Here is a 57,671-nt window from a genome sequence, read left to right as displayed (position 1 = left end):
GGGCGACCTGCTGTCAGCCTTCCGCTGAGAAGCAAGGCGGAAACACGAACGAGTGCCTGCCGGAGCCGCCAATACCGGCGCCGCAAGGGCTTGCCGCATGCCCGTTTGGATTGCTATTTTCCTCTTTTTTTGATAGCATGAACTAAATTGAAAAAAGGCATGGTGAGAGAAAGATTTTTGTCATGCTCGAGGGGCACAAGATCGTTGTTGTAATGCCCGCCTACAATGCGGCAAAGACATTGAAGAAGACATACGACGAGGTTCCGAAGCAGATCGTCGATGAGATCCTGCTGGTCGATGACGGCAGTCACGACGAGACGATCGAACTTTCGCGGCAGCTTGGGATAAAGACATTTATTCACGAGCGCAATTTCGGCTATGGCCGTAACCAGAAGACCTGCTACCGCGAGGCGCTCAAGACGGGAGCCGACATCGTCGTGATGCTTCATCCGGATTACCAGTACTCGCCGAAGCTAATAACCGCTATGGCTTCTCTCATAGCCGCGCAAGAATACGACGTGGTAATAGCCTCCCGTATTCTCGGGGTCGGGGCACTCAAGGGTGGGATGCCGCCTTACAAATATATTTTCAATCGCTGTCTCACGCTGTTTGAGAATCTAATGCTTTTTTTCAAGCTTTCCGAGTACCATACCGGCTATCGCGCCTTTTCGAGGAAGGTGCTCGAATCGCTCCCGCTCCTGGAGAATTCGGACGATTTCCTTTTCGATAATGAGATGCTTGCGCAGGTTATCTTCTGGAAATTCAAGATCGGAGAGATTTCCTGTCCGACCAAATATTTTCCGGAGGCCTCCAGCATCAACTTTTCACGCAGCATCAAGTACGGGTTTGGCTGCGTGATCACCTCGTTGAAATTCCGGCTGCAGAAAATGCGGCTCGTCAAGTTCAGAATCTTCAATGAAGGCGGGAGAAGATTGTTTGAAGATTCATATTATCGCGTTGCCGACGAGACTTCTGAAAGAGCCGGCGCCTGCAATTAAGTCATCCTTCCTTAAGACTCGAGCCGAATCATTCAAAGTTTAACAACCGGGAAAATTGAAGACGGCTTTCCGGCGGCGGCTCCCCAAACGGCGCGGTAATGCCAAGAAGATTTATGTGGAATGAAGAAATGATGTGGAAGGCTTGGTGCAGGTCGGTGGCAGGAACTAATTTATAGAGCACAGCCTCCAGTTCGACCCATTCGGTTTTCGCAGGGTAAAGCTCTGGTCTGAATTTTTGAGAACCATCCACTTGCCGGTGATGGAGAATTCGCCCTCAACGCGGACGTGCAAATTGACGAGGATCTCGTCTTCGTTCAATGGGGTAACCTCGATATCCGAGAAAGAGACGTCTATTCCATTAAACCGACGGAACAACCTTTCGGCGGTCCGGATATAGCGGGAATGAAAATCCTGATCCTGGTCGTCGATCAGAGCCACAAGCGCCTCTTTATCCTCGTTTTCACATGCGCCTTGAAACATCATGAGCAAGGCTTCGATCTCGCCAGTCAGCGGTGTTATCTCTGGCCGCGTTATCAGCCTTGACTTCATATTGGTGGTTGAGGTCGTGAAGGGCGCCGGTTCTATTGCCGCTTCCGCTTCGGCCCCCGTCCACGCACTGGTCATTTTCTGAATATGTGTTTTCGGAACAGAGAGGGCGCTTTTCTTCTGGTTTGTCTCTTCAGGAGTCGGTTCGGCCGGGGCAGAAACGGATGGTTGATCGGCATCCAATCCCTTCATTTCCCGGGTGCCAAGGATGGAGGATATCGAAAAAGCGGCCGTGCCCACGATAAAGAGGCCGGCGCATATGTACATGATCCAGAGTCTTCTTTGGTCGGACGCTGTGTTTTCGATAAAATCGCGCGTGGTTCGCCTTCTTTTCTTTGCCGCATCAGCGGGTTTGCCCGCATAGAATGTCGAGCAGAAATACGCAAGTTTTTGAAATACTAAAATAATATGCATGTTATCTTCCTTTGCCGCAAGTTCCAATTCCAGCCGTCCCGGAAGGATGAGCAAGATCTGTGCCCTTTTTCAAGCTGGCGCCAGTTCAATTTGTAAATCTTTGTGAGATAAAGTGATAGAACGAGATTATGTCGATGCTGTAATCAACGAGAAGGAACCTTTTATGCGGAGCGGATAACAATATTGTATGCTGATTAGGGTAAAGGGCGAACTTGACAACGGCGGGAGAATTTTGATAAACTTCGTTGTGGATTAGCACTCTTTACAATCGAGTGCCAAACATGAGAGCGTAAAAGAAATGAAGCAGGATGCGTCCCTGAACGATCGGCAGAAGGATGTTTTACAAGCTGTTGTAACCACGCATATTATGACAGCTTCTGCTGTCGGGTCGCGCACGGTGGCGAAAAAGATGGGATTCAAGCTGAGTCCGGCGTCCATCCGGAACGTGATGGCGGACCTTGAGGAGCAAGGTTACGTCCGCCAGCCGCATACCTCGGCGGGGCGAGTTCCGACGGATGTGGGTTATCGGGTTTATGTAGATGACCTGATGGACATTTACGAGTTGGCACTTGACGAGCTTTTGCGCATTGAGGAATCTTTAGGGCCCGGAGTTGTCGGGCTTGAGGAGCTAATGGGATTGGCGTGCCGCCTTCTTTCGTTCCTCACGCAGTACACGGCAGTGGTCCAGACCCCGAAGGTGGAGACGGAGACGATAAGGCATGTAGAGATTGTCTCTTTGACCTCGGAAAAGATATTGACGATTTTGGTGACCAATCTCGGCGAGGTGCGAAAGAGGGTTTTTTCGCGACCCGCCAGATTGGCTGACGAAGAAATCGAGAAGCTTTCGGCTTATCTCAACCGTGAGTTTTGTTCTTTATCGTTTGCAGGCGCGCGCTCGCATCTGGAGTCGTACCACAAGCTCAGTAGCGCGAGCGAGGATTATCTGCTCAGCCAACTGGCGATTGAAGTGATGGCGGGCCTTTTTTTCGACGAGACACCGAGGGAGGTATTTCTGGTCGGAATGGAGAACATTTTTTCGCAGCCGGAATTTCAGGATGTCGAGCGCCTGAGGCCATTATTAAAGGTGCTGGACGAAAAGAAGCAATTGAACGAGCTTTTCGAGACGTTTTTGTGCGGGGAGATGACACCTGGAGTGTATATCCGCATCGGGAGAGAGAATCCGGTCGACGGTATCACGAGTTGCAGCGTTATTGCGTCGCCCTATCACATTGGGGGACGAACGATGGGCGCAATTGGAGTGATCGGGCCGACCCGAATGCATTATGCGCGGGCGTCCTCGCTCGTGGCCGTTGTCGCCGACAAGCTCGGCCACATTTTGACGGTTTTGAGTGGAGGCTGATAATAGATGAAAAATAAGGATACCTTTCCCGAAGATCAGGGGGCCCATATCGAGAGAGAACAAGAAGAAGAGCCGGCAGTTGGGGCCGAAGGTGCGCCCGAGGAGTTGCAGTCTTCTGAACCGGCAAAGGTCGAGACGATGGGGATGACTCCGGAGGAAGTCGCGAAAATCGCTCAGGAAAAGGAAGAATATTACGATCGTCTATTGCGCACGCAGGCGGACTTCGACAATTATCGCAAGCGGATTCAAAAGGAGCAGGCCAGCCTGATCAAATATGGGGCGGAGAATGTTCTCCGCGAAATTCTTCCCGTTGTCGATAACCTGGAACGCGCCGTCGATTCAGCAAGAAAGCATGGCGATTCGAATTTCCAGCTTCGCGAGGGTATCGAACTGGTTCTGGCTCAATTGCGCGAGACTTTGGGAAGGTTGGGAGTGAAGCCTGTGGAGAGCGTCGGTGCGCCGTTTGATCCCAACAAACATGACGCTCTTATTCGTGTTCACGCGCCCGATGCCCCCGAAGGAGTCGTGGTGGATGAAATCCGTAAAGGGTATTATCTGCACGACAAGGTACTTCGGCCGGCACAGGTGACAGTGGGCACGCATGAACAGGTGGGCGATTCTTAGGGCTTGCCCTTATGAAGTCATTCCCCGCTGCCAAAGCGCGGGATGGGTGTGTTTTGCGGACTTCGAAACAGCAAATCAGCACAAAAACACCAGAGAACGTGGAGGCATTATAATCAATGGCAAAAGTCATAGGCATTGACCTGGGTACCACGAATTCATGTGTCGCCATTATGGAAGGGGGCGAGCCGACGGTCATTCCGAATGCTGAGGGAGGACGCACAACGCCTTCGGTTGTCGCTTTCGCGAAGACCGGGGAGCGCCTGGTGGGTACGGTTGCGAAGCGGCAGGCGATCACGAATCCGGAGAACACGATCTTCTCCATCAAGCGTTTCATGGGACGCAGGCACAATGAGGTCCTCGCTGAGGAAAAGCTGGTCCCGTATAAAGTACGCAGCGGTGAAGGCGACAATGTGGTGGTGGAAGCGGGCGGCAGGTCCTTTACGCCGCCGGAGATATCGGCGGTGATTCTTCAAAAGATGAGGGAAACCGCTGAAGATTATACGGGAGAGAAAATTTCGCAAGCGGTCATAACGGTGCCGGCCTATTTCAATGATTCACAGCGTCAGGCGACAAAGGACGCGGGCAGAATCGCGGGTCTCGAGGTCTTGCGCATCATCAATGAGCCAACAGCGGCCTCCCTTGCATATGGACTTGACAAGAAGAAGGATGAAAAGATCGCGGTGTACGATCTTGGCGGGGGAACTTTTGATATCTCCATTCTTGAACTGGGTGAGGGCGTCTTTGAGGTAAAATCCACCAATGGCGATACCCATCTCGGCGGTGACGACTTTGATCAGCGCGTTATCGACTGGCTCGCGGATGAATTCAAGAGAGAACAAGGCATCGACCTGCGCAGTGATCGGATGGCCCTGCAGCGCCTGAAAGAGGCGGCGGAAAAGGCAAAATGCGAATTATCCACGTCGCAAACGACGGAAATCAATCTTCCCTTCATAACGGCCGATGCCGCGGGTCCGAAGCACCTGAGTACGACGCTGACACGATCGAAACTCGAACAGCTTGTAGACGATCTGATCGAGCGCACAAAGAGGCCGTGCCTGACAGCGCTCAAAGATGCGAAGCTGCAGGCTGAAGATATCGATGAGGTGATCCTCGTGGGCGGGCAGACGCGCATGCCTGCCGTTCAGAACCTGGTGAGAAACCTGTTCGGCAAAGAGCCGCACAAAGGGGTCAACCCAGACGAAGTGGTTGCGATCGGCGCTGCGATACAGGCGGGGGTGCTGTCCGGCGAGGTGAAGGACGTATTGCTGCTCGACGTAACGCCGCTGTCGCTGGGGATCGAGACACTCGGAGGCATCTGCACGAAGCTGATTCAGAAGAACACCACGATTCCCACGAGGAAAAGCCAGATATTTTCCACCGCGGCCGATGGGCAGACCGCTGTGAGCATTCATGTACTGCAGGGCGAGCGCGAGATGGCGGCGAACAACCGGACATTGGGCCGGTTCGACCTGGTCGGGATACCGCCGGCCCCGCGCGGCGTTCCGCAGATAGAGGTAACGTTCGATATCGACGCTAACGGCATCGTGCATGTTTCGGCGAAGGACCTGGGCACCGGGAAAGAGCAGAAGATACGCATTGAGGCGTCCGGCGGACTTTCGGAGCAGGAGATAGATCGATTGGTACAGGAGGCGGATGCCCATCAAGAAGAGGACAAGCGGAAGCGGAAGCTTGCCGAGGTGCGCAACCATGCCGACTCGCTCATTTATTCCACCGAGAAGACGATGAAGGACCTGGCTGACCGCGTGACGGATGACGAGCGGAAGCAGACGAACGAAGCGATCGAGAAGGTGCGGCAGGCGATGGCCGGAGAAGATACCGCCGCGATCGAGAGGGCGATCGAAGAGCTGACGCGGGTCTCTCATCAATTTGCCGAGCGCCTTTACCAGCAGGCGGGCCAGGCCCAGGCGGGAGCGCAGGCGGGAGAAGCGAATCAGGAAGGCCCTTCCGAAGACGCGACAGATGCTGATTACGAGGTTTCCGGGGAAGAAGAAAACAAATAAGAACAGCATTGCACTGAGAGGGCCGTCTTGCAAAGATGGTCCTCTTGCTTAAGCTCAAGAGCTATGGGAAAACGGGATTATTACGAGGTGCTCGGCATCCCGCGGGGAGCGACCGAGGATGATATTCGCAAAGCATATCGCAGGCTGGCGATGAAGCATCATCCTGACCGAACGCAGGGAGATAAGGAGTCCGAGGAGAAATTCAAGGAGATTGCGGAAGCGTATGCCGTTCTGACTGACCCGGAGAAACGGGCGAACTATGACCAATTCGGACATGCCGGCGTTGGGGCAGGAATGAACGATTTTGGTTTTGGGTCGTTCGGCGATATCTTCGGCGACATTTTCGAGGACTTCTTCGGCGCTCGTACCGATACCCGCCGCAGTCGGGTTCAAAAGGGAGACGACATTGTATATAACCTGGACCTCACGCTGGAAGAGGCCTTTGAAGGATTCGAGCGCGAGATATCGATTCCCCGCCTGGACAATTGCGACATCTGCGGGGGCACGGGCGCCGAGCCTGGGAGCGGCCAAGCGGTTTGTCCGGTGTGCAGGGGCGCGGGCCGCGTCAGGCAGACGCAGGGATTTTTCAGCATAACGCGCACATGCCACAGGTGTATGGGCGCGGGGGCGGTCCTCGAGAATCCGTGTAGAAAGTGCAAGGGAGAAGGCCGCATTCGGACCACGCGGAAGCTGCGGATAACGGTTCCGGCGGGAGTCGATAACGGTTCCCGCATCCGGTATCGCGGAGAAGGAGAGGCCGGCGCAAGAGGCGGTCCCAATGGCGACCTTTATCTCATGATAAATGTGCGCGAACATGACTTTTTCAAGCGTGAAGGCGATAATTTGATTTGTGAAGTTCCCGTTTCCTTTCCTCAGGCCGCCCTCGGAGCCGAGATTCGGGTACCCACTCTGGACGGCAAGATTTCACTGAAGATTCCGAAAGGCACGCAATCCCACCACATTTTTCGAGTAAAGGGCAAAGGGATGCCCGGCCTTCGCAGTCATGGGCGGGGCGACCTTTTTGTCAGGGCGGTTATCGAGACTCCGACAAAGCTGAACGATCGCCAGCGAGAACTCCTCGAGGAATTCGCCAAAATCAGCGGCGAAGAAACTCAGCCTCTCACTAAGAAATTCCTTGACAAATTCAAGGAAGTCTTCGGCACCTGATAACCCGCAGGGATGCGTGCAGCCTGATGACGACCCATCAGTTTTTCATCAAGCAGTCCCGGATCGATAAGAGCCGCATGGTGACCATCGAGGGACAGGATGCACGGCACATCTCCCAGGTGCTTCGTCTGAAAAAGGGAAGCCGGATCAAACTGGTTGACGAGACGCAGCAACTCTATTCCGGCACCATAAGAAAAGTTTCCGCCAAGGCAGTCCTGGTCGCCCTGGATGAGATGCCCCCGTGCATTCCCGAGCAAGCGCGCGTAAGCGTTGTGCAAGGTATCCCCCGCCTCCCGAAATCAGACCTGATCGTGCAAAAGCTGACCGAACTGGGAGTGGGCGGAATCACGTTTGTTTCGATGGCGCGTTCTCCGTACACGGACGCGTATGAGCGCCTGCAGAGGCGTCTGCAGCGGCTGGAATCGATTGCAGAGGCCGCCGCAAAGCAGTGCGGGCGCCGATGTATTCCCTGGATAAGGGCGGCTAAGAATATCAAAGAAGCGCTAACGGACTTGAGTGAGGGGAGTATCTGCCTGGCGGCCAGCGAAAACGTGAAGGATAAGCGTCTTCAAAACGTTTTGTCGGCGGCGCCCGCGGCGGCCCCGATAAGCGTCTTTATAGGACCCGAGGGCGGATTCTCCGAAGACGAGTTGGCTCTGCTGGCGCGAAATGGGGCGCGGGAATTTTCTTTGGGCCAGAATATACTGCGGACCGAAACCGCCGCCATTGTTGCCGCGGCGCTTGTGCTTTATGAATTAGGGGAACTGTAGGTGTCTTCCTTTCGCATCCTCACATTCGGCTGTAAAGTGAATCAATGCGATTCACAGGTTCTTCGCGAGACACTGGTTTCGTGGGGATTGGCGGAATCCGAGACGGAGCAGTGTGATCTGGTCATCGTCAACAGCTGCACGGTTACTGGCGGCGCGGACGCAAAATTCCGAAAGGCTCTGCGCAAGATTCGGCGGGAGAATCCGGGCGCGCTCATTGGCCTGACCGGCTGTTTTGTCAATCGGGTCCGATCCTCAAATGCGCCGCCGAGCGCGGATTTTGTATTTTCTCCCGATAGTCCGGGCGCGCTGGCTGAATTTTTGCGCGGGCGCAACTTGATCAATGGCGGAATCCTTCGGGAAGTGCGCCAGTCCTTTTTTGCGGAGCATACGCGAGCATTTTTGAAGATACAGGACGGCTGCACGTGCTTTTGCTCGTACTGTATCATCCCATTCGTGCGCCCTACATTATGGAGCCGAGAGCCGGAAGAGGTTCTGGCGACGATAAACGAGCTTTCGGGGCAAGGATACAGGGAGGTCGTTCTCAGCGGCATCCACCTCGGGTTTTATGGGCGGCAAGCCGGTGAAGCAGGCGCGATGCGAGAGCCAATCCCATTGGTTGCTCTCCTGTCGCAGATCGAGGTGAAATGCAGGATAGACCGTATCAGACTGAGCTCGATTGAGATCAATGAAGTTACGGATGAGCTGATTGAGTTTATGGCCGGCTCGAAAAAGCTGTGCCGCCACCTCCACCTGCCCCTGCAAAGCGGTAGTGACAGGATACTACAGAAGATGAATCGCAGGTACGCAGCCGGGTTTTATGCGGAGAGAATCAGCCGGATCAAGGAGAAACTTCCCGATATCGGCTTGACAACAGATATTATTGTTGGTTTTCCGGGCGAGAGCGAAGAGGATTTCCGGCAGACGTGTGAAGCTGTGGAAAGGGTCGGATTTGTGAAGATCCACGTGTTCAGGTATTCGAATCGGCCCGGCACGAGCGCTGCCTCATTTCGGCCGCAGGTCCCTTCGAACGTGACGAGCGAGCGCGCCCGCCGTCTGATCCGGGTGGGAAATGATACTGCCGCTCGCTATAAACGCCGATTCATGGGGAAGACGCTGCCGGTGCTGATTGAGGCGTATGACCGGCGCGGCGGATTCTGCCGGGGCCTGACCCCCAACTATATGCGGGTGAGGTTGGAGGCAGGCGGCGACTATATCAACGAGATTTTGCCGGTTCAGATCGAGGAAATTGACGAAGTGAGCGGCGTGGCCTTGGGGACGGCGGTACAGCAGCCATGAGAGGAGACTGAGAATGTCCGACTGCATCTTCTGCAAGATAGCGGATGGCGAGATACCATCCAAGAAAGTTTATGAGGATGCTGCATATTTTGCCTTTCGAGATATCGAGCCGCAGGCGCCGGTCCATGTGGTTGTTATTCCGAGGAAGCATATACCGACGCTGAATGACATTTCTGCGACCGATCCGGCCGAGATCGGCGCTCTCCTACAGGCGTGCCGGCTTGTGGCGCGAGCCGAGAACGTAGCAGCCTCAGGATACCGGGTAGTAATAAACTGTAACAGAGACGCTGGTCAAGCGGTGTTTCATCTTCATGCGCATGTGTTAGGGGGTCGCGCCCTGAGCTCGACATTTGCCTAAAAAAGCGGCAAAACATACCGGCCGGTCTGTTTGACAAAAAACCCATCATGTGGTACAATTCCGTGTGCAAGACAAAGGCTTTCTCACTCTGGGTGAATTCTATAAGCTTGCGATAGACTGGGGGATACGGAATGATCCCAGGGGAAGAAAGGCTCTCGATGCTCTCCTCCAGAAGCAGCGGAAAAACTTCGAAAAACTAACTCAGAAGCAGAAAGATTTTTTCGATAGAGAGAAATTCTCAAACCCCTACGCGGACACTCGAATTCTTCATGGGAGCGCCAATCAGCGGATAAAGTCTCTTTTTGTCGGGATCGATATAGAGATATCGGAAGTTCTGCTGGCAGATCGGATGCGAGCGAACGGCAAGCCGATTGATCTCATAGTGGCCCATCACCCGGAAGGCAGGGCGATGGCCAATTTTTATGAGGTCATGGAGATGCAGGCGGATATCCTGAACAAGTTTGGGGTACCGATAAATGTTGCGGAGGGGATACTAGAGGAGCGCATTAAGGAGGTCGAGCGAAGAGTTCTTCCAGTAAATCACACCCGTGCAGTGGACGCTGCGCGACTGCTTGATCTTTCATTTGTGTGCGTCCACACCCCGGCCGACAATGGGGTAAACCAGTTTCTACAAAAAAAGTTTGACCGGCACAAGCCGGTTTTTCTTTCAGATATAATTGATCTTCTGCTTGAGATTCCGGAATACCAGAACAGCGCAAAGCAGAATGCGGGTCCAAGGATAGTTGCCGGTTCGCCTACGAACAGGGCGGGCAAGACGTTTGTGGATATGACGGGCGGAACGGGGGGCTCAAAAGAAGCCTTTGAGAAGCTTGTTCAGGCCGGAGTCGGCACGGTCGTCGGGATGCATATAGGAGAGGATCATCTGAAAGAGGCGAAGAAGCATCACGTGAATGTGATAATTGCCGGTCATATGTCGAGCGACGCGCTTGGGATGAACCTGTTTCTTGACGAGCTTAACCGGCGGCACGGTCCAGTGGAGATATTGACCTGCTCGGGTTTCAGCAGGGTTTCGAGAGTGAAAAAAGGAAGATAAGGCCGGATTCAGAGGCTCAGGGATGAAGGATTGAGCCTTCAGGGTGGCTGGCGCGCACGGTTCGATTAAGAAAATGGCATCATCTTACAGGATTCCCCCGGAGACAGTTGAGCACGTCCGATCTCAGACAGATATCGTGCAGGTTATCTCCGAGTACATGGCGCTGAAGAAAGCGGGGGCCAATTACAAGGCATGTTGCCCGTTTCACACGGAAAAGACGCCATCCTTCACCGTAAGCGCGCAGAAGCAGATGTTTTATTGCTTCGGGTGCGGGGCCGGCGGCAACGTATTCGGTTTTCTCATGCGGCAGGAGGGTTTCAGCTTCGCGGAGGCCGTCAAACATCTTGCCGGGCGCGTGGGAATCGAGATAAAGGAATCGCATTTTGTTCCGGAGCAACAACGTCTTCGGGAGCAGTTGTTCGACCTGTACGAATTCGCGCGCGGGTATTACAGCCGGCAGCTGCACAGATCGCCCGATGCCGAGCATGCGCGTGTTTACCTCGAGCGTCGGCGCCTGCTTGGCGAGCCTGCCCAGCGATTTTCTCTGGGTTTTGCGCCGGCCGGGTGGGACGCTTTTACCACCGAAGCGTCAAAAAAAGGGTTTTCCCATGACGTATTGATCCAGGGAGGATTGTCAAAGAAGAGCGTCGAGGGCCGGGTGTATGACGCATTTCGGAACCGGGTGATGTTCCCGATTCTCGATATCATGGGGAAAGCGATAGCTTTTGGAGGACGCTCGCTCGAGGAGAACCAGCCGAAGTACATAAATTCGCCGGAGACGCCGATATACAGGAAGGGCGAGACCCTGTACAATCTGCACCAGGCGAAGCGGCCGATCTCGAATAAGAATTCGGTTTTCGTCGTCGAAGGTTACGTAGATGCAATCAGATTGGCTGTCAATGGATTCGAGAATGTAGTGGCGTCATTGGGGACCGCGTTTACGCAGGCGCAGGCGCGGCTTCTTCGCAGGTATGCATCGGAGGTGGTGCTCGTCTTCGATTCGGACGTGGCGGGAGAGGCGGCGACGGGGCGCGGAATCGAGGTGCTTTTGGGCGAGGACCTCGACGTGCGCGTTTTAACGCTTCCTTCGGCAAAAGATCCGGACGAGTTTCTGCTGGAGCACGGGTCTGAGGCCTTCGTGCACCATTCAAAGGATGCGAAGAATTTCATTGATCATCATATTGACAGTGCTCACGGCCACAGCGGCTGGAATCTGGAGACGAAGGTAAGGACCGCAAACGTTCTCGCTTCGCTGGTTGGCAGGATGCCGGATCCGATCAAGAAAGAGGAGTACCTGAGGTTACTTGCGGGAAAACTTGGTCTTCAGCCGGACACGCTGCTCAAAGCCTCGCAAAAAAGCAATTTTACAGACAGAATAGAAATAGAGGCCAGACAGTACGAGAAGCGGTTGCGGCACGAAGAGCAGCAATGCTTGTGGCTGATTAAGGCGCTGACCGAGCGGCCGGAATGCCGGGAGATATTAAAGGATAATCTGGATTTATCGATGATCGAGAACGAGGCGCTCAGGGAATTGTTGACAGTCGGTTTGGAGGTAAAAGAGGTCGCTCTTCTCGAGAGCAAGCTGCTCGACGCGGTCCAGAATGAAGAAGCGCAGAAGTTATTGTCCCGATTGAGTTTTGAAAAGGCAGGTCCGGAGCTGATATATCCGGTTGAGTGGTGGCTGGCGATATTCAAGAACCGGCAGAGCGAGAGAATGCTGAGCACGCTTACGGCTGAGATAGCGGAGGCTGAGCGCGCCGGCGATACGGAGCGATTTCGGCGGTTGGTAGCGCAGAAGGTGGCGGCGCGGAGAGAGTTGGAGCAAGCAAGAAAAGAACTTGCCGGCATCTCGGTTTTCGTTGAGGGGCGGAAGCAGGAGGAACTCGCTTCGCTCGTGTTCGAAATAGGTCCGAGAGAATTGGCTCGGGCTGAAAAGACGGGAGATTATGCCGCGATGCGGGCATGGAAGCAACTTTTAGAGGTACAGAAGCAAGGGGGACAAGAAGGGAGACCAAATTGGGAGGTACCGTTTTAGGACTCGAAAAAGGAGGTAAACCCAAAATTTTTTGATGGAAACGGCAACACACCTCTGGGTCCCGAAAACCACCGCGAAAATTTAGCTGCGCAAAGGGTGATAATGTGGAAAAAGAGCTGGAAAAAAAGCTGAACGAACATGACGTCGTTCAGGACTTGATCGAAAAAGGAAGGAAGCAGGGACAACTGACTTTCGAAGAGATCAACGACATGCTTCCTGACGATGTTGTTTCCGCAGGCGAGATCGATGATATTCTCCTCACTCTCGGTGATCATGACATCGATGTCGTAGACACATTGAGAATTGAAGAGGGGGAGGAAGCGCTTGAGGAGGAAGAAGAAGAGAAGGAGTTTGCTCCCTCGCGCGTCGACCGGGCGGATGACCCGGTGCGCATGTACCTGCGGGAGATGGGGCGCGTTCCGCTGCTGAGCAAGGAAGAGGAAATCCGGATAGCTCAGAATATAGAGCAAGCGGAAAATGCGTTGCGTGAGACGGTTATTCGCACTCCGTTCGCGGTCAGAGAAATCCTTCCGATCCTGCAGAAGATAGTCAGGGGAAAAGCTTCGATCGAGAGCATCAGCCGCGAGGACGATGAGCGAAAACTGAAGCAACTCGAAGAGCGGGTCCCCAAGATAATCGATTTTCTGAACAAGAGCGAAGCTCAGATAGGACGGCTCGAGCGCGCTCTGCAGCGCCCTCGCATTGCCGACAGCACGAAGAAGAAAATCCGAAGCGAGATCAATTCCATCCGGACGAAGCAGATTGCGACGCTGCGCGAGATCGATATAAAGGTTAAAGAAGCGAGCAGGATCGCGACGAGGATCAAGAATCTGCGCCATAAGATAAAATCGGCCGAGAACGAAATCAAGTCGATCGAAGACGAATTGAAGATGGATGCCTCCAGGATCGAGGCGCTTGGCAGGAAACTGCGATCGCGCCAGATCGATTCGAAGCGGTTGGCGAAACGGATTCCGGTGCCGCTGGCCCGATTTGTGGAGTTGGAGCGGAAACTGCAGAACGCGCAGCGGAGATTGAACACGATTTATCACGATACGCGTTTGAGCAAGCAGGGTATCTTCGGGCTCATCTCGCGGATCGAGAATAACGAAGCCGGCATTTATCGCGCGAAGATGGACCTGGTGGAGGCCAACCTGCGATTGGTGGTCAGCATTGCCAAGAAGTATACCAATCGCGGGATGTCGTTTCTCGACCTGATCCAGGAAGGCAACATCGGTCTGATGAAGGCCGTTGACAAGTTTGAATACCGCCGCGGTTACAAGTTTTCGACGTATGCAACATGGTGGATTCGGCAAGCGATAACGCGCGCTATTGCGGACCAGGCGCGCACGATTCGCATTCCGGTGCACATGATCGAGACGATCAACAAGGTGATTCGCACCTCGAGGAGATTGGTGCAGGAGTACGGGAGGGAACCGACTCCCGAGGAAATCTCCGAAGCGATGCACATGGACGTCGAGAAGGTTCGCGGGATACTGAAGATCGCCCAGGAGGCGATATCACTTGAGACGCCGATCGGCGAAGAAGGCGACAGCACATTCGGCGATTTCATCGAGGACAGATCAATCGAGTCGCCGATCAACACGGCCGCCTTCACCGTTTTCCAGGAGAAACTCGAGGAAGTCCTCAAGACGCTGACCGAGCGCGAGGAGAAGGTGCTTCGGTTGCGCTTCGGACTCGGCGACGGCTACCCGAGAACGCTGGAGGAAGTCGGCAGCGTTTTCAACGTGACGCGTGAACGTGTCCGCCAGATCGAGGCCAAGGCCATCCGCAAGCTGCGGCATCCCACCCGCAGCCGGAAGCTGAAGAGCTTCCTTGACTGGACCGTTCAGGAGCAGTAAGAGGAGAGGCAACAGGCGCCGGGCCACGCATGGTGCGTGGTCCGGCTTTTTTTATGGGGAGAAGAAACGAGGCGGCGGAGCCGCAGCCGATTTTGGATTTTAGTCCCGCCCAGGCGGGATTGGATTTTTGATTGAAGAACCGAATCAATTATGGAAACACGGAGAAGCAGGCTCACGGTTGCTCGTTCTGCCGGCGTTGCAGGATCAGCCGGCGAATTTCCTGATGCTTTGACTTGGTAATGGGGTACAGGAGGAAGACGAGAGCGCCGGCGATGAGGAAGAGTGCGGGGATCGGCCCGAAGAGGATTCTCAATTTAAAGAGTGTGGAGGCGGACTGAGCCGGCAGGTCGGCGTTGAAATCGATGAGTTTCAAGGCGAATCCGACGATCATGAGGGCAAGTCCGATTCCCGCCTTGTACATAAAGGTCCACACGCCGGCGTAGACGCCTTCCCGCCGTTTGCCGGTGTGGTATTCATCCCACTCGATGATATCGGGCGCAATGGTGCCCGAAAGAATCCAGAGGCCGACGTTGAACATACCGGCGAAGAACATCACCACTGTGGCGGCGAGATGAGCGTCCTTCGACAGGAAGAGGATGCCTGAGAGAAGGACGCCGTAGCCGGTGAGATCGAGGATGTAGGTCCATTTCTTGCCGAGCAGATTCGACAGCTTGACCCATAGCGGGACCGCCAGAACACAGCCGATGAAAAAGAAGGCGAAGAATCGTGTGGCGAGCGCCTCGTTGAGGAACCAGTATTTGGTTACGAAGAGCACGAGGTACGTCACGATGTTGTTGCTCATCTGGGCGACGGTACTCGAGAAGATGAAGATGAGGTATGGCCGGTTTCGAGACATGGCGATAAATGAATCGACCACGCTTACCTGCGAGCGGTGGATGCGGCTCGGCTTTTCAAACGTTCCCCGGCGGGTAATTTCTGCGAGAATGATCGTGATCAGGGCGGCGAAAAGCCCGTAGACAAAGTGAGCCGGCTTTCGGTGTTCGTGGAAGAGGCTTACAAGCAGGAGAGGAAGGATTGCCCCCTGCGCGTCGCCGATGGTACCGAAGAATTGTCTGAACCCCGAGAGTTTCGTGCGTTCGTCATAATCCGGCGTCAGTTCCGGTGCAAGCGCATTATAGGGGGTTTCGAATACGGTTCTGGCGGTGAACATCAGGAGCACGGCCGCGAGCAGGTAGATGAAGATCACGTTTTGACTGCTCAAGGCAGGCGGTGAGAATACGAGAAAGAAGGCGACGCTGAACGGGACGGCGCCGAGAATGATAAAGGGGCGCCGCCTGCCGCGTTTCCAGTTCGTATTATCGGAGAGGTGTCCCATGAGGGGGTCGCTGATTGCGTCCCAGGCCTGTCCGATGAGCATGATAATTCCGAAGAGGACGCTATCGAACCTGAGGACAGTGGTGTAAAAGAAAAGGGCATTGATTCCGAAGGCGGTGCCGATACAGTTGAGGCCGAACTGGGAAACGCCGTAGCAGACATGAGTGCTGAGGCGTAGTTTCTCGCGTGCTTCCAATGAAGGTGCGGCGACATGAATTTTACCGGACTGTATTTCCGCCATTATTCTGAAAATAAGAGGCCGTTGTAGGAGGAGAGAAAACTTTTCCGGTGGTTTGTTTCGGATGCTGGTTACTGCAAAAAATCATGGTTGCACGAGGACTTTAATCTCATCGTTTTGTCCGAACAGCTTTTTCATCATTACGGGCAAGTCGTCGAGAGAGATGATATTACTTACAACATCGTTTGCATTAACAGCGCCGTCCCGCAACATCTCGATAACGATCGGGATTTGGTTGGTCGTGCCGAAAGCGGCCTGCACGTCGACCTCTTTCATCACCCACAGAATCGAGCTAAAGGAGAAGAATTCCATGTGGATACCGAGCAGGATGACCTGGCCTCCGCAGCGGACAAGTTGAATCGCTTCCTGTAGTGTTTCGGCGCCGCCGGCGCAATCGTAAACGAGGTCGGCCCCGTATTCCTGCACGTGCTGGCATGCTTGAAGGAGGTTGTCCTCGAGCGGGTTCAGGACCGCATGCGCGCCCAGTTTTCGAGCGGCCTCGGCTCGTTTCGGCTGGATTTCGGCGGCAATGACGGGAAACGCTCCTGCGCGTCTGGCGGCCGCAATGGTGAAAAGGCCGATGGGGCCGGCGCCCAGCACAATCGCGAAGTCAGCCATTTTCAGGCGTGAAAGCTGCACGCCGTGGATCGAGTTGGTCATCGGATTCCACAGGGAGGCCGCTTCGAGGGAGACCTCGTTCGGAATCGGGAACAGGTGCTCGGGAGTACACGTGAGATATTCTGCGTAGCCGCCGTTGCTGGTAGCGTGCTTGTTTGGACAGAGCTGGGGGAGATGATTATGACAATACCAGCAGGCGCCGCATCGCCAGACGCGCGAGACTATTGCGCGGTCGCCCTCGTTCCATCCCTGGACGTTCCTGCCGACTTCTGCAATGATTCCGGTGATTTCGTGTCCCATCATGAGGTCGCCGGGCTCTTCCATGCCATACTGCACCTGATGAATGTCCGAGCCGCAGATGCCGCAATAAGAAACTTTCACGAGAAGCTCGTCGTCGTTCGGTTTTGGGACAGGAATCTCCTTGATCTCCATGATGCCTTTATCGATGTAAGCGGCGATTTTCATGAAAAACTCCTTGCGTGAATTCTCCCGCGGACCCGATCAGATAACTCGAATACAAAAAACCGGGCACTCCTCGGCGCAGTACCCGCAGAGAATGCACTTACTCTGGTCAACAACGACTTTCTCGTCCTGAAGAGAAAGCGCACCCTGATCGCAGTGCGCGACGCAACTGCCGCACCCCTGGCAGATGTGGGTGTAAATTTTCAATTGCTTCGACACCTGTTTTGCTCGCTCCTGGACCTGCGCGGGCACGGGTTGGTCGTTAAAGATGCACACGTTCATTTCTACTTCCGCGACACTTTTCATGCCGACAGCGAGAACGTCAACCGTGTCGAGCCGCCGCACGAAGTTGAGCGAGGGGGCGACGTCATGGAAGAGATGGCCGCCTCCGAGCGGCTTCATTGCATAGACCCCCTTGCCCTGCGCATGCAATTTGCGGAGGGCGGGCAGGAACTGATCGAGAGAGGCGTCATTAATCCCGAGGCCCTTGCTGTTGATGCATGCGAGGACGATCTCGATCTCGGTGTGATTGAAGGCTGGTTTCAGCCCCTCGAGCGTGTGTGTGGAAAGTCCGAGCGCGCGGATCAGTCCTTTTTGTTTGTATTCGAGCAAGCAGTCGATGGCGCCGCGGCGGTCGAGATAGTCCTCCTCGGAGCGAGTCAGGTGGAACAGAAAAATGTCCAGGCGGTCGAGTCCCATGATTTCAAGGGCCTGCTCGACAGCCTTATTCATTTCCTCGTATGTGCGGGCATGTGATTTTGTTGCGATGACTGGTTTGTTCTTTCTCCGCTTGATGGCCGCGGCGACATGTTCGTAGGTGCGATATGCCTGCGCGGTATCGATGAAATCAACGCCGAGTTCCAGTGCATGAGCGATAATTCTGCCGCCCTCGGCGGAAGGCATATCTGTTTGAAGGCAGCTCATGGTCAACGTTCCGAAGCAGAGCTCCGTTACCTCGATTCCGCTGTTTCCAAGCAGTACTCGTTTCATTTCATTCCTCATGTGTATTGATGACAAGCGGCAAAGGCTCCTGCGAGTTCACCTAGACTATCCGAGAGTTCGCTGGATTGTCAACACTTCAGGGGGTTCCCGGACCAAACCGCATCGAAAGCGAGGAGGAAATGGTGCGGGCAAAGCTATCAGGAACGGAAAAAGCAAAGAAAATAGTCCCCCGGCAATGCTGGCAAAACCTATCGCAAAAAAAGCGTCATTAGACAGCGGAAAACGCGGAAAATAAAAAGCAAAGTGCTATTTTATCGCGCCGAAAAAGGGGGCATGGTGAGGATTATTTTTTTGCTTGACAATAATATTTTCCTCTTGTACAATCTCCCCAAGGCTGAAGCATCTGATGAGAGAGACGGGAGTTTTTCGCTAAGACCCACACCCTTTGCGGTAGATCAAGAAAACCCGTAACTGCAGTCTATTCTTTTTAAAGTTTCACGTCAGAGAATTCCCGCTGTTGCCTCTCATGATTCAAGTCGGGTCCCTCTTTTATACAGGCGAGAGCAGAGGCGAACAATGCGAAAAGAGACCGACATATCTCATACGAAACCTGCCAAAGACAAGGACTTTCTATTCGCACAAAAGAGGAAGTCCGACCTGGCGATAGACCGGTATCGACGTCACCTGAAGAAAATGACGGACGAATTCAATGAGTTGAAAAAGCGGATGCAGGAATTCGAGGCGCGCCTTGCGAACCCTGTGGCCAATTTTCCTTCAGAGCATCAAGCCCTGCTATCGGCGCAGGAGGGATTGGCGCTTGCCGGAGAGGAGTTGAAGGAGCAGAACGAGATACTCCAGGGCGTGCTCAGCACAATCGAGGGCGAGCGCAGGCGCTACAAGGATTTTTTTGATTTCGCTCCCAGCGGGTATCTTATCACAGACAATTCCGGTATGGTGCTCGAGTGCAACAAGGCTGCGCTCTCGCTTCTGGACATTTCGGAGCAACAGCTGATCGGAAGACCACTGCTCAGTTCTCTTTCGAAGGAGAATAGGCTCGATTTCTACACGGCGCTTCAGCATTTGAGACAGGATCAGGGGGTGTCGGGCTGGGAGGTGCGCCTGCAGCCGAAGAGAGAAGTTTTGCTTCCCGCCGCATTACATGCCGCCTCCTCGCTGGATGAAGATGGGAACCGCCGAATCCACTGGATGATACAGGACATAACGAAGCAGAGGGAAGCCGAGGAAGCGCTTCTTCAGAACGAGGAGAAGTATCGAGCCCACTTCGGAAATTCGCTCATGGGAATTTTTTCGATGGATTTGCGGGGGAATTACACTTCGATAAACACCGCTGCGCTGAACGTTCTCGGGTTACAGTCACCCGAAGAAGTCGTGGGAAAAAGCTATCGGGAGCACGTCGCCCCCGATGCCGTGGAAAGAGTATTTGGCGAGTACAACAGGGTTTTTCGGACGGGCGAAGGAGTCAGCAGTTTCGAGTACGATGTCATTACAAAGGCCGGGGAACGAAGAACGCTTGAAAGCAGCGTCACTTTGTTGAAGAACCGGGGTGAGCCGATCGGTTTTCACTCTACGGCTCTGGATATAACAGACCGGAAGCAGGCGGAGGAAATCCTGCACCTGACGAATCTTTTTCTTCAGGTGGCCAATGAACATACCCAAATGGAGCCTCTGCTGAAGGACTTTGTGCGGATAATCCATGCGTTCACGGGCTGCGACGCGGTCGGCATCCGGGTTTTTGAACCCGGCAAAACGATTTCCAAGCAAGTGCAGATTGGATTCAACAAGGGGTTCTTCGAGAACGTGTGTCCGCTTTCAACCGCGGATGAATGGTGTCTTTGCCGGATAGCGGCGGAAGGTTCAACGGGCATCTTTAATCTTGGCGGCAATCAGACGTCGCCCCATGTATCGACGAAGAGCGGAGGCGACGTGATTCCGCAATGTCAGAGTCTCGGTTTTCAGATGATTGCGTCCGTGCCTGTTCGGATTGAGCGCCGCCTCGTTGGGCTTATTCAAGTGGCCGCTCGAGATCAGAAGACCGTTCAGGAAAAGACGCTGAGGGTATTGACACAAGCTGTCATCCATATCGGGACGGCGATTGTGCGCATACAGATGAACGAGACGGTGAGGCAGGCTCTCGACTTATCGCGGCGGAAGGTTGCGGAGGCGTCGGCGCTATTGGAGAGCTCGAAGGCGGTACAGGAGTATCAGGATTTTTCGAAAACGGCGGCGGCAATCATTGCTTCATGCAGAAGAGTGATCGGTGCTTCGGCGGGGAGCATAACTTTAAGAGACGAGGAGAACGCTGATTGCGAGGAGCTGATAATAGTCGATGGCGACGGCGCGCACAGCAGCGGCGGCGGAAAAAAGAAGAGCCGGCTTGATCCGGGCGGGACACGCATGACGGCATACACTACGGCAAAACCGATATGCAAGAATAATGCGGGCGCCGACATTGAATTATCGCCTCTCTCGTTAAAGGCGCAAGAGGTTCTGATCGTTCCGATCCTGCTTGACGAGTGTGCGGTCGGCCTGTTGACTTTATATAACAAGCACAATGGATTTTCAGAGGAAGACGTGCAGCTTGCCGGTGCGTTTGCGGGTCATGCGGCGGTCGCATTGCGCAACAGCAAATATCTACTCGCAGTGCAGCGGTCGGAGGCCCGTTACCGCTGGTTATCGGCGGGACTTGAGGCGACCGTAAAAAAGAAGGTGGCGGAACTCCAGCAGGCAAAAACGCTGGCGTCGCTCGGTCAGATGGTTTCGGTCGTGGCGCACGAGATACGGAATCCGCTCCAGAATATCTACATGGGAACCGACGCGCTTCGAAAGGAGCTGAAGAACGACCACGAAAAAGCAGAGATTCTGGAGGAGATCTCCAAGGGGGTCCGGATCCTGGATGCGATCGTGCGGGAACTGCTGGATTATTCGAAGCCGGTGAACCTGATGTATTCTGGGTGGTCGGTGGAGGAAACAGTCGAGCACACCCTGAGCCTGCTCCATGAGCGCCTTGCGCACGTAAATGTAGCCAAGCGGCTCGAGGAATCGGAAAAGAAGATACAGCTTGATTTGGAGAAGATCTCGCGAGTGCTGGTAAATCTCATAAATAATGCGGTGGAAGCCATGCCTGGCGGCGGCGACCTGATCATCTCCTCACGCTTCTGCTCGGTCGAGGGCTTGCCGTACCTGAATCTGTCTATTGCGGATACGGGTTGCGGAATTGACAGTGAGACTTTGGAACGGATTGATGAGCCTTTCTTCACGACGAAAACTCACGGGACCGGTCTCGGGATTACCATTTGCAGAAAAATTATTGAAGCGCATAACGGGAGGCTGCAATTCACGAGCGAAAAGAATAAAGGTACCATAGTAGACATTTTCCTGCCTGCGCAAGCGGCGACTGATTAAATCCAGCTGGCGCTCATCCCAGGTCTCTCCCGGCCATTTACTGATTCTCAGGTGCGTCCGCTTATCTTGATTTTTCTGCTTTCGGCGCTGTATAGTGAAACGAGATACAGATGAAATGTTTCCCGCAGTACCAGTTAGAAGCCGCCGTTTCGCCGCGAATACATGCATACGATCAGGCTCGACCTCCAGTACGACGGTTCGGAATACGCGGGCTGGCAGATACAGGAGAATGCCGTCACAGTTCAGGAGCTTGTCGAGAGAGCGCTCTCGATGATACTCAGGGAACGAATCCGGGTATCAGGTGCGAGCCGGACCGATTCCGGCGTGCATGCGCTCGGGCAGGTAGCCGCTTTTACAACGGAATCAGAGATTCCGATGGAGAAGCTTCGGCGGTCACTGAATGGGATTCTGCCGCCTGATATCCGACTGACGGATGCAAGAGAAGTCGAAGCCGGATTCGCTCCGCGATACGCGCGGGAGAAAACTTATCGTTATGCTTTTGCTTTGGGGGCTTATCTCAGTCCGTTCCAGAGGCGGTATGCATGGCACATTCATGAGCCACTCGATTTAGAGGCGATGCAAGCGGCCGCGAACTATTTGGTGGGTGAACATGATTTTTCCTCTTTTGTTGCGGCCGGCGGCGGAGAAAAAGGACATGTGCGGACGATACACGGGATTTCGTTTGGTGAAGGCGGGATTTTGAATTCGTGCGTTGGGAATGAAGGTCTTTTTCATTTCGATATCACGGCGAACGGTTTTCTTTATAAGATGGCGCGCAATATTATTGGGACGCTGGTCGAAGCCGGCCGCGGCAAACTGCCGGCGCAGAGTATGGCGGCAATACTGGAGGCGAGGGACCGCGGCTTAGCCGGTCCAACCGCTCCCGCCCAAGGATTATGTTTGGTCTCGGTCAAGTATTAGTTGGTAACGGCAAATGAAGAAGACGGTGAAACCGCTGATTGGCATTTCGACGTGCATCGATGTCGGGGCAAGGATCAATCCGGACCGAACGTATCAGTTTCTGGAAATCTCATATGCTGAAGCCGTCGCCGAGGCCGGCGCGGTTCCCTGCATAATCTCCTACCTGCAGTCGAATTTGTATGAAGATATCTTCAAGAGGATCGACGGCCTGTTATTGACCGGCGGAGAGGATCTCCCCACCAACGTTCCAAATGAAGCAGCGGAGGTTGAGTTGGTCCTTGCTCCTGAGAAGCGGATGGCACAGGATCGCGCGCTGCTCATGGGGGCGCTCGAGCGGCGCATGCCGCTCTTGGGAATCTGCTACGGGATGCAGTTCATCAATCTTCATTTCGGCGGCACACTTTTTTATGATATCGCCCATCAACTGCCGGGATCGCGCATTCACAAGCCGGGCAACCTCGTGTATCGGCACCGGGTGCAAATAAAGCGGGGCAGTCGATTACTGTCGATCATGGGAAGGGAGAGCGTTGAAGTGAATTCGAGCCATCATCAGGCGGTTCGTAATGTTGGGGCAGGCCTCACCCTCTCAGCCGAATGTGAGGACGGCGTAATTGAGGCAATCGAGTCACAGAACGACCATTTCATTCTCGGGCTTCAATGGCATCCGGAGAAAGCAGCCGATCAGAATCGGCGGAACATTTTTTCCGCGTTTACAGAAGCTTGCGAGCGCTTCTCCGCCTCTCGCATATGAAAAAAAATTGTGCGACAGCCTTCCTCCTTCTTCTCTTCTTGGTTGTTTTCATCTCCGCTTCATGTTCCAAAGAGCAGGACAAGAATGTGAGGCGCCTGGCGATGGCGCTTCCGCAGGACCCGACCAGTCTCGATCCGGCCATGATCGTCGATGTGACTGGCGGATCGGTTGCGGCAAAGCTTTACAATGGGCTGGTTAGGTTTGACGAGCGCATGAGCGTGGCGCCGGATATCGCCTCGGGGTGGGATATTTCCGACGCAGGGACAACATATATCTTTACGCTCCGCCGCGACATCTTCTTTCATAATGGACGCCGTCTTACCGCACACGACGTCAAGTATTCATTCGAGCGCGTGTTGTCGCCGGACTCGGGATCGAGGAGGAAATGGTTGTTCGATCCGATACGGGGCGCGCGCACATTCATGGAAGGCGATGCCGGCGAAGTATCCGGCCTGCAGGTGGTCGACGATTATACCATTCGGATCGAACTCGACCGTCCGCTTGCCGTATTCCTCCAATTTCTGGCAATGCCAAATGCATATGTTGTGCCGCGTGAAGAGGTCGAGCGATGGGGGAACGATTTTTCGGATCATGCGGCAGGCACGGGCCCGTTCATTCTGAAGGAGTGGCGTCACGACGAGCGCTTGACGCTCGCGCGCAATGATGCTTACTACGCCGAACACGCGCGCGTGGATGAAATGGAATACAGGGTTATTCCGGAAGATTTCACGCGAGTGGCCGAATTCGAGGCGGGCAATCTGGATATTCTTGAGATCCCGGCGGCCGAATACGCGCGAATATCGGCCGATCGCGCCCGTCAGAAACAGATGAAGGTGCGCGGCGGGCTGAACACGTACTATCTCGGCTTTAACTGCCAGAAGCCGCCGATGAACGATGCGTCGTTTCGCCGGGCGCTCTCACAGGCGATCGACCGGCAAAAAATTGTCGAGGTTATCCTCCAGGGGCGCGCACAGGTGGCGGGGGGCCCGATTCCGCCGGAGTTGCCCGGGCACAGCCACAGGGATAGTGCGCTCAAATATGATCCGGTCACTGCGCGCGCCGAGTTATCATCGGAGAGGCGGCCTCAGCGCCCACTGAAACTGTATCAGAGCGCCGATCAGCGCACGCTGGAGGTCGCGGAGGCGATTCAGTATTACTTGAGGAGAGCAGGGGTTGACGTTGAGATCGTTCAATTGGAATGGACGGCATACAAGCAGGCGGTGAACGACGGCCTTGCGGACATGTTTCTGCTCTCGTGGTATGCAGATTATCCGGATGCGGAGAATTTTCTGTATCCGGTATTTCATTCCTCCAACTGGGGCGCTTCGGGAAACCGCTCATTTTACCGCAATCCGGTTTTTGATTCGCTCATAGAGAGAGCCCAGCGTGAGCCGGACGAGCGGAAGCGCGCGGCGCTATATGCGCAGGCCGAGACTGTAGTGATCGACGAGGCGCCGTGGGTTTTTCTGTGGCACCGGACGGATCATTTTCTGGCGCAGCCGTGGGTGAAGGGTTTCGAGCCGGCAGCTATTCCTCATGCGGACAAAGGAACCGGGGTAGAGGTGGCGGGCGCCGAGGACAATAATGGCCGACCCGGTCTGGCGGGGCTCCTTTTTCTGGCGCCAATCGCCGGTATTTTTGCTTTTGGAATCGGATATCCCCTGGTGAGGCCATCGCTGCTCCCCTACGCCGCGCGGAGACTGCTGATTGCGGTACCGACTTTGATCGGTGTGGCGCTGATTGTATTCATGATTTTAAAAATGGCGCCGGGCGATCCCGCGCTTGCGCTGGTGGGCGAGCGGGCCGATCCGCAGACGATCGAGCAGTTGAGGCGCGAGCTGCGGCTGGATGATCCGCTGGCGGCGCAGTTTGCAAATTACCTCAGACTCATCTGCAAGGGCGAACTGGGCCGCTCGTATTACACGAAGAGGCCGGTCGCCAGGAGTCTCATGGAAAAATTTCCGAATACGCTGCGGCTGGCGGGCGCGGCCATAACGATCTCGATCCTGTTCGGCGTGACACTTGGGGTCGTTTCGGCTCTCAAGCACAATACCGTGACCGACAAATTATTGGGGATGATCTCGGTAGCGGGGATTTCGACGCCTGTTTTCTGGCTCGCGCTGTTACTGGTATTCGTATTCGCGTACACGTTGAACTGGTTGCCGCCGTCGGGTATGGGCCGGGGAGAGCTTGCGTATCTTGTGTTGCCCGCAATTGCGCTTGGAACAAATTCGGCGGCCTTTATTGCCAGAGTGACGCGCTCGAGCATGCTGGAGATTCTCTCTCAGCCGTTCATAACGACGGCCAGGGCGAAAGGATTAACTCCGTTGACGGCGGCAATTAAGCATGCGTTGCGCAATGCGCTCATTCCGATCACGACTCTGATAGGGATCGATATGGGCAGCTACCTGAACGGATCGGTTCTGACGGAAACAATTTTCGGGTGGGATGGCATTGGACGGTATGCGATGACGGGTATTCTGAAGCACGATTATCCGGTAATTCTGGGAACGGTGCTTTTCGGAGCCGCTGTTTTTGTCGCCGTAAATTTACTGGTCGATTTGCTCTATGCGGCAATCGATCCGCGGATTGAGCTGCAGAAGGAAAAATGACGAAAGTTTTGGATGGAATAATACAATCTTTCAGAAAGGGGCAACAGACGTGCAGAACGTCCTGATAATGCCTTCAGAGAGATCGTCACTTATCAGATCTGTTCGCGCGTTTTTCCGGCGCGACAAATTTGCCGCGATTGCGGGAATTCTTTTGGTTGTTATTGTGACGGCGGCGATAATCGGGCCGCTTGTCTGGAGATATCAACCGAACGATATAGATCTGGATGAAGCGCTGCAGTCGCCCTCGATGTCACATCCGCTCGGGACGGACAATCAGGGGCGCGACATCCTGGCGCGCACGCTCACGGGCGCCCGTATTTCCCTCGGAATCGCCGTCGCAGCAGCAATCATTTCGCTGTTGCTGGGATCGGTCATCGGGCTGATTGCGGGATTTGCGGGAGGGCCGGTAGATTCTTTCGCGGTAAGTATAATTGATATTGCGCTTGCCTTTCCGAGCCTTCTGCTTGCGATCGCAATAAGCGTCATTATTCCCCCCGGAATGGTTTCGGTGTTCGTTGCTCTCTCGCTCGTAGGCTGGCCCACGTTTGCGCGATTGAGCCGAAGCATTTTCTTATCCATTAAACAGAGTGAATTTTATGTAGCGGCGCTGGCGACGGGATGTTCCGGGCCTCGTTTGATCCTGGGGCACGCGCTGCCCAACTGCATCCCGCTGTTGATCGTTGCCGTAAGCCTCCGGCTGGGCGGGTTCATGCTTGGAGAGGCCGCTTTAAGCTTTCTGGGCCTGGGCGTTCAACCTCCGGCAGCGTCGTGGGGCGCGATGATCAGTAATGGCCGGAATTTTTTGCACGTGGCTCCCTGGATCAGCGTTTTCCCTGGCATCGCGCTTGCTCTTACTATCATGGCGATGAACCTGCTCGGGGACTCGCTGAGGGATTATCTGGACCCGCGAATGAAGATGTAGCGAGATTTTGGATTTTAGATTTTGGATTTTGGATTACAGGTCGAATGATTCATAAGGCCTTGGAACGATAGAGCTTAGAATACAATATTTTGCAGATCACGACAGAGAAAGAGGTTTTGAAGGGTTAGAAATTCAAATGCTGAAGAAGCGAGTAGAGCGTGGTGTCGAGGAAAATTTCTGCCGGAGCGACAATGACAGATTTGTAATAAAACGACCAAAAGAAGTTCATGCGTTTGTATAGTGGGTTTTTTCAATAAGGGCTTTTTTCTTGAAAATAGGGCGGCCATGTGATACAAATCTAGTGCCGTCTACGAAGCATATGCCCGACGCGCTTAGCCATGAGGGCGTTGGGTGGAGGTTTGATATGCCGCAGAAGAAAGTGCTGGTGGTCGAGGATCAGGCTTCTTTCCGGGAATTCCTTCAGGTGACCCTGGCGAAACTGGGGTTGGAAGTATTTACCGCGTTGACGGGGAAAGTGGCGCTTGCGAGGGCGAAGGACCATAAGCCGGATTTGATACTGCTTGATGTCATGTTGCCGGATATGGATGGATATGAGATCTGCAAGTCGTTGCGCTCGCGCGGGGAAACTTCATTGACGCCGGTCATCTTTGTTTCGGCTGTCGGTTCCGACAAGCATATACAGAAGGCAATGGCAGCAGGAGCGACTGATTATCTCATAAAGCCACTGAGTATGGACGACGTGAAGGCGCTGGTGGATCGATACCTGGGCGCCTGATTTCGGCCCCGTGCAAAGACCTCTTGTATGGACGACAGCATCCCTGATCGGCGGAGCCGGTCTTGCCTCACTCCTACCGCTTCCGATCATGTTCCTTCCTTTCGTTTTTCTTGCCCTGTGGATTAGCGGACTGATATTTATTCTTTGCGGAAAACGCATACCGGCGGTATTCCTCGTTCTTGTATGTTGTTTTCTTTTAGGCGCGGCCCTTTACCAAAAGAAATCATTTGAAGTACAGGCGCTTGACCCGCTGGCCCTGCAATTCGGATTTGATCGACCGGCAGCAATGCGGTTGAAGGGGAGAATAGTCGAATACAGCCGTTCAAGAGGAGAAGGCGAGCGGACTAGTCTTCTCCTTGATGTGGATGCTGCGAGCAGGTGTGATGATAATCCCTCGTGGGTTTCGATTAATGGTCGCACGATGGTGAACTGGTATGAAGGCGGGGAGGGAGTATTAGAAGGCGATCAGGTGGAGGTTTTCGGCAAGTTAAGATTGCTTAAGGGGTTCAAGAATCCCGGGGTTTTCGATTATGAGCGCTACATGCATCGCCGCGGGATATATACCAGAATGTCAGCGAGAGGGCCGGACGCGGTTTCTCTGGTTGAGCGGATTGATCTGTCTTCTCCCGCGGGTTGGAGGTATTTCCTGCGCCGGCAGGCGTCGGTCATACTTTCGGATTCCGTTTGGACGAAGGAAACGACAGCTTTTCTTTCTGCGATTCTGCTCGGGGATCGTGATCTCTTGACGGACGAGATGAAGGATTGGTTCAAGCAGACCGGGACATTTCATATTTTGGCGATTTCCGGACTCCATGTGGGACTGGTATATCTTCTTGTGTCGGTGGGACTGACAAGTCTTCGATTCGATCGAAAATGGCGGACGGCGCTTGCGCTGTTGATTGTCTGGTCATATGCACTGATAACGGGAGCGGGTGTGCCGGTGATGCGGGCGTCGCTCATGCTCACGCTCGTGCTTGCGGGCTATTTGCTGGACCGGGAGGGCGATTTTCTCACAGCGGTGGCGGCGGCGGCCTTTGTTCTGTTCCTTATGGATCCCCTATCGATCGATGATGTCAGTTCTCAACTATCCTTCACGGCTGTCATCCTGCTGTGCGTTTCCGAGCCGCTCTTCAGCGGAAGGCTTTATCCGGCGTTACAGGAACGGTTTCCCTGGGCGTTATCGCCGATTCTGCACAAGCTCGTTGTCACGTTGTATGCGTCGGTTATTGTTGGGATCGGTCTCACGCCGATTGTGGCGTATCATTTCAACCAGGTATCACTTGTGTTCCCATTTGCAAACCTGCTCGTGGTTCCGCTTCTTTCTTTTCTGCTGGCATTCGGGTTCGCCACGCTTGCAGTCGGATCGATATCGATTCAAGCCGCCGCGGTACCCGGATTTGGCGCAGAAATCATATCACAGATAATGTTCGGGATTGTAAGGTTCTTTTCAGGCTTACCTTTCAGTTTCGCTCGTATTGGGTCGCCTCCTTACTGGGTGTTGGTTTTGACGATGCTCGGCATCCTGATTGCGTGGTGGAGGACCGGATGGAGGAGAAAGCTTGTCGTATTTGGCTGTTGCGCCGCTGTGGGGATAATGAGCGCCTCCAGCGGCAGGCTGCTTTCGGACGGAGTTTTCCGAATGACGGTTTTTGATGTGGGCGAGGCGGATTCATGCTTCATCGAATCGCCCGAGAGGAAAACGATGCTGGTGGATTGCGGTTTTTCGACGCCGTCTCTTGATTGCGGCGAGCAGTTGATCGCGCCGTTCCTCTGGAGAAAGAATATCAGGAAAATCGATACGCTTGTGCTTACACATCCCGATGCGGATCATTACGGCGGCGCCGGCTTCATTCTGGAGCATTTCAAAGTGGGAAAGTTGCTATTGCCTGATATCGCTCAGTGGCCGCCGGCATTTCTGGAGATCGTGGAGCGCGCGAGAGAGCGGGGCATACGTATAGAGTATGCGGCTGCGGGCGATGTGTTCGAGGTGGATTCGGTGACGCGGGCGGAGGTTCTCAACCCCTCGAAGTCGGTTTCTCAGAAGCGCTATTCGACCAATGAGATTTCGCTTGTCATGAGAATAAGCTGCGGCGACTTTTCTTTTCTGTTGGCGGGAGATGCAGAAGAGGGGTCTCTTCGTGACATGCAAAATTGCGGGAAGACGCTGCGGAGCACGATTTTAAAAGTTCCTCACCACGGGCTCGCAAGCAGCTTCAGCAGGCCTTTCATGCAACAGGTGGAACCGGAGCTGGCGATAATTTCGGGCAGGGCATTTCGTGTGAACGACAGCATACAGAGAAGGATCATTCGATATGCTCCGTATAGCGGGCGCGTGCTCGCGACGGAGCGGGACGGGGCGGTGGTGATCGAGATACTAAACGATTCTTTGCGGGTGAGCGCATGTAGAAGAACGGCTTTTTGAAGATTCGAGGAAATGCGGAGATGGAACAACAGAGGGTTTGCAAAGGGTTTCCGCTGTTGTTATAATACCATTCGTTGTCGGAAGAGTATTTTCACCTGCGGTACCTCATTCGGCCCGGTTTCTCACGGAAACTCATCGGGGACTACGCAAGGAGAGAAAGTTCATGAATAAGGGCTGTCGGACGAGCGTGCTGATCGGCGTGCTCGTGAGTTTCATTTTCGGGATGGGGCTGCTGGCCATCCTGATTTTCGTCTCGTATGGCGACGGCGGAGCTTGGCGATTTGGAGGAGCCGGCGAGAGCGTGGCTCTGCTCGAGGTGGAAGGTCCGATCTTCGACGGGGAAGAGACGCTGACACAACTGAAGGAATATATTGAGAATCCGGCCGCGAAAGCGATTGTTGTGCGGGTAAACAGTCCGGGTGGAGCCGTGGCGCCGTCTCAGGAGATTTACGAGGGACTGAAGCGGGCGAAGGCTCAGGGGAAGAAAGTAGTTGTATCGATGGGCTCGGTTGCGGCGTCGGGCGGGTATTACATCGCATGCGCGGCCGATGAGATATACGCGAATCCCGGTACGATCACCGGCAGCATTGGGGTGATTGCCGAATTCCCGAATATTCAGGGGCTGATGGAAAAGATCGGCATAAAGTTTGACATCATAAAGACGGGACAATTCAAAGACACCGGCTCAGTGTTCAGGTCGATGACTCCCGAAGAAGAGGATCTGATTCAGAAGATGCTGATGGATGTCTACGACCAGTTTGTGGAGGCTGTGGCCGAAGGGCGCAATATGCCGGTTGAACAGGTGAGACAGTATGCGGACGGCCGGGTATTCAGCGGGCGGCAGGCCCTGGAATACGGATTTGTCGATGCGTTGGGCACGCAGTACGATGCGGTCATGCGGGCGGCCTCTCTCGCCGGCATCGAGGGCGAGCCTCAAATCATACGGAAGCACAAAAGACGATTTCCATTCGGGGAATTTGTCGAGAACATGCTGCAACTGTACCTTCCGGCATCGCAGGGGATGCGCCCTCCGGTACAGTACCTTTTCCGCTAAGAAGTTGTTATGGATCAAATTGAATACGAAGACGACGCTCCCGAGTCCGCTCCCGAGCGAAAGGGTTCAGGTTTTCGGCACTACAACGAGAATCTGAGCGCGTACCTCAAGGAGATCTCCCGGCAGAATCTCCTCTCATACGAGGAGGAGATCGATCTGGCCAAGCGGATGGAGAAGGGGGATCAGGAGGCGCGGAAGCGTCTTATCACATCCAACCTGCGGCTGGTGGTGAGCGTTGCCAACAAATATCTTCATTATGGGCTCCCGCTGCTGGACCTGATCGAGGAAGGCAATCTTGGTCTTATCAAAGCTGTGGATAAATATGATTATTCCAAGGGATACAAGTTCAGCACGTACGCCACGTGGTGGATTCGGCAGGCGATCTCCCGCTTTCTCGCGAATTATGGGCGGACGATTCGGATTCCGGTGTACATGACCGAGCAGGTCATCAAATATAAGCAGGCGACGCAGCGCCTGTATAAGCAATGGGGGCGCAAGCCGACGGTCGAGGAGATAGCGATCGAGCTCGAGGTGACACCGGAAGTGGTGGCGGAATTGCACAGGTACTCGCAGAAGATCGCGTCTCTCGAAACGATAGTCGGCGAGGAGGAAGGCATCGAGTTGGGCGAATTGATTGAGGATACTCACTCGATTGATCCGGTCGATATCGTCGCCAAGGTTTTCCGGGACCAGAAACTGATGCAGATGCTGGATCAATTGACGCAGCGCGAGGCGGACATCCTGCAGTTCCGGTATGGCCTGACCGACGGCGACCCGCATACATTAAAGGAAACGGGCGATCGCTTCAGCCTCACCCGCGAGCGCATCCGGCAGATCGAGGCGAAGGCGATCAAGAAATTGAGGAAATACATCGCAGCGAACAACATCGATTTCGAGGAGCTATGAGAACGGGAGGAACGATGAACGCACGACTGAGAGAGGCGATCCGCAGCATTCCCGATTTCCCGAAGAAGGGCATCCTGTTTCGCGATATAACCACTCTCTTGAAAGACAAGGCCGCCTTCGCCGAGGCGATTGATACGCTTGCCGCCCGGCATAAAGGGAAAGACATCGGCAAGGTGGTCGGCATGGAGTCGCGCGGATTCATCCTTGGAGCGCCGCTGGCGTATCTGCTCGGGGCGGGGTTTGTGCCGGTTCGAAAGAAGGGGAAGCTGCCGGCCGAAACCTACAGCGCTAAGTACGAGCTCGAATATGGCGTGGATCATCTCGAGGTTCATAAGGACGCGATCGAGCGGGGAGAGAACGTGATTATCGTGGACGACCTTCTCGCGACGGGCGGAACGGCCGCGGCCACGATCGATCTCGTGAACAATTTCAAGGCGAAGGTGGTTGCAGTCGATTTTCTGATCGAGTTGACCGACCTGCACGGCCGCGACAAATTGCAGGGCTATGATATTTTCACCTTGATCCAGTATTGAAGGTGGTTGAATCACGGACTGGCATGGACTACATGGACTAACACGGACGCACACCGACGGGCACGGACTTAAACGTTGCGGCACGGCTACAACTGAATTAGGGTCTTCAATCCCGGATCGGATTCGGGATGTTTTTGAATTTTGGACTGAAGAATTGATAGATTCAAGGGTTCACAATTCTCACCGGGCATCTCTCACCTTCTTGTCTTTATCATATTTCTTCCAATTGCCGCCTCATAATCCTGCTCCTTTTCTTCCCGTACAAATGTTCGTGTGGGCTTTACTTTCGCCCGGATTTCCTGTATAAATAGAGAAGAGTTTGGAAGCGCGGATGCAATGGATTCGCGCTTTCTCAAGGAAAAAGCGGCCGCTTCGGCGGCACATGTAAGCGCCCGTAGCTCAGAAGGATAGAGCAGCGGTTTCCTAAACCGCGTGTCGCTGGTTCGAGTCCAGTCGGGCGCTCTTTTTTATTATTCTTTGCCCTATTTTTATTTGTGAGCTCGGCAGATTTTTCTTGGTTGGTGGGAAAATGGACGAGTGTGCTTGTCAGTGTACTTGTTTCATTTCCAAGCCTCTCTGAATAAACCCCTTGCTTCAGTGCAGCCGTCTTCAGACCGGCATCGCGGAACATTCCCGCCGAATGAAGTATCAGGAGGACTTCCTAGAGGCAAAGAGAGAGGCAAGGGTGCAGAATGTCCGCCTGTGGGCACAGGAGCCGACAGAGGAAGATGTGAAGGCTGATGCTGACACAGCCGCTGCTGACACAGCCGCTTATGTTGCATCGAGGTGGTCGGATGTCTTCTATAAGGCGTCGTGTCCATCTGCGGAGAAGATAGCAGAACCTGATCCAATTCACAATGGATGATGCATAGGCATCAGGAAGGTGGGGTGTAGGAGCCGTATGAAATGATTCCATTCGCCTGTACCTCTAATAATTTGATAATCTTCAGCAAATCAAGTACACTTTGAACATAGACATTTGCAGTCGCGCATGAGCTAGCGAAAAGAAATTCGGAGAATCTTATGGCAACTGCGGAACAGATCAAGTCATTGATAAGGTGTCATTTCAGTGAGGACCCGGAACGTTTTTACACTATTGCACTTCAGGTTGCAGCATACGAGGCTCAGCAGGGACATGGCGCGCTGGCTCATGATATCCGCAAAATGGTTGATGAAGCGCGCAGCGAAAATAGGCTCACACTTTTAAAGTTTCCGCAAGATTTGCGGGGACTTGTCCTGTCGGGGGAACCGGACGTTTCTCAGGCGACCTTGGTTTTACCCCTTGCCTTACAGAAGCGAATAAAACGAATAATCCACGAGTACAGGCAAAGGCAGAAACTCAAAGAGCACGGTCTAATGCCTCGCCGGAAAATTATGCTTGTTGGCCCGCCAGGAACGGGAAAGACAATGTCTGCGCGCGTATTGGCACACGAGCTTCGCATGCCGCTCCATACAATTCAGGTGGATCGACTGGTAACTAAATTTATGGGAGAAACAAGTGCAAAGCTCCGCCAGATTTTTGACTTGGTTCAGAGGGACCTTGGGGTGTACTTATTCGATGAATTCGATGCGATTGGCGGTGAGAGGACTTTAGAAAATGATGTGGGAGAGATGCGCCGTGTTCTGAATTCATTTCTGCAATTCATCGAGCAGGATGTTTCTGATAGCCTAATCATTACCGCTACGAATAGCCCAAAACTCTTGGATCGAGCATTGTTTCGACGTTTCGATGACGTTCTTTACTATGACCAGCCAAAAGAAAACGAACGGCGACGTTTGATGCAAAACGTACTGGGAAGTTTCTTGGCTTCACGATTTGCGTGGAAGAGCGTGCTTGCCGAAAGTGAAGGGTTGAGTCATGCAGAGATTGACCAAGCCTGCCGAGACGCCATTAAAGAAGTTATCCTTGCTGATTTGGGAAAGGTGAAGGCAACCTTGCTACTACAAATGTTGAAGGAACGACAAAGCTCGCACGGAAAACACAAAGGTTAATGCCAAATGGCTGGTGAGCGATACAGGCACATATTCTTGGCAGGGCCAACCCACACACAAGGATTTACTAGCCCAAATAAAGGGGGCCGCTCTCCAAAGATTCCACCACGAAACCGAGAACAGCATAGCGCTCATCTGCAGGAGCGCCTCAATGAGACTTGGGCTGAAGCTGACCAACGTCAACGTCGAACAGCCGTTTACGTGGAACGCCAAGGTACATACATTGAATTTCAAAGTACACCAGGTTTCGACTTGATTGTCCAGAGCCTTGATGTGTTACGGTCTGGAATTCGTCTCCAGAATGTCCGAAAGCAAGACGAGCAAGGTCTGGAGCGGACTCTGGCAACGGTCTACGTTCCAAATAACAAGCGCCGCTACTTCCTAAGTAAAATTAGAGCATATGCGACTGAGATTAACGAGCGCAGCAAGAGACCAAAAAATTATAATCTGGTGAATAGCATTGACGACATTCGCCTTGCCGTCTTGGAATCTTTCTGGCGTCCAGAGGAGCGATCTCTTATACCGGGTAATTCCCCCGATTGGGTCGAGGTCTGGCTGAGCAGCGACCAAGATCAAGTTGTCTCTCATTTTGAGCCGTTGTTGAGAAGTGTGAAGTGCGAATTGAAAGAAGGTATTCTTAAGTTTCCAGAGAGAACAGTTATGCTTATTCGGGCGAATCGCAGCCAACTGAAACAATTAGTTGAATGCTCGGACGACATTGCGGAATTTAGGGGGGCCAAGAAGATAGCTTCTTTTTACGTCCAGATGGATAACCGCGATCAGTTGGTGTTGGTGCAAAGACTGTTGGCGCGTACAATTGTTGACAGAGACTCAGATGTGGCTGTCTGTATTCTTGATACAGGTGTGAATAATGGGCACTTGCTGATTCAGCCGGTTCTCAACCCCGACGACCTTCACGCTGTTCGTGGACATTGGGGCACAAATGATGATGATGGTCATGGAACTCTTATGGCGGGAACTGCTGCGTATGGTGATTTGTCGCTTCTTCTTGATCACGATGTTCCCGTGAACATCACCCATTGCATAGAGTCGGCAAAAATACTGCCACCACCGCCTGACAGGAATGCCAAGGAGTTATGGGGATATTTTACGGCCCAGGGGATAAGTCTTGCAGAGATTCAAGCGCCAACTCGAAAGCGCATCGGGTGTATTGCTGTCACCTCCGAGCAAACCCGTGACCAGGGCAAGCCATCTTCTTGGTCAGCCAAATTGGACGAGATAGCCTCTGGATACGAAGATGATACTCGACGTCTTATCTTAATCAGCGCCGGAAACGTTAGCACTTCCGATGATTGGCGAAACTATTCCGACGCGAATCTGTCAAATGAGGTCCATGATCCAGGGCAGGCATGGAACGCCTTGACTATTGGAGCGTTTACTGAAAAGATATGGATCAGTGATCCTACATATAAAGGCTACAAGCCAATTGCACCATCTGGAGGACTATCTCCTTATAGTACTACTTCGACCGCATGGCCTAGTCGAAAATGGCCAATAAAACCTGAGGTTGTTTTTGAAGGAGGGAACGTTGCGCGCAGCCCGGATGGTTCCGCAATGGGTCCGGATGATCTGCAACTATTTTCAACGTATTACAAGCCACAAGAAGCCCAATTCGCTACTTTTTGCGCTACGAGCGCTGCTTGCGCACAAGCTGCATGGATGGCTGCACAAATTCAGGCTCAATATCCGGATGCTTGGCCAGAAACCATTCGCGCTCTGATTGTTCATTCGGCAGGTTGGACAGGCACTCTTAAGCGGCAGTTCCTCGGAGCTGGATCAAAGAGTGATTACGCAAGACTCCTGCGAATTTGTGGGTATGGTGTACCCAAGCTAAATGATGCTTTGTATTGTTTATCTAATTCTTTGACTTTGATTTCACAGGCAGAATTGACACCCTTTGAGAAGAAGATTCAGGAATCCATAGGGCGTGATGGTACGAGGAAATTAGCAAGCCGCTACATATCCCGAGAGATGCATCTCTACAACCTTCCTTGGCCCAAGGATACTCTCACGGAACTTGGGGCAATGCAGGTTACGATGCGGATAACTCTCTCATATTTCATTGAGCCCAGTCCAGGTGAGGTGGGGTGGGAAGATCGATATAGATATGCCTCACATGGACTTCGCTTTGAGGTGAATGGACCTGGGGAATCAGAAAGCGAATTTGTTCAGCGAGTGAATGAACAAGCTCGCGACGATGGCGAGCATCCTGGCACGGAAGGTATTGGGGGAAATTGGCTCATTGGAGCGGCAAGAAATGTAGGTTCAATTCACTCCGATATCTGGCACGGAAGAGCCGCGGATTTAGCCGGATCAAATCTAATCGCTGTTTATCCGTCTGTAGGATGGTGGCGGGAACGGCATCATTTGAACAGGTGGAGCAGGCGGACTCGTTACACCTTGATTGTGTCTATCTATACCCCGCAAGAGGATATTGATATTTACACACCCGTCGCGGTTCAGATTGGGCTACCGGTCACTATTGAAATTCCAGCGAGACGAAAGAGAGGCTGACCTCCTGGAAAATCGACCAATAACCACCATTTCACGAGAAGCCCTTCATATTCCGTAAATTTTCCTGCCTTTTTCTTCACGATTCGAGGAGATTTCGTCACTGGTCGGAGGCGTCCTGACTGGCTTTCGAGTATACCGGGAGTACGGCAAGAGGGAGGCTGCAAAGGACAGAGGCTTGAAATGCTGTTTCTGTGTATTAGACCGGCTCCTTGATGTACCGGAGAAATTCATGGGCGATAACAGTTATTTCGTTCTTTGCGGGACCGAAAACCCTTTGAAAAGAATCTCTTTTAACCAAGCCCCGAACATGCAAGTCCCGCCATATTTGCTCAGCATAGGGGCGTTCGTCACCCATATCAGGAAAGGCAAGTCTTCGCGCCAAATCCGCATCTTCGTTGTCACCCACTATTATCGGAGTATCGTGCTTATTTGCTTTTGCCCATTCCAAGGGGTCCTGGAAGATTTTTAAAACCTGCAGATGCCGTGCCGAAAGCTCGTCAATTAGTCGGATGAAAAAGTGTTGTCGCGCCTCGTCGGGCGAATGAGGGAGGGCCGAATTCATGATTGCATTTCGTAAAGCTTTCCGCTTCTCTTCATGGCTGGTCCTCATGGCAGCCTGGCTCGCCTGAAGGACAATATCGATAAAAGTATCATTCTCCCGGAGGTCCTCCAGGCGCACTCCCTTTTCAGCATCCAGCTTTCGGAGACTCTCCCCGACCTCTTCCATCCATACCTGGCGACGCCGATCCAATGGAGGTTCGACGACAAGACGGAAAAGCTCTGTCGCGGCAGTGCCCACTAAAGGAATCGCACCGAGACCTGCACGAACAACCGTATGCGTATAATCCCCTGCTGTGGCCTTCGGTGGTTCATATTTCTTGGAACCCGCCATCTCTTTGTTCAGCCCTTTTTTATCTAAAATGCAGAAATCTCATGACACAATTAATCCTTCCCTTTCGAGGACTTCTCGCACTTTTTCAAAGGCCGCAGTGATATTCCCCTTCGGGAAGGGTATCTGTCCCAGCCCTTCTATGTTGCTGAATCCTTCACAACCCTCCTCCAGTAAGATGATTGCCCGGTTAAAACCCAGACGGCCCTGAAACAATCCTGCTTCATGAATTACATTCATCCGTGCGTTCATAGTACCATCAGCTTGCTCATCCTCACCCGTCATAACCAGGAATGCCATTGCCGCCGATTGAAGCAATTCGGACAGGCGAGCCACATTGGTTACTCCAGCAACTGGAATGCGGTTGAACTCATCCCAAGGGAGGTGGAGGCGGTCCTGGACGAAATCCTTTAACTCCCTCCAGACCGGAGAACGACCATGACCAATGAAAACGTTGGTGCCTATTTCGAGCGAGCGACGGGTTTGCCGCTGTAGCCGTGCCAGATGCGACCCGGCCTTCCGCGCAAATTGTCCTAATTTCGCACATGATTCTATCGTATTGCGCAAGTAGTAAACTAAAGACAGTATAGATAAATGAGGAGGAATTTGAATGCCCTGTTGTCCTGCAACTACATCAAGCGTAGAAAATTTAGAGGGTTGAAGCGCGTGAATGAATTCCATTCTTGAAGTGATATTTGTTTTTTCAACTCGATCTTTCAGTTGAGCAAGAAAAGAATCCTCTTGCTCCAGTAATGCATGATTCAAAAGTGACATGACTTCAAGCTTATCGCTTTCAAAGGCCTTTCTAGCCCTTTCTGCAACTCTTTCGGCCTTCTGAAGGTCTGGATTACCAGCCTTTTCGTAAATTCGCTCTTGTACCTTTTCATTATCGACTTCTTTCCAATTGTCGGTATCAGCCCTTCCCGCCCATGAATTAAAATGGTCCCCCGGTGGCGGAGGCTTGAAGTAGGAGTAGTAAATACGCGATTGATATCCGATCCATGAACCGCTCCAAGCTTTACCAACTGTATTTGCTGCTCCTTCCAATTCTTCTAACGGTGTCTTTACATCCGGCAGTTGACCTTCCTGAGCTAGTTGTTCCAAGCGCTCGGCAACCTCAAGCAACTCCAGATGAAGATCGTTTTTGCCAAGCATGATGACTCCTTTACCTTTGGCAAATTGAAAAGCTCTGAGGCGGAACGCACGTAATTATACCAGATTGGTCGAATTCCAGAAAACCGACCAATAACCCTACTCCCCGACAACCCCTTGATATTTCGTGATTTTTCCTGCATATTTCTTCATGGTTCGTGCAGATTTTGTCATCGTTCGGAGGGGCCGTGGCCTTCGCATTAAGGTGAGCCGAAAGAAAATCCACTATTTCTTCTTTTCGTCCGAGAAGAACAGCGATAGCTGATAAATGATGAGAAATGCAACAGTAGTTGCTTTAAGAGAGAAGTCGTCCGTTCGGGCCTCACCATGTGCTACGGAATGTCGCCCAACATCGGGCGCAGAGCCGGGTATAAAATGGGCGAAGTAGACATTGTCCAGATATTCGTTGAATTTCGACGGAAGAAGAAGGGAAGCTGATATCCTTGCCGTTTGATGGTGTTCCACGGCAGTTTTGCTCAACGTCTTTGCCGTTGGGTAGGATGTGCATCCAGAGGTCCGTTGGAATGACCGAAGCAATCCCTCGATGCGCGGGTATAGAATTGAAGCGCAGCTAATGTGGTCGCCTGCGAGATATCTTTCAACAGATGTCTTGAGCATCTCGATATGTTCAGCAAAAACCAAGTCCTTCCTCTCAATCAAGGGGGACGTTTCAAGCAGCCGTCCCACGTTGGCCGATACCTTTGGAAGCAGTTCATCGATCTGCCACCCCGCCCTTGCGTGCGATATCATGTCGCGGATTAGCTGATCATCGAGGTAAACGAATGGAAACCATTTCTGCGCAAAGAAGGTCTGCCAGGTCTTATTGTCAATCTTGAACCGTTCCTGGAAGGATAGATATGAGTAGAGACTTCCAAGAACATCCTCAAGGTCATAACCGCGCGGTTCGGCTTTTTCTCCATATAGAGGCTCAAGGTCGTAGAAGAACCCTTTGCGCCAACCTACAGAAAAGACGTATATGATGGCCGCGTCTGGAGGAATATCTACCCCAGGGAATCTCATTTTCCCCATATCCAACACACGATTTTTTGTTATTAATTCCCCTTTCTCACAAGAGCCTTTTATGCGAATTAAGATAACCGATTGCGCCTCATTTAGGTATATGGTTGCCGTCCTGTCCTTCCGAATCACGGCCAAAAGTGAATCTACCATGGATGGCAGAATAGGCGGCTTGAATGGAAGCATAGAGAGAATCTGCTGAGGTAATTTTTCGAGTTTGGCCACAAGCTCATCGCCATCTTCAGAGGAGACGAAACCCCGAAGCTCCATCTCCCATTCCTCGCCAGGACGAGCGGAAGTTACTACATATCCACCCGGCAGTTGTTCAAATTTAATTTCAAATGGCATGCCGAGTAGATTTCTCCCTTCTGGTCAGATGTATGGAGCTTGATGAACCGAGCACTACAAGAAATAATCTATCATGGATCAACCCCATAATCAACTGCAAAATGTGTCCAGTAGTGTGCATGCCAGTGTGCTTGTGAGTGTGCTTAAAACGCCGACACGAGCCGACACGACACGACGCAAACCAAAAAGAAACGGCCCAGAAGCCTTTATTTATAAGCCTCCGAGCCGTTTGCACATCAGCCGTTTTTAACGGTCTCGTTTCCTAAACCGCGTGTCGCTGGTTCGAGTCCAGTCGGGCGCTCTTTTTTATTTTGGATTTTGGATTTTCGATCCCGGGGCAAGGTCCGGGACATGCTTTGGATTGAAAAAACACTGCTGTCCAATATCTGATACGGTTTTTTGATTCTCGAAAACCCATATCTTGCAGAGCCGATTGGAGTGACTGGTTTTAGGCTGTTTTTATAAAGCTTTTTTTCACCGCTGAGACGCGAAGAGCGCAGAGAAAGACAATGCACAACAAGACCTTTTGAATCCTCCTTTTATCCTGTCTTTGCGGCCTCTGCGCCTTTGCGGTTTAATGAAATTTTCAGTATCCGCCAACAGTTTTCACTTTGATTGAGCACTGTCCAAGACCAAAAGAATTATTTCAGACAAGAGTCGCGGAAGATTCTTAATTCAGATATCCCAGGGTTTTTAATTGGGCGGCGATGTCGGGGGGAATGTCGTCAGCGTTTGACGGCTTGGCATCGGACTCCTTGATTGCATACTGACGTTCTGAGATTGTGGCTGTGTAATGGATGTCTTTGTAATTGATTTCGGACACGATGGCGCCGGCCGGAAATGGCTCGCCAATTATGAGGGACTTGAGGCTTCGCAAGTCGAAAAGCGCTCCTTCGGTCCGGGGTTTGCCGGAAATAATCAACGGAACGCGAGTTTGCGATGGAACGGGATATGTATGATGACCCTTTGAGACATAGCCGTACTCGGATTCTCCGAGACCTTCGCCGTGGTCGGACGTGAGAATGATCCGCGTTTCAGGGTCATGCTTGAGGACGGCGGCAATGAACTGGAAAACCTGTTTGTCGGATGCGCTGACGGCTTCGGCGTAAAGAGACCCGCTTGCCGGATTATCGACGGCGGCGACAAAGCCTTCATCGGTTATCGGATAACTTCGCAGAGTAGCCCACCACTCATGAACCGTCATGGTATTTATAAAGATGAAATAGGGCGTTTTGGCTGATTCGAGAAACTTTTCGGCATTTGCGAATGCCGATTGCGGAGCAGCATTGTAAATGTACTCGTGAAACCCCCTGCTAAAGCCGAAGGGCGCAGACAACCACAGGTTTTCAACGAAACCGGCTGTTGTGTATCCTTTTTTCTGCAGCGTTTCCGGCAAGAGATCAAAGGTGGGCGCAACCTTATCGCCCTGGTTCGCGACTTTATGTTCAGACGGCAAGAGGCCGGAAAACATGGATACGTGGCTGGGAAGCGTCCAGGTCGAATTGGAATACGCGGCATTATATATTGCAGCGTTTTCCTTTGCCCATTGGTAGGTCAACGGCATGTGCTCGGCCGTGAAATGATCGGCGCGGAGGGTATCGATGCAGATGAGAACAATATTCGGTTTTTTGGAGCGCCAGAATAATATGGGCGCGGCGATTGTGACGGCGAAAACAGCGGCAAATATTATCAAATGCTTTTTCATTCCGCAGATTTTATCCCATCAATTTCGGTAAGTCAAACCTGTTCATGTTGTGGAAGATATGTGTGGAAAAAGAAGCCGCGGCAGGGAGAACCTGCCGCGGCGGGAAATCGGAGGGATCAGGAGCCGATCAGCTTTTCTGCAATCTGGACCGCGTTAAGGGCGGCGCCTTTACGCAGGTTGTCGGAGACGATCCACATGTTGAGGCCGTGCGGGATGGTGTCGTCGCGGCGGATACGCCCGACGAAGGTATCGTCGCGGCCGTCGCAGTTGATGGCGAGCGGGTAGAGCGCCTTTGAGGGGTCGTCGACCACTGTCACGCCGGGCGCCTTCGCAAGTATTTTTCGCGCCTGTTCGGGTGTTATCTCGGCGGCGAATTCGAGGTTGACCGATTCGGAATGTCCGCGATAAACGGGCACGCGCACGGTTGTGGCCGAAACTTTTATGGAATCGTCCTCCATGATCTTTTTGGTCTCGTTGACCATTTTGATTTCTTCTTTGGTATATCCGTTTTCGAGGAACACGTCGATGTGCGGGAGCACGTTGAACGCGATCTGGTGAGGATACACTTTCGGCGGGTATTTGCCGCCGTTCATCAGCGCCTTGGTTTGCTCGCGCAGCTCGATAATGGCTTTCATGCCGGTGCCGGAAACCGCCTGATAGGTGGAAACGACGACGCGCTTGATTTTGGCGGCGTCGTGCAGCGGTTTCAGGACGACCACCATTTGAATCGTGGAGCAATTCGGGTTTGCGATCACGCCCTTGTGCCGCTTGATGGCGTGCGGGTTGACCTCGGGCACAACGAGCGGGACGTCGGGCTCCATGCGGAAAGCGCTGGTGTTATCGACGACGACGCAACCGCGCTTGATTGCCTCGGGCACGTACTGCTTGCTCACGGTGGCGCCGGGCGAAGAGAGGATTATCTCGGTTCCGTCGAGATGGGCGGGGGTGAGTTCCTCGACCTTGATCTTCTCGCCTTTGAAATCGAGTTGTTTACCGACGGAGCGACTGGAGGCAAGCAGCCTCAAATCGGCCACCGGAAAATTTCTTTGTTCGACGATGCGGCGCATTTCTTCGCCGACCGCGCCGGTTGCTCCCACGATTGCGATTTTGTATCCACGTGACATAAACTTTACACCATCCTCTGCAACGCTTGTTGTGTTTGCGCAAACCCGTGTAAGAGGGAATCCTCTGCGGGCAGCCACATGGGGCCGCCCCTACGGGAAATGATCTTCACACTATCCTCTGCAACGCTTGTTGTTTCATATGGCACCTTACGAAAGCTCGTGAGACATATCTTTCGCGGGCGGCCACATGGGGCCGCCCCTACGGAATTTCTGAGAATTCAGGTGCGGCGCGGCCGCCCCTACGGCGATTGATTTCTACACCATCCTCTGCAACACCATGTTATGTTTCCGTAAACCTCAGCGCAGAATATTCTGAACGGAACCGCCCCGCAGGCGGCGGGGCGTCCCTGCCTGCCCTGCCTGATACCGAATCCAATTGTTCCTATTTTACCACAAATTCGGCCACCAAGTCGCCGATTTGGCTGGTGGAGTATCCCATTTCGCCAGCGTTCAGGCTTTTCATTTTGGTCGTGATCGTATGGATGACCGCCTCCTCAATCTTTTTGGCGGCAGCGGGTTCGCCAAGAAAATCGAGCATCATCTGACAGGCGCAGATGGCGGCAATAGGATTGATCACGCCTTTGCCGGTGTATTTCGGGGCGGATCCGCCGATGGGTTCGAACATGGAGGTCCCCTGCGGATTGATGTTGCCGCCGGCGGCGACGCCCATACCGCCCTGGATCATGGCGCCGAGATCGGTAATGATATCGCCGAACATGTTGTCGGTGACAATCACGTCGAACCACTCCGGGTTCTTGACCATCCACATGCAGATGGCATCGACGTGGGCGTAATCGGTCTGGATGTCGGGATATTCGAGAGCCACTTCTTTAAAGGTGCGTTCCCACAGGTCGAACGCGTAGGTCAGCACGTTGGTTTTTCCGCACAGGGTGAGCTTTTTTCTCTTGTCGCGCTTGCGACAGAACTCGAAGGCGTAGCGGATGCAGCGTTCGACGCCGCGCCGCGTGTTGATGGATTCCTGGATGGCCACCTCATCCGGTGTCCCCTTTCGCAGAAAGCCGCCCGCGCCTGCGTACAAGCCTTCGGTGTTCTCCCGGACGACGACGAAGTCGATATGCTCGGGTCCTTTCCCCTTGAGAATCGATTGGACTCCCGGGAACAGCTTGACCGGGCGCAGGTTGATGTACTGGTCGAGCGAGAATCGGAGGTTAAGCAGGATATTCTGCTCGAGGATTCCGGGTTTGACCTGCGGATGTCCGATGGCGCCGAGGAAGATGGCGTTGAACCGGCGCAATTCGTCTACGGCGCCCGGCGGAAGCGTCTCTCCGGTTTTGAGATAGTTTTCTCCGCCGAAACTGAAGGCGGTCGTTTCGTACTGAAACCCGAATTTCTTTGCGGCGGCACCGAGGACCTTGAGTCCTTCGGCGACAACCTCCGGGCCGGTGCCATCACCGGCAATAACAGCGATTTTGTACATGTCGAACCCCAAATACGAGGATTTTCAGCCTGAGGAAATCCCCCTTATTCACTTTGATGTTTTCTTCACCTTTCTTTTTGCGTAATTGATTAATCCGCCGGCGTCGATCAGTTCGCGCATGAAAGGAGGGATGGGCTGCGCGTGGAATTCCTTTCCTGATTTTCTGTTTCGGATAAGGCCGCTCCCCAAGTCGACCTCGATTTCGTCGCCATTGCTGATGCCGTCGACCGCTTCGGGACATTCGAGAATGGGCAGCCCCATGTTGAAGGCGTTCCGGTAAAAGATGCGCGCGAAACTTTTTGCGATTACGCACGAGATCCCGGCAGCCTTGATCGCGATCGGAGCATGTTCACGCGATGACCCACAGCCGAAATTCTGTCCGGCAACGATGAAGTCCCCCTCTTGCGCCTTCTTGACGAATTCGGTATCGGCATCTTCCATGCAGTGTTCGGCAAGAAATTTTGGGTCGCTTGATGTCAGGTACCGCGCCGGGATAATGGCGTCGGTATCGATATTGTCGCCGTACTTCCAGGCTTTGCCGCGCGAAAGATTCTTAATGGCCATTGGTCATGCCCCTGCGTATTTGCCATTTGAAAAGTTCCGGGGAAACAAGATAGTCTTTGTATCCCCGGAAGAATTCGGCGTTTATGAATTTTGCAGATTATAGCGGAATTTGCGGGATTTTTCAACTGGGCGAACCGATGACGTTGACAGGGCTAAGGGGGCGGGACTAGAATTGAATGTCTGTAAAGGGCAGTCGGCATTTCGAAGCGCAGCGGCTGTTTGTGCCGATTTGATGCGGTTTAACGGGTGCCGAGTCACCGGGAGGATAAGCAATGGGGATGATGAAGGAGTTCAGGGAATTTGCGGTGCGCGGAAACGTTGTCGATATGGCGGTCGGCATTATTATCGGCGGCGCATTCGGGTCGATTGTCAAAAGCATAGTTTCGGACATGATCATGCCGCCGATAGGGCTGCTCATGGGGGGAGTCGATTTCTCCAACTTTTTTGTTGCGCTGAAGGACGGGCAAACGAGCGGCCCCTATCTGACATTGGCAGACGCGCAGGCGGCGGGGGCGGTAACGATCAATTACGGCCTTTTTATCAACTCGATCATCAGCTTTCTGATTGTTGCATTCGCTGTTTTTCTTTTGGTCAAGGGCATCAACAATTTGAAACGCCAAGAAGCGGCTGCGCCCGCACAACCGACGACGAAAGAATGTCCGTTCTGCTTTTCTGCCATTTCGCTGAAAGCGACGCGTTGCCCGAACTGTACGTCGGAGCTTCGCGGATAAGGTTCGGGAGGCAGACTCAATCGGAGAGGAAATAGCCGGTTTTCCCTTCAATCCCGCGTGTTTTAGATCCCCACGGATTCGAGCAGCGGTTTGAGGTAGTGGACGAAGTAAACCTGATAGTAGAGATAGACGACAACGATTCCGACGATGATGGCGACGATGGGCGCAATGAATTTCGGGATCGATTCGAGGAAGACCATCGAATCTTCCTCATAGATACCGGCAACTCGTTCGAGCGATTCGGTAAAGCTGCCGGTCTCCTCCCCTATCGTCAGTACCTCGCGGACCATCGGGGTGACGAGGCGTGATGACTGGATGGCCTCCGCCAGGCTTGCCCCTTGCCGCACCGGAAGTGAAATCCTGCTCAGGCTGGCCGCGACCGCGCCGTTACCGGTCACCAGCGCCGCTCGCTCGATCGCCTCGGTCATTGGAATCGCGCTCTCGATCTGCATCGCGAGCGAGCGAGAGAAGCGGGCCATGCACAGCTTGAGGGTAATTGAACGCAGCAGCGGCAGGGAAAGAAGCACTCTGTCCCAGACGGCACGACCTAAGCGGGTGCGCGCGAAGAAGTAGTAGGCGGCCCCGAGACAAACCGCGCTGGCAACTGTATATGTGGCAATCGTCATGGCGGTTGCCCACCTGCTGGAGCTGAACAAGATCAGTATCAGGCAAAGGACGGCATAAGCCATTGTTAGTTGTATTGCCGGATAAATCGAAGCTCGCACGACCGCTCTTCTGAGTTTTAGTCGCATGTCAAAGTAGCTTGCCAGGCGCGAGAAAACCTCTTCCAGATGACCCGACCGCTCGCCGGCCCCGACCATTTCAATGAACATCGGGGGGAACATGGACGCCCGCCTCTGGAGCGCTTCACGGAGGGTTGAGCCCTGCATGATGTCGGCCTGCACTCCGTTTATCGCGTTTTTCAGGCGCCTGTCCTTTGATTCCCTTGCAAGGAGCGGGAGCGCGCGGGTCAAAGTAAGTCCGGCCCGGATGGAAATCGCTGCCTGTTTCGAGAAATTGGCGAGCGATTTCAGTTTGATCCGTCCCGATCCCGCAAAAAGTTGAGTTTTTTTGGAGACGGGTGCGTCTTTTGTGGAAGTCATGCGAACCTCAACCGATGATCAACGTGTTTACAATGGCCTTTTTCTATTGTATCACAAGGCGGCAAAGCCGCAACCAAAATAGTCGGAACACGAATTGCCCGAATTTGACGAATGACACGAATCATCATCGATTGTAGGGGCACGGCGTTGTTAAATGGCGCGACACAGGCAACAGGTATGCCACCACATGGGTAACAGGTATAGTTGTATGGGGCGGATTTGAAACCCGCCCCTACAGGTTAGGATGCAATGACGGAATGATTGAAACCGTTGCCAAGTAACGCATCAATGACTGGCTTTGAGGAGCTTAAGAAGGCGGCTAAACTCGTCCGGGAGCGGGGCGGTGAACTCCAAAGATTCACCGGTAACCGGGTGTTGAAAGCCTAGCGTTTCCGCATGAAGCATGTGCTGGCGTAGATTCGTGATTGCGTCAATCACGTTGGGTTCCATTTGTTCAAGAAATCGCTTGGGCCTTGTTCCATAGGCCGCGTCTCCGACGACCGGATGGCCGATGTAGGCCATATGAACGCGAATCTGGTGAGTTCTTCCGGTGGCGAGTATAATCCGCAGATGTGAGAGAGCGGTGAAATTTTCGATGACGGCAAAATGAGTCAGGGCATGCCGGCTCGCCGTGCCGGTAACGGCCATTCTCTTTCGATCGGATGGGCTGCGTCCGATGGGGGCGTCGATGGTTCCGCTCGATTCGGAGAACTCTCCATAAACGAGCGCGCGGTACTGCCGCTTGATTTCGCGCGCGCCGATCTGCTTGGCAAGGAGTCGATGTGCGGCGTCGGTCTTAGCCACGATGAGAAGGCCGGATGTGTTTTTGTCGAGCCGGTGAATGATGCCGGGCCGATCGGCGCCGCCGGCTCGCGAGAGAAAGGGCGAATGGGCCATAAGTGCATTTACTAACGTGCCAGATTTTGCTCCGGCGGCAGGATGCACGATCATTCCAGCCGGTTTGTTCACGATGATGAGGTGCGCGTCCTCGAAAACGATGTCAAGTGGAATGCGCTCCGCCTGCACCGCCGGCGGTTCGGGGGGTTTAATGGAAACGGTGATGATCTCCCCTTCCCGCACTTTATGGCTGGGTTTGGCCGGGTGCTTATTGACCAAGACGCAGCCTGATAGAATCAGATCTTGTGCGCGAGCGCGGGAGAGGTGCGAGAGGCAGGAGGGCAGATACTGATCCAGGCGCATGCCCGCATCTTCGGCCATAACATATAGAACTTGTTCTTGTTCAGACATTTCAGGATCTCTCAGCCAGCAATTTCCCTGCACATTCAGATGATATACGGGATGAGAAGCGAATGCAAGTCGTTATGGGCAGCGCCGAACATTTCACAATAAATGCGGTGGCGGGAATAAAGACAAAAAAATCAGGCCGCCATTTTGGGCGAGCCTGCATATGCTTTGGAACGGATACCAGCATAAGACGCCGGCATTAGATGGATTTTGGCAGCAATTCCCCTGCAGGATATTCGCCTGCTTATTTCGCGAGCAGGCAAGAATCCCCCAGCTTTCGATACGCACCGCACGTTCGGTCGGCAAAACCCAGAGTTTTGGGTTCAACCGTCTGAGTCGAGATGTGCGATTACAGGCTTAGAGCCCTCGTAAAGAAAGCGTAGGCAGCTTCCTTTTCCACGTTTTTCACGCAGACATATTCGCTGGCCAGGATAGTGAACGCCCGTTCCAGCAATATGTTTTCAGTTGTCGAGAGGCCTTTCGTCCGGTTCTTTCGATCCAGATTGCGGACAACCTCAGCCACCTGGCACAAATCGCCGCTCTGAATCTTGCGGTTGTAGGCCCTGAACCGTCGCTGCCAGTTGTCGGAGCTTTTGGACTCCTTTTGCTTGAGCACTTTCAAAACTTCGCCGAAGTGCTGGCGCTTAACCGGCCGCCTCAGTCCGGCATGATCCGCGTTTTCCTCAGGGATATAGACGGTCATGTCGAACATTATCGGCTTCAGGACGAGGAACTTCCGCTTTTGGCCTGAGAACTCTTTTCTCTCAATAGCGACAACTTCGGAAGCGCCGTGGGCAGGATGAATGACGATGTCGCCCTTCTTGAGTTGAGACAGCATCCGTTTGATCCATTTCCCCACTAACCCGTCCCGTTTCGGGTTGGTTTAGGATAGCATAAACGGCTTTCTTTTGTCAAGAGAATTTCCACCCTCGGCGGTTCAAAGAGCTACAGTATGTGGTTTTTATCGTAACGGGAGAGGAGGAAAGGCTACAGCGGGCTTTGATTTTGCCATATTCTTTAGCCTCCTTTCTTTCAACGGAGCAAATATAGGGCGCGATCAGGATATCATCAATTTTGCCAGCTCGTCGATGTCTCTGATTGGAGGAGCGCATCCCTTTTCTGTGCAGACATGTGCCGCAGGAATATCTTCGACCGGATATCTCATTGCCTTGATAAGCTGTATATCCTTAGATGGATCAAGTAATTGCACAATTTTCGCCGGCCGGTACAGGCGCTTTGCTTCATGAAGAAGTTTGCGGGCCTTTGCCTCTTTGGCGGAGCCGACGATGGTTACTTTTGTTGATCTGTCGCTTGCAAACTGGAAGGCAAGAGCGTATTCGGCTGCCATGTAACCGAGATCTTTTTCAAGCAAATTGCGTACATTTTGCTCAAAACTTATAAGAGTGGAGGCAGCAATCATGAGATATGCGGAATCTGCGGTGTAGTTATAGAGGCGGCCGAAAGTCTCGACGGCGGCCATGTTTTCGTGAAGCGGTTTGTGCCGGATTTGAGTGGCTGGCGGCATATCGCTGTCAAGCGTGGCATCGTAGAAGCCGCCGTCAGGCGCCGCGAACCTGGCGCGGGCGACCTCCATCAGCTTTTTTGCGCTTTCGAGGTATCCATGATCCGCCGTTGTCTCATAAGCGTCGAGATTGGCTCGAGCGAGACTGACGGCATCGTCAAGAAATGCCGGCGTACCCTTTCTCCCATCGCTCGGGTAATGGAGGGCGCCGCTGTCTTTGTCGAACGCGTTCTTCATGAGATAGTCCAGGCTTTTGAGGGCTATTTCGCGGAGATTCTCGTTTTGCAGAAGGTGGTAGGCTTCGAGGATAGCGGAAATCGCGCGAGCGCTCGCATTGACATATACCGTTCGATCAATAACCGGCTCGCCGTATTTTTGCCGTTCTGAAAGAGGCAGTGAATAATATGTTTCGCCCTCCATAATGATCCGGAGAGAGTGCTCGTCAAAGATGTCGGCATCCTGGCTGTTGGAGAAGCCTCCGTCGGGATTCAGGAGTTTTTCGGTGATGAACCGAATGATATTCTCCGCGGTCACCGCATACTCTTTTTTGCCTGTCAGGCGGTAGGCATCGAGGTAATTCTGAAGGCTTTCGGCGTTTACAATCAGGTTTTTCTCGTAGTGAGGCTCATTCCACTCAGGCGACACCGAATAGCGGAACAATCCGCCGGCCTCCTTGTCCAGGAGTCCCGCGCTCATGTTTTGCAGGGTTTTCTCGGCAAAAGCCAGCAGACGCTCGTCAGCCGTACGGAAGAACTGAGCAAAGGCCAGGGAAATCGGACCGGCTTGCGGGAACTTTGCGCTGTCGCCGAAGCCGCCGTGAACAGGATCGGAATTTTTCAATATGTCTTCGATGATTTCGCTGGTAAGCTCTTTCACTTGATGGGGCTCAGGAGCCGCCAGAGGGGAGACACGGGCGGCCTCTGTCGCAAGAACTCCGGCCGCTTCCGATATCCGCTTTCTGTTCTGGTCGTACCAGTTTTTTGCCTGCTTGAGGAGTTCCTTGAGTGCGGGGGACGGCAGGTAGGTGGCGCCATGCACCACAAATCCCTCATGCGACATGATGACTGTTGTAGGCCATCCTCCCTGGTTGTAGCGTTCATTGATATCCGGCCGTTTGTCGCACTCGACCCGAACCGGGACGTACAGTTGCTCAACCAACTTTCTGATGTCATGATTTCCGTAGGCTTCTTCGTCCATGACATGACACCAGTGGCACCAGGGGGCGCCGATATCAAGCAGGATGAGTTTATCCTCCCTGCGCGCCTTCTCAAAGGCCTCGGGCGACCACTCCAGCCACTGTATCTTATCCACGATAGAAACTCCTTTCGTTGCTGAGGACATCAACTCTCGAATAAAGTCTGGCACCGGCCGAAAAGAAGCGTCAACAGGGGCGGAAGAGCAGGATATGAGCGTGCGAAATTAAAGGGAGAAGAGATTCTTCGTCGCAAAGCTCCTCAGAATGACAACGTAAGTAGCCGCTTCTATTCACTTCTTTCTTTGAACAATATCCTCCAGAAATATCATCTAGTAATTACTCTACCTTCTATGAGCGCGAGGTGGCTGCTAGAGTCTGTGATATAATCGGCCATTATACACCAGGGAGGCTTCTGCGCGTTAATTCAAAGACGGGGGCAAAGGAAATGGCGGATAGTAAGAAGAAAATCGGCACAGAGCGGATACAGAACATCGTATACGGATTCAAGCACTCGGCGATTTTGTGGGCAGGGATCGAGTTGAGTTTGTTCACGAAGGTTTCTGAAGGGGCTTGTACGATTCAGGACATCGCCTCGGCGTGCGGGTTGTCGCCGCTGAATGCAGAGCGGATGGTTGTAGCCTGCACGGCGCTCGGGCTGCTGGAGAAGAAACAGGGGAAATATGTAAATGCCGCCGACGTCGAGGAATATTTGGTCGAGGGGAAGCCGCGGTATTTCGGTGCGTGGTCGCTGATGGGAAGAGCCGACTTCAGCGATTGGCTCAACCTGTGCGAGCGTCTTACGAGCCCTCAGCCGCCGTCGGTTCTCGGGATATATGAAAAGATGGGGCCCGAGCAGCACGAGATGCTTACGCGCGCGATGTTCAACGTCGGATTGGGGGCGGGGCACAAGCTGGCGAAACAGTTTGACTTTTCCAACCATAAGCTTGTGCTCGATCTGGGCGGGGGGTCGGGCGCATATTGCGTGGCGTTGTGCCGCCGATTTCCGCAGTTGCGGGCGATCGTATTTGATTTCCCGGATGTTTGCCGGGTGACGGACGAACTGATCGCGGATTCGGGGCTTTCGGATCGGATAAAGACCAATCCAGGTGATTTCACCCGCGATAGATTTCTGGAGGGTGTGGATGCGATCATGCTGAACGGCAACCTGACCCAATATGGGCCGGACGAAGTGCGGGTGATCGCGCGGCGGGCATATCAGGCGCTTCCGCCGGGCGGGGTGATGCACATAATTGCCGAGAATTTAAACGACGACAAGACCGGTCCCCTGATTGCCGCCACCTGGTCGATACACGAGGCGCTGCTGGGCAGCAAAGGCCGCGCCCATAGTGATGCCGAGGTGACCGGATATCTTGAAGAGGCCGGCTTTAGAGACGTTGCTGCAACCGAATTCGTCCAAAATATTTTGCAGCGGGTTACGGGCTGGAAGTGAAGCTGGCGAGGGCGGATATGATCCTTTTCTGGTCCTCGTCGGTCAGCTCATTGTAAAACGGCAGGCGCAGCAAGCGGTCGCTGAGGTCTTCGGTGACCGGAAAGTCCCCCTTCTCATATCCGAAACCAGTTCCCATTTCTGACAGATGAAGAGGCACGTAATGAAAGACGCTGTTGATCCCAAGCGTTTTCAGGTGCGCGATAATAGCATCGCGCTCTGCGAGAGATCGCGCGATCAAGTAGAACATATGAGCCGGATGGGCGCAGTGGCTGGGCACGACGGGAAGGCGGATTCCGGTCTGCCGTGCCCAGGAGGAAAGGGAATCATAGTAGGTGTTCCAAATCCTCTTCCGCATCGCCTGTATCCGCTCCCGCGCTTCAAGCTGGGCATAGAGAAAAGCTGCGAGGACATCGGCCGGGAGATAGCTGGAGCCGATATCGACCCAGGTGTATTTATCGATTTCTCCGCGGAAGAATCGGCTGCGGTTGGTTCCCTTTTCTCGGATGATCTCGGCGCGTTCAACATACTGCGGATCATTGATAATGAGAGCGCCGCCTTCTCCGCAGATCACGTTTTTGGTTTCATGGAAGCTGAGGGCTGACAGGCTCCCGAACGATCCGAGAGGTTTTCCGCGATATTCTCCGAACAGGCCGTGAGCGCAATCCTCGACCACCGGAAGCCCGCGGCTTTGGGCGATGCGAAGAATGGGATCCATTTCGCAGCCTACTCCGGCATAATGAACGGGAACGACGGCTTTTGTTTTCGGCGTGATCGTTTCTTCCAGCCGGCTCTCGTCCATATTGAGGGTGTCGGGCCGAATGTCGATGAACCGCGGGTGCGCGCCCCGAAGGACGAACGCATTGACAGTAGAGACGAAGGTAAAAGAAGGCACTATCACCTCATCGCCGGGCCGAATATTCAGAAGCACCGAAGCCATCTCCAGTGCGTGCGTGCAGGAGGTGGTAAGCAGAACTTTTGGAGCACCCAACAGCCGCTCCAAAAGCTGGTTGCATCTCTTGGTGAAGGGCCCGTCGCCTGAGATATGTCCACACGCGATGGCTTCACGGATATAATCGAATTCTTTGCCGACGAAGAAAGGGCGATTAAACGGAATGTGCTGCACGGATGATTTTATCCTGTCCCAATAAGATCCTTGCGGCGGATCTGCGCGTGTTACTTATCAAACCACTTGTGAAATGTGTAGGACGAGTAGCTGGGTTCGAAGCCAAGGCGAGACCAAACCTTCTGCACCGCGATGTTGGTGATCTGCGTTGAGACTACCATTCGTTCCGCCCGTTTGTCCAGGCACCACTTCATACCCTCGATCATGAGATAGCGGTAGATGCCGCGGCCTTGCGCCGAAGGGGAAACTCCGAAAAGGACGCCTTCGCCTACCTCGGGGCTCGCTAATCGCAGGGTAGCGAAACCGGCAGCGACACCGTCCAGTTCTGCTATGATCACCTGATCCGCCAGATTAGGAACAACGCAGGAGCGGCGCGCCCACGAGGTATAAATCTCGTTGCATTTGATCGGATCCAGCCTCTCATCACAATGATAATGACCTTGGTAGCCTTCAAAAGATTTTGCCGCTATCTCGGCAACCGCATCCTCCTCCCCCGCCTCGAACGGGCGAACGACGATATCTCCCGCAACGTTAGACGGAATTTGATCAGGAGACGATTTCCGCTGATAGTACATGAGGGTATCCATCAAAAGAAAGCCTTGGGCTTCCATAGTTTGCGCGGCTCGAAGTTCTGAGGTCGCACAGCGGGCAATGAGCAGGACGATCTCCTTTTTATGGCAGAAATCGAGGATGGAGTGAAGGTCTTCTGCGGTTACGTTTGATGCGCGGGCGACCCTGAATCCGAAGCGCTGCTCATCGATGGCGGACAAAGCTACATCAGCCGGCATGTTCTGTCTGTTCCTCTTTTGGACTTGCTGAAACCGCAACGGTTTCCCTGGTGACGCTTGAGGGTCGCCCCATTGCCCGGAAATACATCCGGGCGAGATATTCTCCGATAATGCCCAGCGCAAAGAGTTGTGCTCCCGAAAATATTGCGATTATCGATGCCAAAAACGGAAAGCCGGGCACGCTGCCGCCCTCAATCAGATAGCGTCCGACGACATATATCAAAATGAGAACTCCAAAAAAGGTAAAGGAAAAACCGACGAGGCTTGCGAGTTGGAGCGGTAATGTGCTGAAACCGGTAGTCATGTTGAGGCCGTGCGTGATTAATTTTCCAAGAGTGTAATTGGATTCGCCAGTGCGCCGGGGATGATGAGGAACGGCCACGGCTGCGAAGCGGGTGGTTCCCCATGCAAGCAACACATCTATGGAAACGAACGGGCTCTCATAATTGGCAAAAGCAGTTCGGAGGTCGGTCCGAAAAGCGCGAAACGCGCTCACGTCGCGGGCTGTATCGACATTCATTGCCTTGCGAAGCATGAGCTTGATAAAGCGCGAAGCGAGATTCCTCCAGAACGTATGCTGTTCGTCGACCGGTGCGCCGTATACGACATCGAAGCCGGATGCAAGCTTATCGAGCAGCTTCGGGATTTCCTCAGGCGGATGCTGCAGGTCATCGTCCATGGTGACAATGAATTCGTGACGGGCGTTTCGGATACCGCAGAGAAGTGCGTTCTGCTGGCCGTAATTTCGCATCAGGTCGATTCCGCGTATCCATTTGTACTGTTCGACCAAGTTCCTAATCACGTTCCAACTCTGGTCCTGACTGCCGTCGTTGACCAGGATCAATTCGTACTTTTCGCCTGTCGCTTCCAAGACCGGCGCCAATCGGCGAGCGAGTTCGGGAAGAGAAAACTGACTGTTAAAGACGGGAACGACGACGGAGAGATTCATTCAATCAATACCCATAGAGGGAGGGTTCTGCAATTCTGCCTTCTATTACGAATCCTATGAACCTGTTACAGTTATAATAGCAAATGATCGGCTGGCATTTCAATTCGGGAGCTTTCACGTTGTCTTCTAATCTGATCGGGTGGCGCCGAGTGAGCAAATCCGGGGGACGGGCGGTGAATGGTATAATAACGGTATGACACGGGTAGGCAGCAAGGGCTTGGTTGCAGCAATCAACAGGGCAAAGGGCAACATTTCGAAATCGAACATTCTCACTTTTTTGTTTTTTCTTTCATTTGCCTATCTTTTTGCGACAGGCGCACAATATAACGTTGCCGACGGCAGTGCTCCGTGGCTGGATGGCGATTACGGGGTACTGATCTACATCAGTGAGCGGCTCCTTCATGGCGAAATGTTGTACCGGGATTTCTTTTCCTTATACACTCCAGCCTCTCATTATCTCATTACTCTCCTCTTTCAGGTTTTAGGAGACAATCTTCAAGCTGTCAGGATTGCTCTCGCACTCACAGGAATGGCTACCGCCTTCCTGGTCTTCCATCTGACAAAGAAACTGACAAGCATAGGTGTCGCAGTGGCCGGGATGCTGTTTGCATTCATCTTGGGTCCCGTTTCCATAAATTATCCTTATCCGAGTTGGTTTTGCATCCCGCTGGGTCTGTTGATGATTTCGATTGAGCATATTGCCTGGAGAAGGAAATCGGCGGCGCTTTACTTTGCGGGCGGCGCCGTCGCAGGTCTGATCTTCTCGTTTAAGATCAACTATGGCGTCCTGGCTTTTTCGGCGCTCTTGTGCATCGAGGCGTTCGAGTGGATGTTTGATTCGGAGGCGGCAAATGAATCAAGACCGCAAAGGCTTTTCTCCTCTGCAGTCGCAATTTGCTTTCTGCTCTTGCTGCCATTCGGCTCGATCGTCTTGATCAGGCATGACCTGTTGTTGAGGAATATTGCCGTTTTCTTCGTAAGCGCATTTTTGGTTTTTCTGGCGGGAATATGCTTGCTGGGCTTACAACTGAAGAAGAAGCTCAGTATCAGAATAAAGCCAGCGCCGATGCTGTATTCGGCACTGGGGTTTCTGCTGGTTACAATTCCATGGGCGGCCTATTTTTTGAATAGGCTAGGACCTGACTGGTTTTTTGATCGGTTTCTTTGGGGGCTGTCGAAGTATTCACAAATCCGTCTGCAGCCGATGCCTTTACCGGCGCCGGAAGGCTTGTTGCTGTTGCTCGTTTTTCTCTTGCAGGGGTTTTTGTTCCTGACGAAAAGGGTGAACAAAATTGGCAAGTGGGCGTTCTTCGGTATTTTATGGTTGACGGAGTTGCTTCTTGCATACAAGCTGGTGTTCTATCTGAGGACGGAGGCGCTTCCGGTAGGGCAGATTTACAGCAAATGGGGATTTTCGGTGGTGAATTACGTGCCGCTTGCGGCACATATCGGCATATTTTTCTGCCTGTTGAAGGAGTTCAGAGAACCGAAGAAACCGCATGCGCTCAATAGAACGCACCTGCTGCTGGGATTATGGGTTTACTCAATAGCGGCATTTCATACTTTTTATCCCATAATGGAGGCCTACCACCTCATATGGAACATGATTCCGGTGGTCATTCTGGTGTTGGTTTTTTTGAGTCGTTCGGTTGATTTTTGGAGGAAAGAGCAAGCATCAGTCTTTTTCGGCGACAAACTATTGCGGGGTATTTCCGCTTCGATTGTTCCTCTGTTTATCGCGGCCTTCTTCGGGCTTCCGATGCTGAATTTTTTTGTGAAGATAGAGCTTTTCCCGCCCCATATCGCGCCGGCGAGATTTGATGAAATTGATTCGGCGCGGGCGGGGATCGTGATGCCGGAGGAGCAGGCGCACGGGATGAATGGAGCGCTCAGGTTCATAGCTTCACAGACATCTCCGGATGAATACATCCTTGACGGAACCGGCTCTCTGTTTTACTTCCTGAGCGACAGGCAAAATCCTACGGGCTGGTTTTATTATGAGACCGTTTTGCTGACGCCGGCTGACATAATCCAGTACAAGATGAGTGTGGAGCAAAGGAAGCCCCGAGTAGCCGTGACCTCTTATGCATCTGAAATTCACCTCTCACATTCCCTGCCCGAGATCTACGAGTACTTTTTGACAGAGTACAGACCCATAATGATGTCTGGGGATTACCGCCTGTGGGTGCTGAAGGATTCATGAAGTGTTTGCAGGTTCATTGTGATGGCAGGGAGAGATTTGCGAGGCGCTGCGGGTTGTGAAGAAAAGCCGTGGGGCCTCTAGCGAAGGGCCTTGGTTAATCCCGCGAGGCGCGGGACTCTACTGACTGAGAGTGGTCCTGTACATAGCGTCTGGGGCCGCGTTTCTTGATCTGCCTTTCTCTAACGACGGCTTCGGAACGGGTTTGGAATTTTTCAGTCAGA

At 53.2% G+C, this 57,671-nt stretch carries 46 protein-coding genes and 1 tRNA gene (1 of these 47 running past the window's edge); 29 read left to right on the top strand and 18 right to left on the bottom strand.

The features are described from left to right. Both C4520_06190 and C4520_06185 read left to right on the top strand, forming a co-directional pair. Positions 1-28: the end of a sugar phosphate isomerase/epimerase gene (locus C4520_06190; protein ID RJP23540.1), read on the top strand. It extends 803 nt beyond the left edge of the window; only the last 28 of its 831 coding nucleotides appear in the window; the start codon falls outside the window, past its left edge; it ends in the stop codon at positions 26-28. Between the two features lie 154 nt (positions 29-182). Next, on the top strand, positions 183-998 hold the full coding sequence (locus C4520_06185; protein ID RJP23539.1) for a glycosyltransferase family 2 protein: 816 nt from the start codon (positions 183-185) through the stop codon (positions 996-998). Between the two features lie 165 nt (positions 999-1,163). Here the strand turns inward: C4520_06185 and C4520_06180 are convergent, their stop codons facing one another. Next, positions 1,164-2,012 (bottom strand): hypothetical protein, encoded by an 849-nt coding sequence (locus tag C4520_06180; protein RJP23538.1) that lies wholly within the window; start codon positions 2,010-2,012, stop codon positions 1,164-1,166. Between the two features lie 244 nt (positions 2,013-2,256). Here C4520_06180 and hrcA point away from each other — a divergent pair, with 244 nt between their 5' ends. The 10 genes from hrcA to rpoD all read left to right on the top strand — a co-directional run bounded on the left by hrcA (position 2,257) and on the right by rpoD (position 14,502). Beyond that, positions 2,257-3,318, top strand: a complete 1,062-nt coding sequence (hrcA, locus tag C4520_06175; GenBank protein RJP23537.1) for a heat-inducible transcription repressor HrcA — start codon at positions 2,257-2,259, stop codon at positions 3,316-3,318. Positions 3,319-3,324: 6 nt separating this feature from the next. Continuing rightward, positions 3,325-3,942, top strand: a complete 618-nt coding sequence (gene grpE / locus C4520_06170; protein RJP23536.1) for a nucleotide exchange factor GrpE — start codon at positions 3,325-3,327, stop codon at positions 3,940-3,942. A gap of 116 nt (positions 3,943-4,058) precedes the next feature. Next, complete coding sequence (gene dnaK, locus C4520_06165) at positions 4,059-5,963, top strand: molecular chaperone DnaK (protein RJP23535.1); 1,905 nt, start codon at positions 4,059-4,061, stop codon at positions 5,961-5,963. 63 nt (positions 5,964-6,026) lie between these two features. After that, the gene (gene dnaJ / locus C4520_06160) at positions 6,027-7,130 is read left to right on the top strand and encodes a molecular chaperone DnaJ (GenBank protein RJP23534.1); all 1,104 of its coding nucleotides are present in this window, start codon (positions 6,027-6,029) and stop codon (positions 7,128-7,130) included. 26 nt (positions 7,131-7,156) lie between these two features. Then, on the top strand, positions 7,157-7,900 hold the full coding sequence (locus C4520_06155) for a 16S rRNA (uracil(1498)-N(3))-methyltransferase (GenBank protein ID RJP23533.1): 744 nt from the start codon (positions 7,157-7,159) through the stop codon (positions 7,898-7,900). After that, positions 7,901-9,196 (top strand): tRNA (N(6)-L-threonylcarbamoyladenosine(37)-C(2))-methylthiotransferase MtaB, encoded by a 1,296-nt coding sequence (mtaB, locus tag C4520_06150; protein RJP23532.1) that lies wholly within the window; start codon positions 7,901-7,903, stop codon positions 9,194-9,196. Positions 9,197-9,209: 13 nt separating this feature from the next. Beyond that, positions 9,210-9,554 (top strand): histidine triad nucleotide-binding protein, encoded by a 345-nt coding sequence (locus tag C4520_06145; GenBank protein ID RJP23531.1) that lies wholly within the window; start codon positions 9,210-9,212, stop codon positions 9,552-9,554. Positions 9,555-9,678: 124 nt separating this feature from the next. Next, on the top strand, positions 9,679-10,608 hold the full coding sequence (locus C4520_06140) for an NGG1p interacting factor NIF3 (protein RJP23569.1): 930 nt from the start codon (positions 9,679-9,681) through the stop codon (positions 10,606-10,608). 43 nt (positions 10,609-10,651) lie between these two features. Continuing rightward, positions 10,652-12,643: a DNA primase gene (locus C4520_06135; GenBank protein ID RJP23530.1), complete on the top strand. Its 1,992-nt coding sequence runs from the start codon at positions 10,652-10,654 to the stop codon at positions 12,641-12,643. A gap of 116 nt (positions 12,644-12,759) precedes the next feature. Next, a complete protein-coding gene (gene rpoD, locus C4520_06130) occupies positions 12,760-14,502 on the top strand; it encodes an RNA polymerase sigma factor RpoD (GenBank protein RJP23568.1) in 1,743 nt (580 codons plus the stop codon). A 172-nt stretch (positions 14,503-14,674) separates the two neighbouring features. On the opposite strand, the gene C4520_06125 is transcribed toward rpoD, so the two are convergent. From C4520_06125 to C4520_06115, 3 genes are all read right to left on the bottom strand, one after another. Next, positions 14,675-16,078 (bottom strand): MFS transporter, encoded by a 1,404-nt coding sequence (locus C4520_06125; GenBank protein ID RJP23529.1) that lies wholly within the window; start codon positions 16,076-16,078, stop codon positions 14,675-14,677. An 81-nt stretch (positions 16,079-16,159) separates the two neighbouring features. Further along, complete coding sequence (locus tag C4520_06120) at positions 16,160-17,158, bottom strand: hypothetical protein (GenBank protein ID RJP23528.1); 999 nt, start codon at positions 17,156-17,158, stop codon at positions 16,160-16,162. 36 nt (positions 17,159-17,194) lie between these two features. Next, a complete protein-coding gene (locus C4520_06115; GenBank protein ID RJP23527.1) occupies positions 17,195-18,157 on the bottom strand; it encodes an aldo/keto reductase in 963 nt (320 codons plus the stop codon). Positions 18,158-18,673: 516 nt separating this feature from the next. Here C4520_06115 and C4520_06110 point away from each other — a divergent pair. The 14 genes from C4520_06110 (at position 18,674) to C4520_06045 (ending at position 36,904) form a co-directional block, all read left to right on the top strand. Then, complete coding sequence (locus C4520_06110; protein ID RJP23526.1) at positions 18,674-21,520, top strand: PAS domain S-box protein; 2,847 nt, start codon at positions 18,674-18,676, stop codon at positions 21,518-21,520. Between the two features lie 162 nt (positions 21,521-21,682). Beyond that, the gene (gene truA / locus C4520_06105; GenBank protein RJP23525.1) at positions 21,683-22,441 is read left to right on the top strand and encodes a tRNA pseudouridine(38-40) synthase TruA; all 759 of its coding nucleotides are present in this window, start codon (positions 21,683-21,685) and stop codon (positions 22,439-22,441) included. 13 nt (positions 22,442-22,454) lie between these two features. Then, positions 22,455-23,192, top strand: coding sequence for a gamma-glutamyl-gamma-aminobutyrate hydrolase family protein (locus C4520_06100; protein ID RJP23524.1), 738 nt, complete (start codon positions 22,455-22,457; stop codon positions 23,190-23,192). After that, positions 23,099-25,804, top strand: a complete 2,706-nt coding sequence (locus tag C4520_06095) for an ABC transporter permease subunit (protein RJP23523.1) — start codon at positions 23,099-23,101, stop codon at positions 25,802-25,804. The genes C4520_06100 and C4520_06095 overlap by 94 nt, the downstream gene beginning before the upstream one ends. Beyond that, a complete protein-coding gene (locus C4520_06090; GenBank protein ID RJP23522.1) occupies positions 25,761-26,726 on the top strand; it encodes an ABC transporter permease in 966 nt (321 codons plus the stop codon). The genes C4520_06095 and C4520_06090 overlap by 44 nt, the downstream gene beginning before the upstream one ends. Before the next feature lie 319 nt (positions 26,727-27,045). Beyond that, positions 27,046-27,462, top strand: a complete 417-nt coding sequence (locus C4520_06085) for a response regulator (protein RJP23521.1) — start codon at positions 27,046-27,048, stop codon at positions 27,460-27,462. 88 nt (positions 27,463-27,550) lie between these two features. Further along, on the top strand, positions 27,551-29,884 hold the full coding sequence (locus C4520_06080; protein RJP23520.1) for a DNA internalization-related competence protein ComEC/Rec2: 2,334 nt from the start codon (positions 27,551-27,553) through the stop codon (positions 29,882-29,884). A 163-nt stretch (positions 29,885-30,047) separates the two neighbouring features. Next, positions 30,048-30,938, top strand: coding sequence for a signal peptide peptidase SppA (gene sppA / locus C4520_06075; protein RJP23519.1), 891 nt, complete (start codon positions 30,048-30,050; stop codon positions 30,936-30,938). Positions 30,939-30,947: 9 nt separating this feature from the next. Further along, positions 30,948-31,844 carry a sigma-70 family RNA polymerase sigma factor gene (locus C4520_06070; protein ID RJP23518.1) on the top strand — a complete coding sequence of 299 codons (897 nt, stop codon included), beginning with the start codon at positions 30,948-30,950 and terminating at the stop codon, positions 31,842-31,844. Positions 31,845-31,858: 14 nt separating this feature from the next. Next, a complete protein-coding gene (locus C4520_06065; GenBank protein RJP23567.1) occupies positions 31,859-32,377 on the top strand; it encodes an adenine phosphoribosyltransferase in 519 nt (172 codons plus the stop codon). Between the two features lie 388 nt (positions 32,378-32,765). Further along, a tRNA-Arg gene (locus C4520_06060) sits at positions 32,766-32,839 on the top strand. 178 nt (positions 32,840-33,017) lie between these two features. Then, positions 33,018-33,242, top strand: a complete 225-nt coding sequence (locus tag C4520_06055; GenBank protein RJP23517.1) for a hypothetical protein — start codon at positions 33,018-33,020, stop codon at positions 33,240-33,242. 158 nt (positions 33,243-33,400) lie between these two features. Further along, positions 33,401-34,369: an ATP-binding protein gene (locus tag C4520_06050; protein ID RJP23516.1), complete on the top strand. Its 969-nt coding sequence runs from the start codon at positions 33,401-33,403 to the stop codon at positions 34,367-34,369. A 6-nt stretch (positions 34,370-34,375) separates the two neighbouring features. After that, a complete protein-coding gene (locus tag C4520_06045) occupies positions 34,376-36,904 on the top strand; it encodes a peptidase S8 (protein RJP23515.1) in 2,529 nt (842 codons plus the stop codon). 196 nt (positions 36,905-37,100) lie between these two features. Here the strand turns inward: C4520_06045 and C4520_06040 are convergent, their stop codons facing one another. The 7 genes from C4520_06040 to leuD all read right to left on the bottom strand — a co-directional run bounded on the left by C4520_06040 (position 37,101) and on the right by leuD (position 45,141). After that, positions 37,101-37,796: a hypothetical protein gene (locus C4520_06040; GenBank protein ID RJP23514.1), complete on the bottom strand. Its 696-nt coding sequence runs from the start codon at positions 37,794-37,796 to the stop codon at positions 37,101-37,103. A 39-nt stretch (positions 37,797-37,835) separates the two neighbouring features. Beyond that, the gene (locus C4520_06035) at positions 37,836-38,948 is read right to left on the bottom strand and encodes a hypothetical protein (protein RJP23513.1); all 1,113 of its coding nucleotides are present in this window, start codon (positions 38,946-38,948) and stop codon (positions 37,836-37,838) included. A gap of 222 nt (positions 38,949-39,170) precedes the next feature. Then, positions 39,171-40,232 (bottom strand): hypothetical protein, encoded by a 1,062-nt coding sequence (locus C4520_06030; GenBank protein ID RJP23512.1) that lies wholly within the window; start codon positions 40,230-40,232, stop codon positions 39,171-39,173. 748 nt (positions 40,233-40,980) lie between these two features. Continuing rightward, a complete protein-coding gene (locus C4520_06025) occupies positions 40,981-42,015 on the bottom strand; it encodes a hypothetical protein (GenBank protein ID RJP23511.1) in 1,035 nt (344 codons plus the stop codon). A 116-nt stretch (positions 42,016-42,131) separates the two neighbouring features. Next, entirely contained in the window at positions 42,132-43,139 is a 1,008-nt protein-coding gene (locus C4520_06020) for an aspartate-semialdehyde dehydrogenase (protein RJP23510.1), read from the bottom strand. Positions 43,140-43,521: 382 nt separating this feature from the next. Further along, positions 43,522-44,577: a 3-isopropylmalate dehydrogenase gene (locus tag C4520_06015; protein ID RJP23566.1), complete on the bottom strand. Its 1,056-nt coding sequence runs from the start codon at positions 44,575-44,577 to the stop codon at positions 43,522-43,524. Between the two features lie 48 nt (positions 44,578-44,625). Further along, complete coding sequence (leuD, locus tag C4520_06010) at positions 44,626-45,141, bottom strand: 3-isopropylmalate dehydratase small subunit (protein RJP23509.1); 516 nt, start codon at positions 45,139-45,141, stop codon at positions 44,626-44,628. Between the two features lie 278 nt (positions 45,142-45,419). On the opposite strand from leuD, the gene mscL reads away from it, so the two are divergent. Continuing rightward, on the top strand, positions 45,420-45,872 hold the full coding sequence (gene mscL, locus C4520_06005; protein ID RJP23565.1) for a large conductance mechanosensitive channel protein MscL: 453 nt from the start codon (positions 45,420-45,422) through the stop codon (positions 45,870-45,872). A 62-nt stretch (positions 45,873-45,934) separates the two neighbouring features. On the opposite strand, the gene C4520_06000 is transcribed toward mscL, so the two are convergent. From C4520_06000 to C4520_05985, 4 genes are all read right to left on the bottom strand, one after another. Further along, the gene (locus C4520_06000; GenBank protein RJP23508.1) at positions 45,935-46,975 is read right to left on the bottom strand and encodes a type II secretion system F family protein; all 1,041 of its coding nucleotides are present in this window, start codon (positions 46,973-46,975) and stop codon (positions 45,935-45,937) included. A gap of 285 nt (positions 46,976-47,260) precedes the next feature. Continuing rightward, positions 47,261-48,223, bottom strand: coding sequence for an RluA family pseudouridine synthase (locus tag C4520_05995; GenBank protein RJP23507.1), 963 nt, complete (start codon positions 48,221-48,223; stop codon positions 47,261-47,263). Between the two features lie 346 nt (positions 48,224-48,569). After that, positions 48,570-49,058, bottom strand: coding sequence for a CarD family transcriptional regulator (locus C4520_05990; GenBank protein RJP23506.1), 489 nt, complete (start codon positions 49,056-49,058; stop codon positions 48,570-48,572). A gap of 219 nt (positions 49,059-49,277) precedes the next feature. Then, positions 49,278-51,083 (bottom strand): thioredoxin domain-containing protein, encoded by a 1,806-nt coding sequence (locus C4520_05985; GenBank protein ID RJP23505.1) that lies wholly within the window; start codon positions 51,081-51,083, stop codon positions 49,278-49,280. Positions 51,084-51,382: 299 nt separating this feature from the next. On the opposite strand from C4520_05985, the gene C4520_05980 reads away from it, so the two are divergent. After that, a complete protein-coding gene (locus tag C4520_05980) occupies positions 51,383-52,387 on the top strand; it encodes a methyltransferase domain-containing protein (GenBank protein ID RJP23504.1) in 1,005 nt (334 codons plus the stop codon). On the opposite strand, the gene C4520_05975 is transcribed toward C4520_05980, so the two are convergent. Genes C4520_05975 through C4520_05965 form a run of 3 tightly spaced genes read right to left on the bottom strand, consistent with a single transcriptional unit; the run spans position 52,371 to position 55,247 of the window. Next, on the bottom strand, positions 52,371-53,522 hold the full coding sequence (locus tag C4520_05975; protein RJP23503.1) for a dTDP-4-amino-4,6-dideoxygalactose transaminase: 1,152 nt from the start codon (positions 53,520-53,522) through the stop codon (positions 52,371-52,373). The genes C4520_05980 and C4520_05975 overlap by 17 nt on opposite strands. Positions 53,523-53,560: 38 nt before the next feature. Continuing rightward, the gene (locus C4520_05970) at positions 53,561-54,298 is read right to left on the bottom strand and encodes a GNAT family N-acetyltransferase (protein ID RJP23502.1); all 738 of its coding nucleotides are present in this window, start codon (positions 54,296-54,298) and stop codon (positions 53,561-53,563) included. Beyond that, a complete protein-coding gene (locus C4520_05965; protein RJP23501.1) occupies positions 54,288-55,247 on the bottom strand; it encodes a glycosyltransferase in 960 nt (319 codons plus the stop codon). The genes C4520_05970 and C4520_05965 overlap by 11 nt, the downstream gene beginning before the upstream one ends. A gap of 193 nt (positions 55,248-55,440) precedes the next feature. Here C4520_05965 and C4520_05960 point away from each other — a divergent pair, with 193 nt between their 5' ends. Next, complete coding sequence (locus tag C4520_05960) at positions 55,441-57,450, top strand: hypothetical protein (protein RJP23500.1); 2,010 nt, start codon at positions 55,441-55,443, stop codon at positions 57,448-57,450. Positions 57,451-57,671 lie beyond the last annotated feature (221 nt).

Source organism: Candidatus Abyssobacteria bacterium SURF_5 (genome assembly GCA_003598085.1).
Classification (GTDB): Bacteria; Abyssobacteria; SURF-5; order SURF-5; family SURF-5; genus SURF-5.
This window is presented reverse-complemented; position numbering and strand designations above follow the sequence as displayed.

Coding starts and splice junctions, on each gene's coding strand:
- hrcA (RJP23537.1), top strand. CDS start 2,257: ATGAAGCAGGATGCGTCCCTGAACGATCGGCAGAAGGATGTTTTACAA.
- C4520_06085 (RJP23521.1), top strand. CDS start 27,046: ATGCCCGACGCGCTTAGCCATGAGGGCGTTGGGTGGAGGTTTGATATG.
- C4520_06110 (RJP23526.1), top strand. CDS start 18,674: ATGCGAAAAGAGACCGACATATCTCATACGAAACCTGCCAAAGACAAG.
- C4520_06035 (RJP23513.1), bottom strand. CDS start 38,948: ATGCTTGGCAAAAACGATCTTCATCTGGAGTTGCTTGAGGTTGCCGAG.
- C4520_06050 (RJP23516.1), top strand. CDS start 33,401: ATGGCAACTGCGGAACAGATCAAGTCATTGATAAGGTGTCATTTCAGT.
- C4520_06090 (RJP23522.1), top strand. CDS start 25,761: ATGCGGCAATCGATCCGCGGATTGAGCTGCAGAAGGAAAAATGACGAA.
- C4520_06025 (RJP23511.1), bottom strand. CDS start 42,015: ATGAAAAAGCATTTGATAATATTTGCCGCTGTTTTCGCCGTCACAATC.
- C4520_06030 (RJP23512.1), bottom strand. CDS start 40,232: ATGGAGCTTCGGGGTTTCGTCTCCTCTGAAGATGGCGATGAGCTTGTG.
- C4520_06015 (RJP23566.1), bottom strand. CDS start 44,577: ATGTACAAAATCGCTGTTATTGCCGGTGATGGCACCGGCCCGGAGGTT.
- C4520_06185 (RJP23539.1), top strand. CDS start 183: ATGCTCGAGGGGCACAAGATCGTTGTTGTAATGCCCGCCTACAATGCG.
- leuD (RJP23509.1), bottom strand. CDS start 45,141: ATGGCCATTAAGAATCTTTCGCGCGGCAAAGCCTGGAAGTACGGCGAC.
- C4520_05980 (RJP23504.1), top strand. CDS start 51,383: ATGGCGGATAGTAAGAAGAAAATCGGCACAGAGCGGATACAGAACATC.
- grpE (RJP23536.1), top strand. CDS start 3,325: ATGAAAAATAAGGATACCTTTCCCGAAGATCAGGGGGCCCATATCGAG.
- C4520_05965 (RJP23501.1), bottom strand. CDS start 55,247: ATGAATCTCTCCGTCGTCGTTCCCGTCTTTAACAGTCAGTTTTCTCTT.
- C4520_06115 (RJP23527.1), bottom strand. CDS start 18,157: ATGAGGAATGAAATGAAACGAGTACTGCTTGGAAACAGCGGAATCGAG.
- sppA (RJP23519.1), top strand. CDS start 30,048: ATGAATAAGGGCTGTCGGACGAGCGTGCTGATCGGCGTGCTCGTGAGT.
- C4520_06000 (RJP23508.1), bottom strand. CDS start 46,975: ATGACTTCCACAAAAGACGCACCCGTCTCCAAAAAAACTCAACTTTTT.
- C4520_06145 (RJP23531.1), top strand. CDS start 9,210: ATGTCCGACTGCATCTTCTGCAAGATAGCGGATGGCGAGATACCATCC.
- C4520_06020 (RJP23510.1), bottom strand. CDS start 43,139: ATGTCACGTGGATACAAAATCGCAATCGTGGGAGCAACCGGCGCGGTC.
- C4520_06095 (RJP23523.1), top strand. CDS start 23,099: ATGGCATCCGGAGAAAGCAGCCGATCAGAATCGGCGGAACATTTTTTC.
- C4520_05960 (RJP23500.1), top strand. CDS start 55,441: ATGACACGGGTAGGCAGCAAGGGCTTGGTTGCAGCAATCAACAGGGCA.
- C4520_06055 (RJP23517.1), top strand. CDS start 33,018: ATGAAGTATCAGGAGGACTTCCTAGAGGCAAAGAGAGAGGCAAGGGTG.
- C4520_05990 (RJP23506.1), bottom strand. CDS start 49,058: ATGCTGTCTCAACTCAAGAAGGGCGACATCGTCATTCATCCTGCCCAC.
- C4520_06070 (RJP23518.1), top strand. CDS start 30,948: ATGGATCAAATTGAATACGAAGACGACGCTCCCGAGTCCGCTCCCGAG.
- C4520_06155 (RJP23533.1), top strand. CDS start 7,157: ATGACGACCCATCAGTTTTTCATCAAGCAGTCCCGGATCGATAAGAGC.
- dnaJ (RJP23534.1), top strand. CDS start 6,027: ATGGGAAAACGGGATTATTACGAGGTGCTCGGCATCCCGCGGGGAGCG.
- dnaK (RJP23535.1), top strand. CDS start 4,059: ATGGCAAAAGTCATAGGCATTGACCTGGGTACCACGAATTCATGTGTC.
- C4520_06065 (RJP23567.1), top strand. CDS start 31,859: ATGAACGCACGACTGAGAGAGGCGATCCGCAGCATTCCCGATTTCCCG.
- C4520_06125 (RJP23529.1), bottom strand. CDS start 16,078: ATGGCGGAAATACAGTCCGGTAAAATTCATGTCGCCGCACCTTCATTG.
- C4520_06040 (RJP23514.1), bottom strand. CDS start 37,796: ATGGCGGGTTCCAAGAAATATGAACCACCGAAGGCCACAGCAGGGGAT.
- mscL (RJP23565.1), top strand. CDS start 45,420: ATGATGAAGGAGTTCAGGGAATTTGCGGTGCGCGGAAACGTTGTCGAT.
- C4520_05995 (RJP23507.1), bottom strand. CDS start 48,223: ATGTCTGAACAAGAACAAGTTCTATATGTTATGGCCGAAGATGCGGGC.
- C4520_06120 (RJP23528.1), bottom strand. CDS start 17,158: ATGAAAATCGCCGCTTACATCGATAAAGGCATCATGGAGATCAAGGAG.
- C4520_06100 (RJP23524.1), top strand. CDS start 22,455: ATGAAGAAGACGGTGAAACCGCTGATTGGCATTTCGACGTGCATCGAT.
- C4520_06080 (RJP23520.1), top strand. CDS start 27,551: ATGTTCCTTCCTTTCGTTTTTCTTGCCCTGTGGATTAGCGGACTGATA.
- C4520_05985 (RJP23505.1), bottom strand. CDS start 51,083: ATGTCCTCAGCAACGAAAGGAGTTTCTATCGTGGATAAGATACAGTGG.
- C4520_06045 (RJP23515.1), top strand. CDS start 34,376: ATGGCTGGTGAGCGATACAGGCACATATTCTTGGCAGGGCCAACCCAC.
- C4520_05970 (RJP23502.1), bottom strand. CDS start 54,298: ATGCCGGCTGATGTAGCTTTGTCCGCCATCGATGAGCAGCGCTTCGGA.
- truA (RJP23525.1), top strand. CDS start 21,683: ATGCATACGATCAGGCTCGACCTCCAGTACGACGGTTCGGAATACGCG.